The sequence below is a fragment of the Streptomyces sp. NPDC058955 genome, assembly GCF_042741435.1.
Taxonomy (GTDB): Bacteria; Actinomycetota; Actinomycetes; order Streptomycetales; family Streptomycetaceae; genus Streptomyces.
Genome location: NZ_JBHYKM010000010.1, coordinates 6778 through 61504, shown reverse-complemented (window position 1 = coordinate 61504; position 54727 = coordinate 6778). Strand labels below are relative to the sequence as shown.

54 protein-coding genes and 2 pseudogenes (1 of these 56 cut by a window edge) are annotated in these 54727 nt (G+C 72.9%); 33 read left to right on the top strand and 23 right to left on the bottom strand.

The features are described from left to right. The 3 genes and pseudogenes from ACFW1I_RS07055 to fabG form a co-directional block, all read left to right on the top strand. Window positions 1-611 carry the 3' portion of a nitrilase-related carbon-nitrogen hydrolase gene (locus ACFW1I_RS07055; RefSeq protein WP_384666916.1) on the top strand. It extends 304 nt beyond the left edge of the window, so 611 of the gene's 915 nt are visible here — the last part of the coding sequence; its start codon lies off the left edge, out of view; it ends in the stop codon at window positions 609-611. Window positions 612-754: 143 nt separating this feature from the next. Next, window positions 755-1816 (top strand): hypothetical protein, encoded by a 1062-nt coding sequence (locus ACFW1I_RS07050; RefSeq protein ID WP_384666913.1) that lies wholly within the window; start codon window positions 755-757, stop codon window positions 1814-1816. A gap of 187 nt (window positions 1817-2003) precedes the next feature. Beyond that, a pseudogene (fabG, locus tag ACFW1I_RS07045) lies at window positions 2004-2808 on the top strand (3-oxoacyl-ACP reductase FabG). Between the two features lie 64 nt (window positions 2809-2872). Here the strand turns inward: fabG and ACFW1I_RS07040 are convergent. From ACFW1I_RS07040 to ACFW1I_RS07030, 3 genes are all read right to left on the bottom strand, one after another. Next, window positions 2873-3190, bottom strand: a complete 318-nt coding sequence (locus ACFW1I_RS07040; protein WP_384666814.1) for a hypothetical protein — start codon at window positions 3188-3190, stop codon at window positions 2873-2875. A 99-nt stretch (window positions 3191-3289) separates the two neighbouring features. Next, window positions 3290-4498, bottom strand: coding sequence for a serine/threonine-protein kinase (locus tag ACFW1I_RS07035; RefSeq protein WP_384666812.1), 1209 nt, complete (start codon window positions 4496-4498; stop codon window positions 3290-3292). Between the two features lie 35 nt (window positions 4499-4533). Further along, entirely contained in the window at window positions 4534-4980 is a 447-nt protein-coding gene (locus tag ACFW1I_RS07030; protein ID WP_384666810.1) for a hypothetical protein, read from the bottom strand. Between the two features lie 97 nt (window positions 4981-5077). Here ACFW1I_RS07030 and ACFW1I_RS07025 point away from each other — a divergent pair, with 97 nt between their 5' ends. From ACFW1I_RS07025 to ACFW1I_RS07015, 3 genes are read left to right on the top strand one after another with little or no spacing between them, the layout of a single operon-like run. Further along, window positions 5078-5638 (top strand): DNA-binding protein, encoded by a 561-nt coding sequence (locus ACFW1I_RS07025; protein ID WP_384666808.1) that lies wholly within the window; start codon window positions 5078-5080, stop codon window positions 5636-5638. A gap of 4 nt (window positions 5639-5642) precedes the next feature. Continuing rightward, a complete protein-coding gene (locus ACFW1I_RS07020) occupies window positions 5643-6398 on the top strand; it encodes a GNAT family N-acetyltransferase (RefSeq protein WP_384666806.1) in 756 nt (251 codons plus the stop codon). A 47-nt stretch (window positions 6399-6445) separates the two neighbouring features. Beyond that, complete coding sequence (locus tag ACFW1I_RS07015) at window positions 6446-7306, top strand: MBL fold metallo-hydrolase (RefSeq protein ID WP_384666805.1); 861 nt, start codon at window positions 6446-6448, stop codon at window positions 7304-7306. On the opposite strand, the gene ACFW1I_RS07010 is transcribed toward ACFW1I_RS07015, so the two are convergent. From ACFW1I_RS07010 to ACFW1I_RS06995, 4 genes are all read right to left on the bottom strand, one after another. Next, window positions 7281-7652 (bottom strand): VOC family protein, encoded by a 372-nt coding sequence (locus ACFW1I_RS07010; protein WP_384666804.1) that lies wholly within the window; start codon window positions 7650-7652, stop codon window positions 7281-7283. The genes ACFW1I_RS07015 and ACFW1I_RS07010 overlap by 26 nt on opposite strands. Window positions 7653-7762: 110 nt before the next feature. Then, window positions 7763-8749, bottom strand: coding sequence for a hypothetical protein (locus ACFW1I_RS07005; RefSeq protein ID WP_384666801.1), 987 nt, complete (start codon window positions 8747-8749; stop codon window positions 7763-7765). Between the two features lie 3 nt (window positions 8750-8752). Continuing rightward, a complete protein-coding gene (locus tag ACFW1I_RS07000) occupies window positions 8753-10063 on the bottom strand; it encodes an MFS transporter (RefSeq protein WP_384666800.1) in 1311 nt (436 codons plus the stop codon). Next, window positions 10063-11430, bottom strand: a complete 1368-nt coding sequence (locus ACFW1I_RS06995; protein WP_384666798.1) for a discoidin domain-containing protein — start codon at window positions 11428-11430, stop codon at window positions 10063-10065. Before ACFW1I_RS06995 ends, ACFW1I_RS07000 begins: the two co-directional genes overlap by 1 nt. A gap of 569 nt (window positions 11431-11999) precedes the next feature. Here ACFW1I_RS06995 and ACFW1I_RS06990 point away from each other — a divergent pair. Continuing rightward, the gene (locus ACFW1I_RS06990) at window positions 12000-12380 is read left to right on the top strand and encodes an FKBP-type peptidyl-prolyl cis-trans isomerase (protein ID WP_384666796.1); all 381 of its coding nucleotides are present in this window, start codon (window positions 12000-12002) and stop codon (window positions 12378-12380) included. 40 nt (window positions 12381-12420) lie between these two features. Here ACFW1I_RS06990 and ACFW1I_RS06985 read toward each other — a convergent pair whose 3' ends face one another. Together ACFW1I_RS06985 and ACFW1I_RS06980 are read right to left on the bottom strand one after the other, a co-directional pair. Then, complete coding sequence (locus ACFW1I_RS06985) at window positions 12421-12573, bottom strand: hypothetical protein (RefSeq protein WP_384666794.1); 153 nt, start codon at window positions 12571-12573, stop codon at window positions 12421-12423. 204 nt (window positions 12574-12777) lie between these two features. Then, window positions 12778-14280: a hypothetical protein gene (locus ACFW1I_RS06980; RefSeq protein WP_384666792.1), complete on the bottom strand. Its 1503-nt coding sequence runs from the start codon at window positions 14278-14280 to the stop codon at window positions 12778-12780. A 334-nt stretch (window positions 14281-14614) separates the two neighbouring features. On the opposite strand from ACFW1I_RS06980, the gene ACFW1I_RS06975 reads away from it, so the two are divergent. Next, window positions 14615-16771 (top strand): AAA family ATPase, encoded by a 2157-nt coding sequence (locus ACFW1I_RS06975; RefSeq protein WP_384666791.1) that lies wholly within the window; start codon window positions 14615-14617, stop codon window positions 16769-16771. Between the two features lie 27 nt (window positions 16772-16798). Here the strand turns inward: ACFW1I_RS06975 and ACFW1I_RS06970 are convergent, their stop codons facing one another. Next, window positions 16799-17983: a hypothetical protein gene (locus tag ACFW1I_RS06970; RefSeq protein WP_384666789.1), complete on the bottom strand. Its 1185-nt coding sequence runs from the start codon at window positions 17981-17983 to the stop codon at window positions 16799-16801. A gap of 706 nt (window positions 17984-18689) precedes the next feature. On the opposite strand from ACFW1I_RS06970, the gene ACFW1I_RS06965 reads away from it, so the two are divergent. The 10 genes from ACFW1I_RS06965 to ACFW1I_RS06920 all read left to right on the top strand — a co-directional run bounded on the left by ACFW1I_RS06965 (window position 18690) and on the right by ACFW1I_RS06920 (window position 32183). After that, a complete protein-coding gene (locus ACFW1I_RS06965) occupies window positions 18690-20129 on the top strand; it encodes a hypothetical protein (protein WP_384666787.1) in 1440 nt (479 codons plus the stop codon). A 321-nt stretch (window positions 20130-20450) separates the two neighbouring features. Then, window positions 20451-21251 carry a phytanoyl-CoA dioxygenase family protein gene (locus ACFW1I_RS06960; protein ID WP_384666785.1) on the top strand — a complete coding sequence of 267 codons (801 nt, stop codon included), beginning with the start codon at window positions 20451-20453 and terminating at the stop codon, window positions 21249-21251. Between the two features lie 193 nt (window positions 21252-21444). Further along, window positions 21445-22029, top strand: coding sequence for a DUF6309 family protein (locus ACFW1I_RS06955; RefSeq protein WP_384666783.1), 585 nt, complete (start codon window positions 21445-21447; stop codon window positions 22027-22029). After that, window positions 22026-26249 (top strand): AMP-binding protein, encoded by a 4224-nt coding sequence (locus tag ACFW1I_RS06950; RefSeq protein ID WP_384666781.1) that lies wholly within the window; start codon window positions 22026-22028, stop codon window positions 26247-26249. Before ACFW1I_RS06955 ends, ACFW1I_RS06950 begins: the two co-directional genes overlap by 4 nt. A 100-nt stretch (window positions 26250-26349) precedes the next feature. Next, a complete protein-coding gene (locus ACFW1I_RS06945) occupies window positions 26350-27606 on the top strand; it encodes an aspartate aminotransferase family protein (protein ID WP_384666779.1) in 1257 nt (418 codons plus the stop codon). A 55-nt stretch (window positions 27607-27661) separates the two neighbouring features. Then, window positions 27662-28501, top strand: coding sequence for a TauD/TfdA family dioxygenase (locus tag ACFW1I_RS06940; RefSeq protein ID WP_384666777.1), 840 nt, complete (start codon window positions 27662-27664; stop codon window positions 28499-28501). Next, window positions 28498-29259, top strand: a complete 762-nt coding sequence (locus ACFW1I_RS06935) for an SDR family oxidoreductase (protein WP_384666775.1) — start codon at window positions 28498-28500, stop codon at window positions 29257-29259. Before ACFW1I_RS06940 ends, ACFW1I_RS06935 begins: the two co-directional genes overlap by 4 nt. 3 nt (window positions 29260-29262) lie before the next feature. Further along, a complete protein-coding gene (locus ACFW1I_RS06930) occupies window positions 29263-30021 on the top strand; it encodes a methyltransferase domain-containing protein (protein WP_384666773.1) in 759 nt (252 codons plus the stop codon). A 175-nt stretch (window positions 30022-30196) separates the two neighbouring features. Continuing rightward, complete coding sequence (locus tag ACFW1I_RS06925) at window positions 30197-31429, top strand: hypothetical protein (protein ID WP_384666771.1); 1233 nt, start codon at window positions 30197-30199, stop codon at window positions 31427-31429. Continuing rightward, entirely contained in the window at window positions 31413-32183 is a 771-nt protein-coding gene (locus ACFW1I_RS06920; RefSeq protein ID WP_384666769.1) for a hypothetical protein, read from the top strand. Before ACFW1I_RS06925 ends, ACFW1I_RS06920 begins: the two co-directional genes overlap by 17 nt. 85 nt (window positions 32184-32268) lie before the next feature. Here ACFW1I_RS06920 and ACFW1I_RS06915 read toward each other — a convergent pair whose 3' ends face one another. Beyond that, entirely contained in the window at window positions 32269-32883 is a 615-nt protein-coding gene (locus ACFW1I_RS06915; RefSeq protein ID WP_384666767.1) for a TetR/AcrR family transcriptional regulator, read from the bottom strand. A 104-nt stretch (window positions 32884-32987) separates the two neighbouring features. On the opposite strand from ACFW1I_RS06915, the gene ACFW1I_RS06910 reads away from it, so the two are divergent. Continuing rightward, window positions 32988-33557, top strand: coding sequence for an ester cyclase (locus ACFW1I_RS06910; RefSeq protein ID WP_384666765.1), 570 nt, complete (start codon window positions 32988-32990; stop codon window positions 33555-33557). A 210-nt stretch (window positions 33558-33767) separates the two neighbouring features. Here ACFW1I_RS06910 and ACFW1I_RS06905 read toward each other — a convergent pair whose 3' ends face one another. Continuing rightward, window positions 33768-34289 carry a GNAT family N-acetyltransferase gene (locus ACFW1I_RS06905; protein ID WP_384666764.1) on the bottom strand — a complete coding sequence of 174 codons (522 nt, stop codon included), beginning with the start codon at window positions 34287-34289 and terminating at the stop codon, window positions 33768-33770. Window positions 34290-34391: 102 nt separating this feature from the next. On the opposite strand from ACFW1I_RS06905, the gene ACFW1I_RS06900 reads away from it, so the two are divergent. Next, a complete protein-coding gene (locus tag ACFW1I_RS06900; RefSeq protein WP_384666762.1) occupies window positions 34392-34829 on the top strand; it encodes a VOC family protein in 438 nt (145 codons plus the stop codon). 51 nt (window positions 34830-34880) lie between these two features. Here ACFW1I_RS06900 and ACFW1I_RS06895 read toward each other — a convergent pair whose 3' ends face one another. After that, window positions 34881-35477, bottom strand: a complete 597-nt coding sequence (locus tag ACFW1I_RS06895; protein WP_384666760.1) for a TetR/AcrR family transcriptional regulator — start codon at window positions 35475-35477, stop codon at window positions 34881-34883. 63 nt (window positions 35478-35540) lie between these two features. Between ACFW1I_RS06895 and ACFW1I_RS06890 the strand changes: the two genes are divergently transcribed. Next, window positions 35541-36443 carry an NAD(P)H-binding protein gene (locus ACFW1I_RS06890; protein WP_384666759.1) on the top strand — a complete coding sequence of 301 codons (903 nt, stop codon included), beginning with the start codon at window positions 35541-35543 and terminating at the stop codon, window positions 36441-36443. Here ACFW1I_RS06890 and ACFW1I_RS06885 read toward each other — a convergent pair. Further along, window positions 36416-36865: an Lrp/AsnC family transcriptional regulator gene (locus ACFW1I_RS06885; RefSeq protein WP_384666757.1), complete on the bottom strand. Its 450-nt coding sequence runs from the start codon at window positions 36863-36865 to the stop codon at window positions 36416-36418. The two genes, ACFW1I_RS06890 and ACFW1I_RS06885, sit on opposite strands and share 28 nt — an antisense overlap. 93 nt (window positions 36866-36958) lie before the next feature. Here ACFW1I_RS06885 and ACFW1I_RS06880 point away from each other — a divergent pair, with 93 nt between their 5' ends. The 5 genes from ACFW1I_RS06880 (at window position 36959) to ACFW1I_RS06860 (ending at window position 39992) form a co-directional block, all read left to right on the top strand. Further along, window positions 36959-37771 (top strand): LLM class flavin-dependent oxidoreductase, encoded by an 813-nt coding sequence (locus ACFW1I_RS06880; RefSeq protein WP_384666755.1) that lies wholly within the window; start codon window positions 36959-36961, stop codon window positions 37769-37771. Continuing rightward, on the top strand, window positions 37768-38205 hold the full coding sequence (locus tag ACFW1I_RS06875) for a nucleoside deaminase (protein WP_384666753.1): 438 nt from the start codon (window positions 37768-37770) through the stop codon (window positions 38203-38205). Before ACFW1I_RS06880 ends, ACFW1I_RS06875 begins: the two co-directional genes overlap by 4 nt. 96 nt (window positions 38206-38301) lie before the next feature. Then, entirely contained in the window at window positions 38302-38601 is a 300-nt protein-coding gene (locus tag ACFW1I_RS06870; protein WP_384666750.1) for a hypothetical protein, read from the top strand. 394 nt (window positions 38602-38995) lie between these two features. Then, window positions 38996-39571 carry a hypothetical protein gene (locus ACFW1I_RS06865; protein WP_384666748.1) on the top strand — a complete coding sequence of 192 codons (576 nt, stop codon included), beginning with the start codon at window positions 38996-38998 and terminating at the stop codon, window positions 39569-39571. Between the two features lie 109 nt (window positions 39572-39680). Beyond that, the gene (locus ACFW1I_RS06860; protein WP_384666747.1) at window positions 39681-39992 is read left to right on the top strand and encodes a hypothetical protein; all 312 of its coding nucleotides are present in this window, start codon (window positions 39681-39683) and stop codon (window positions 39990-39992) included. A gap of 106 nt (window positions 39993-40098) precedes the next feature. On the opposite strand, the pseudogene ACFW1I_RS06855 reads toward ACFW1I_RS06860, so the two are convergent. After that, window positions 40099-40452, bottom strand: a pseudogene (locus ACFW1I_RS06855) (SDR family oxidoreductase); the annotation flags it as partial. Between the two features lie 365 nt (window positions 40453-40817). Between ACFW1I_RS06855 and ACFW1I_RS06850 the strand changes: the two are divergent. Continuing rightward, window positions 40818-41654, top strand: coding sequence for an esterase/lipase family protein (locus ACFW1I_RS06850; RefSeq protein WP_384666745.1), 837 nt, complete (start codon window positions 40818-40820; stop codon window positions 41652-41654). Window positions 41655-41729: 75 nt separating this feature from the next. Here the strand turns inward: ACFW1I_RS06850 and ACFW1I_RS06845 are convergent, their stop codons facing one another. After that, the gene (locus ACFW1I_RS06845; protein ID WP_384666744.1) at window positions 41730-42140 is read right to left on the bottom strand and encodes an SMI1/KNR4 family protein; all 411 of its coding nucleotides are present in this window, start codon (window positions 42138-42140) and stop codon (window positions 41730-41732) included. Between the two features lie 168 nt (window positions 42141-42308). On the opposite strand from ACFW1I_RS06845, the gene ACFW1I_RS06840 reads away from it, so the two are divergent. Together ACFW1I_RS06840 and ACFW1I_RS06835 are read left to right on the top strand one after the other, a co-directional pair. After that, window positions 42309-42722, top strand: coding sequence for a hypothetical protein (locus ACFW1I_RS06840; RefSeq protein ID WP_384666742.1), 414 nt, complete (start codon window positions 42309-42311; stop codon window positions 42720-42722). After that, a complete protein-coding gene (locus ACFW1I_RS06835) occupies window positions 42719-43285 on the top strand; it encodes an SUKH-4 family immunity protein (RefSeq protein ID WP_384666740.1) in 567 nt (188 codons plus the stop codon). The genes ACFW1I_RS06840 and ACFW1I_RS06835 overlap by 4 nt, the downstream gene beginning before the upstream one ends. 225 nt (window positions 43286-43510) lie before the next feature. Here ACFW1I_RS06835 and ACFW1I_RS06830 read toward each other — a convergent pair whose 3' ends face one another. Next, window positions 43511-45025: a restriction endonuclease gene (locus ACFW1I_RS06830; RefSeq protein WP_384666738.1), complete on the bottom strand. Its 1515-nt coding sequence runs from the start codon at window positions 45023-45025 to the stop codon at window positions 43511-43513. A gap of 966 nt (window positions 45026-45991) precedes the next feature. On the opposite strand from ACFW1I_RS06830, the gene ACFW1I_RS06825 reads away from it, so the two are divergent. Next, on the top strand, window positions 45992-46306 hold the full coding sequence (locus ACFW1I_RS06825; RefSeq protein ID WP_384666736.1) for a hypothetical protein: 315 nt from the start codon (window positions 45992-45994) through the stop codon (window positions 46304-46306). A 220-nt stretch (window positions 46307-46526) separates the two neighbouring features. Here the strand turns inward: ACFW1I_RS06825 and ACFW1I_RS06820 are convergent, their stop codons facing one another. Further along, a complete protein-coding gene (locus tag ACFW1I_RS06820; RefSeq protein ID WP_384666734.1) occupies window positions 46527-47117 on the bottom strand; it encodes a CGNR zinc finger domain-containing protein in 591 nt (196 codons plus the stop codon). Window positions 47118-47293: 176 nt separating this feature from the next. Between ACFW1I_RS06820 and ACFW1I_RS06815 the strand changes: the two genes are divergently transcribed. Both ACFW1I_RS06815 and ACFW1I_RS06810 read left to right on the top strand, forming a co-directional pair. Then, window positions 47294-48556: an MFS transporter gene (locus ACFW1I_RS06815; RefSeq protein WP_384666732.1), complete on the top strand. Its 1263-nt coding sequence runs from the start codon at window positions 47294-47296 to the stop codon at window positions 48554-48556. A gap of 172 nt (window positions 48557-48728) precedes the next feature. After that, window positions 48729-49157, top strand: coding sequence for a cytidine deaminase family protein (locus tag ACFW1I_RS06810; protein WP_384666730.1), 429 nt, complete (start codon window positions 48729-48731; stop codon window positions 49155-49157). A 63-nt stretch (window positions 49158-49220) separates the two neighbouring features. Here ACFW1I_RS06810 and ACFW1I_RS06805 read toward each other — a convergent pair whose 3' ends face one another. The 4 genes from ACFW1I_RS06805 to ACFW1I_RS06790 form a co-directional block, all read right to left on the bottom strand. Beyond that, complete coding sequence (locus ACFW1I_RS06805; protein WP_384666728.1) at window positions 49221-50441, bottom strand: MFS transporter; 1221 nt, start codon at window positions 50439-50441, stop codon at window positions 49221-49223. A gap of 194 nt (window positions 50442-50635) precedes the next feature. Further along, complete coding sequence (locus ACFW1I_RS06800) at window positions 50636-51130, bottom strand: hypothetical protein (RefSeq protein WP_384666726.1); 495 nt, start codon at window positions 51128-51130, stop codon at window positions 50636-50638. Window positions 51131-51132: 2 nt separating this feature from the next. Beyond that, window positions 51133-51723, bottom strand: coding sequence for a hypothetical protein (locus ACFW1I_RS06795; RefSeq protein ID WP_384666724.1), 591 nt, complete (start codon window positions 51721-51723; stop codon window positions 51133-51135). A gap of 512 nt (window positions 51724-52235) precedes the next feature. Continuing rightward, on the bottom strand, window positions 52236-53099 hold the full coding sequence (locus ACFW1I_RS06790; RefSeq protein ID WP_384666723.1) for an NAD(P)-dependent oxidoreductase: 864 nt from the start codon (window positions 53097-53099) through the stop codon (window positions 52236-52238). A gap of 118 nt (window positions 53100-53217) precedes the next feature. On the opposite strand from ACFW1I_RS06790, the gene ACFW1I_RS06785 reads away from it, so the two are divergent. Beyond that, complete coding sequence (locus ACFW1I_RS06785) at window positions 53218-53772, top strand: CGNR zinc finger domain-containing protein (RefSeq protein WP_384666721.1); 555 nt, start codon at window positions 53218-53220, stop codon at window positions 53770-53772. 92 nt (window positions 53773-53864) lie between these two features. On the opposite strand, the gene ACFW1I_RS06780 is transcribed toward ACFW1I_RS06785, so the two are convergent. After that, window positions 53865-54551 (bottom strand): maleylpyruvate isomerase family mycothiol-dependent enzyme, encoded by a 687-nt coding sequence (locus tag ACFW1I_RS06780; protein WP_384666719.1) that lies wholly within the window; start codon window positions 54549-54551, stop codon window positions 53865-53867. Window positions 54552-54727 lie beyond the last annotated feature (176 nt).

Below are 54727 nucleotides of genomic sequence, written 5' to 3'. Positions count from 1 at the left end.
TCGAGCGGCAGGGCGGCACGCTGTACTGCGTGGCGCTCTTCTTCGGCCCGGACGGCTACCTGGGCCTGCACCGCAAGCTCATGCCGACCGCCGCCGAACGGTATCTCTGGGGCCAGGGAGACGGTTCGACCCTGCCCGTCGTCGACACCGGTGCCGGACGCATCGGCGCGGCCATCTGCTGGGAGAACTACATGCCGCTGCTGCGCACCGCGATGTACGCCAAGGGCGTGGACCTGTGGTGCGCGCCGACCGTCGACGACCGCGACGCCTGGCAGGCCACCATGCGGCACATCGCCCTGGAGGGGCGCTGCTTCGTGCTCAGCGCCTGCCAGTACCTGCGCCGCGACGGCCTGCCGGACGACCTCCACCCCGTCCAGGGCGACGAGCCCGACACCGTACTGATCGGGGGCGGGTCCGTCATCGTCTCCCCGCTCGGCGAGGTCCTCGCCGGCCCGCTGCGCGACGGCGAGGGAATCCTGACCGCCGAGCTCGACCTCGACGACCTCGCCCGCGCACGCTTCGACCTCGACACCACCGGCCACTACGCCCGCCCCGACGTCTTCACCCTCCACGTCGACGAGACTCCCCGCACCACCGTCACCGGCACCTGACCTCCACGGACGGGGGATTCGCGGACGGGGGATTCGCGGAGGGGGAGTCGCTCCTCTGTGCGATCATGCGAGGGCCTTGGGGAGGGCCGGAGGCACGCAGCAGAGGGGGGACAGCCGTGAGTGGCCAGCGGGACGGATCGTCGGTGCCGGACGAGGTGTGGGAGGAGTTCCTGCGCACGTCGGCCGAGAGCCCCGACACCGCACCGAAGGAACCGTCCGCGCGCGCCCGCGAGGTGGCGGCCCGGCTGCGCACGGAACCCGCGGAGCCGACCCCCTGGCGCGGTCCCACGTCCGCGTCCGTACGGCCCCGGCGCCGGAAGGGCTGGCACGTGGCGGGCTTCGCGGCCGCGGTGGCCCTGCTGGTCGTGGCGGTGGACCCGGGCGGCTTCGTCGGCTGGTCCGACGACAAGGGGACGGGCGCTCCGCTCGCGCAGGAGACGGCGCGGCCGGAACAGGCACCGCCCGCCGCATCGGACGGGCGGGCCACGCTCGCCGAGCCGTTCCGCGGCTCGCCCGCGGCGCGTTGGGCGAGCGGCACCGCCGGGATCACCGTGCCCGCCGCCAAGGCCACCGGCTGGATGTCGAAGCCGGAGGTGGAGCGGGCGCTCGCGCGCACCCGCGACTTCCTCGCCGCGTCCGGCCTGGATCCCGCCGTGCTGCGCGGCGGACGCCCGGAGAAGGCGATCGCGCTGATGAACCCGCACCAGAAGGACGTCACGACCTTCGTCACCACGGCGCTCGGCTCCCCGGGCGAGAACCACGATCCGCTGATGCTGTTCAGCCGCTTCGACCCCGCCCAGGCCCGCGTGGTCGGCGACGAGGTCAGGACGAGGGGCCGCCTCTCCTACCGCGAGGGGGAGCGGGGAGCCGTCGAGGTGACCGCCGACGTCACCTTCGTGTACCCGGTCGCGCCGGCCGGCGGCGGCGACGAGGTCGTGCGGGTGGTCGTGCGACGGGAGACGGTGGTGAGCTGGGACGACCCGTCGAAGGTCACCACCGAGCCGGGCACCTTCACCCTGCGGTCCTACAAGCTCCACATGACCAACGGCGGTTGCGGCGCCCCCACCGGCTACTTCCGTCCCGAGTTCGGCGGAGGGTCACCGGAGGAGGCCGGCCCGGACGGCAGCCGCACGGTCGATCCGTACGACCGCACGGCCCCCTTGGGCGAGGGCCACAGCGGCTGCGGCACCGCGACCCGCTCGTAGCCCACCGCGCGCGGACCCTGGGCCCCTCCCGTACAGCCCCTCCCGTACGGCCCCTCCCGTACGGATTCGCCCGTATCGCTTCCTCCGTGCCGCCGTTATCCGTTCAGGTGAGCCGGAGGCGGGCCGGGATGCGTCTCGGCTACGGTGAGCGGCCGCGACCGCCGACGTACGACGAGGTGAACGAGCCATGATCCGCACCACCCCCTGGCACGAGCGGTCCGTCGTCGTGACGGGCGGAACCCGTGGCATCGGACGCGGGATCGCCGAGCTCTTCGCCCGCCGTGGCGCGGCCGTCGTGCTCACGGGCCGGGACGAGGCGACGGCCCGTGAGGTCGCGGCGGACCTCGTCCGGTCCACCGGCGGACGGGTCACCGGGCTGGGCCTGGACGTGCGGGACGCGGGAGCCGTCGAGGCGATGGCGGCCGAGGCCGAGCGACGGCACGGTCACCTCGACGTCCTGTGCGCGAACGCGGGGATCTTTCCGGAGAAGCCGCTGCGCGAGATGACCGCGGCCGACGTCGACGAGGTCCTGGCCGTCAACCTCCGCGGTTCCATCCTCGCCGTCCGGGCCTGTCTGCCCGCCATGGAGCGCGCCGGCCGCGGCCGTGTCGTCCTGACGTCCTCCATCACCGGACCCACCACGGGCTACACCGGCTGGTCGCACTACGGGGCGAGCAAGGCGGGGCAGCTCGGCTTCCTGCGCGGCGGCCCTGGAACTGGCGCCGCTGGGCATCACCGTGAACGCCGTCCTCCCCGGCAACATCCGCACGGAGGGGCTGACCGCGTTGGGCGAGGAGTACGTGCGCGGGATGGCGGCCTCGATCCCGCTGGGCAGGATCGGGGAGACGTCGGACATCGCGCACGCCGTGGGCTTCCTGGCCTCCGACGAGGCGGCGTTCATCACCGGCCAGACCCTCACCGTGGACGGCGGCCAGACCGTCCCGGAGTCCCTTGAGGCGTTCAGCCCGGCGCGCGCCCCGGCGGCCGGATGACGGTCGGCCCGGCGGGAGTCCCGGAGGCAGGATGACGGAGGCCGCTGGAACGGCCGGTGCCGCGTCAGACGGGACGCATCACCTGTGCGAGGCCCTCCGGGGTGTCCGCGACCTCAGGGGGCGGTCCCGGGTTGCTTCGATACGTCACGCCGTCGACGGTGACCGTGCCCGTCGCCTCGGCGAGCGGCCGGTGTTCGGTCCGGCCGTCGGCCGGACCGCCGACGAAGGTGACCAGGACGGTGATCGTGTTCGGGTCCATCGAGGCAGTCGTCTCCGCACGTGGTACGTCAGTCGGGGCCGCGGCGCCGTCGTCGCTCGGGCCACCGCACGCGACGAGCGCGACCAGCAGGCAGGCACAGCCCGCCGTCCTTCTCATCCGCATGAGGGCATCCTGCCAGGGGCGGGCCGGAAGGCCCAGGGCAGAGATGATCTTGTGATCTCGGTACGCAGGCCGGGCCGAACCCCCCCCCGTGGGGCGCCGTCAGGGGGCGGGCCGCCACTCGTACGTGCGGGTGTCGGGGACGTGGGTGCACAGGAGGGCGTAGCCCTCGGGGCTGAAGCCGACGGAGAGGGCCTCGTCCGCCGCGCACGGGGTGAACGGCGTGGGGCCGTCGGGATCCGGAAGGCCCCGGACGGCGTCGCTGGGGACGGGGGTCGGCGGGGGAGCGGGGGTGTCGGTGTCGCCGTCCCCGGCGGTCAGGGTCAGGGTCAGGGCGGCGGTGGCGGCGAGTCCCGCGACCCCGACCGCCGCGGCGACGGCCCGCCACCCGCGCGGGCGGCGCCGGGTCGTGCCCGCCGTCGTGGTGTCCGGCGCGTCCGCGCACCGGGCGGGGGCGACGGGGTGCGGGAAGTGGTCGGGGTCGACGACGAGGTCCGGGAACCGGTCGGGGTCGACGAGGTTCGCGAACTGGTCGGGGACGGTGAAGGGTTCGTCCGCCCAGATCACCGGCCAGCGTTCCGGGCCCAGCGCCTGCCGCGCCCGCGCGAGGGCGTCGCGCGCCGCCGCCGCGGTCGGGCGGGCCTCCGGGTCGGCGGCGGTCATCGCGGTGACGAGCGCGGTCGGGGCGCCCAGGTCGCGGAGCGTCAAGCCCGCCGCGTACACGTCCTGCGCGGGCGAACTCGGCCCGCCCGCCCGGACTTCCGGCGCGAGATAGTCGGCCGTGCCGGTCACGAAGCCGGGCGAGGTGAGCTGGAGGTGCGGCAGCACGCGGGCGACGCCGAAGTCGCCCAGAAACGCGTGCGGGCGGCCCTCGCCCGTCGCGGCGAGCAGGACGTTCGAGGGCTTCACGTCGCGGTGCACGAGACCGGACGCGTGCACCGCCGCCAGGGCGTCGAGGAGCTGTTCCGCGATCGACAGACCGACCGGGGGCGGTAGTTCCCCGTAGTCCGCCAGCAGTCCGGCCACGGTGCCGCCCCGGACGAGCGGCAGCACCAGCCACGCCTCGCCGGCGCGGACGAACCAGTCGAGCGGGGTGAGCACGTGCGGGTGCCCGATCCGGACGGACTGCTCGCAGACCAGCCTGAGCAGCGACTCGACCCCGGCGTCTCCCGACACCTTGACGGCCACGTCCTCGGCGGCCGTGCCCCCCGCTGCCCGCGTGTCGACCGCCCGCCAGACCGTCCCCTGCGCCCCGCGCGCGATCGGCGCGACGAGCCGGTACCGGTCGGCGAGCATCCCCCCTGCCTCCATGCGCGGCAGCGTACTCCGGCGCGGGAGGCGGGTGTTCAGGAGGAGACGGTGACCACGAGCGTGGTGCCGGTCCCGGCGACCGAGACGGCGCTCGTGCCCTTGGTGGCGGTCACCGTGCCGGCGACCTCCACGACGGTGTAGCCCTGGCCCTCCAGGGACTTGCGGTACGCGTCCAGGGCCGCGGCCTGGTCGTCCGTGGTGTACGTCAGGACGTAGGCGCCCTTCCCGCCGGTGACCGAGGTCAGCCGGCCGGTCGGCAGCGGCAGCCCTTCCGGCAGGTCCTCCGGGAGCGTGGTGCCTCCGGCGGGCGCCTCGGCGGTCGGCGCGTCCGAGGCAGGGCTCTCGGGGGCGGACGTGGCCGGGGGCTTGGCCGAGGGGGCGGCGTCGTCCTTGGCGTCGGAACCGCTGCCTCCGCAGGCGGTGAGCCCGAGACCCATGACGAGTGCGGCAGCGAGGACCGAAGAGGTGCGCTTCCAGGGCATGGTGACGACCAATCAGCTAGAGGTGTCCTTCGGTCGAGAGATTGACATATGAAAACTTCCTTTGACAAGTGTCAATTGCTCCTCCTAGCGTGGCGGGATGGACCAGACCACGACAGCCCGCAATCTGGAACTCCAGCGTCAGTGGTACGGCGCCCCCCTCGGGGAGCTCTGCCGGGACCTGTGCGCCCTGTTCGGAGTGACCCAGTCCGGTCTCGCGGAGGTCATCGGCATCTCGCCCGCCATGCTCAGCCTCGTGATGCGCGGCCAGCGCGCCCGGATCGCCAACCCCGACGCCGCCGCCCGGCTCTCCGCCGCGCTCCACCTCGCCCACGAGGTCCGCGCCGGCTCCGTACCCCCCGACGCCGTGGCGGACCGGCTCGCCGAGGTGCGCTCCAGCCGCACCCCCGGCCAGGACTCCCTCGGCGCCGCCGTCCCGACGGCCCTGCCCGCCGAGGGCGGCGGACTCACCCCCGAGGACGACCTCCGCTTCGTCCGACGCCTGCGCGAACTCCTCACCTCGACCAGCGGCGCGGTCGACCTCCTGGACGCCGCCGACCTCGTCGCCGCCCGCCATCCCGGACTCGCCGAGATCCTGCGCACCTGCGGAGCGGGGCGCACCGACGAGGCGGCGGCCCTCGTGCGCCGCCTGATCGGCTGACGGCATGGCGACCGGTCCGCCGCCGCTGTCGAGGGCGCGTGCGCTGTGGGGGCACCTGGCCCGGGTCCCGGTGGAGTTCGCACCGGAAGGCGGAGGTGTCGACGTGGTGGTCTCCCCGGAGTCGGGCCTGTGCCCGGCCGGCTGGGTCGGGGTGGTCACCCTCGGAGACGCCGCCCTCGTGACCGTGCCGGACGAGAGCACCGCCGCGGTCGTACGGGACGCGCTGGCGCGCCTGTCCGTGGACGCGTGGGTGGACGGCGCTTCGGTACGGGAGGTGCTGCCGGTCGCGGCGACGCTCGGGCCGGCGGCGCTGGCGTACGTGTCCCCGGAGGGGTTCCGGCCGACGGAGGCCGGTGCCCTGTCGGTGGAGCGGCTGCCGGCCCGACACCCCGCACTCCGCCGGCTGGAGGAGTCGGCCGGCGACGACGACGCCGGGGAGGCCGCGCTGGACGAGATCACGTCGCCCGCCTTCGTCGTCCGCCGACAGGGGAGGGTGGTTGCCGCCGCCGGCTATCAGGCGTGGCCGCACCGGACCGCCCACATCTGCGTCCTGACCGCGCCGGCGGAGCGCGGGCGAGGACTGGCCCGGGTGACGGGCTCGGCGGCGGTCGCCCACGCCCTCGCTGCCGGGCTGCTGCCGCAATGGCGTGCCCGGCCTCCGGCGTCCCGGCGCGTCGCGGCCTCCCTCGGTTTCGTGGAGCTGGGCTTCCAACTGAGCGTGGAACTCTCGACCGGCGGGGAAGGACGGGCCTCCCGCTGACCGTCCCCGGTGGTCGAGGCGCGCCCGCCGGTGGCAGTATCTGCGGCATGCTCCCCTCCCTCCAGGTCGGCCCGTACACCGTCATCGCGCTCGCCGACGGCGAGGGGCCCTTCTTCTCCGCCCGGTCGGAGGCGTTCCCCGACGCCACGGGCGAACAGTGGGCGGCCGTCGACGCGTTCGACCCCGGCGCGCTCGACGCCGACGGGCGCTGGTGGCTCCAGTTCCGCGCGTTCGCCATCCGCAGCGAACGGGGCGTGACGCTGGTCGACGCCGGGATCGGCCCGGCCGACGGCCCGGCCGCCGCCTGGGCGCCCGTGCCCGGGGCGCTCCCGGCGTCGCTGGCGGCCGCGGGCATCGAACCGTCCGACGTGGACACCGTGGTGCTCACGCACCTCCACACCGATCACGTGGGCTGGGCGGTCGTCGGCGGCGCGCAGGCGCGGCCGTTCTTCCCGAACGCCGAGTATCTCCTGCAGCAGGCCGAGCTCGACGCGATCGAGGCGCTCAACCCGCAGCTGCGGGCGAGCGTGATCGACCCGCTGCGGGGGACCGATCAGCTCCGGCTGCTCAGGGGCGGGACCCCGCTGCGCGGCGGCGAGCGCGTGCTGGCCACGCCCGGCCACACGCCCGGACACCAGAGCGTGCTCGTCGAGTCCCGGCGCGAACGCGTCGCGGTGACCGGCGACCTGCTCGTGCACGCGATCCAACTGCTCCACCCGGGCCTCGCCTACGCGCACGAGGTGGACCCGGCGCAGGCCAGGGCCTCCAGGGAACGGTTGCTGCTCGACGGCGAGTCCGCGGACACCCTCCACCTCGCCACCCCGCACCTGACCGAGCCGTTCGTCGACGGCCGGCCCGGTACGGAGGCCGTGCGGAAGGACGTCAGCGGGTCGGGATCGGCTGGGTGAGGTTCAGCGGGTTGCCGTCCGGGTCCCGGACGTGGGCGACCCGCTGTCCCCACGGCATGTCGTGGGGGTCACCGCCGACCGTGCCGCCCAGCGCCTCGACCCGGCCGAGTGCGTCGTCGACGTCGTCGACACCGATGCTGAGCAGGATCCGCGGCGCCGCCGCGCCCGCCGCCGGTCCCTCCTTGGACACCAGCCCGAGGTCGGTGTCGCCGATGCGCAGGCCGAGGTAGAAGACCGGGCCCTCCTCCGGCACCCGGAAGATCTCTTCGGCGCCGAACAGGTGCGTGTAGAAGCCGCGCAGGGCTTCCGGATCGGCGGTGAGGATCACGGGCTGGACGGTCGACATGGGCACTCCTGACGAGAACGGTCGTTTCGCCAGGGTGGACCGTCCGGGAACGGCGAACTCATCGGCCGAGCGGCCGTGGCCGGCTCGCCGCCGCCCCCGGCCCGGCGGGGTCAGCCGGTGACCGTGGGGGAGGAGGCGCCCGGGGCGAGTCGCCGTGGTGCGCCCGTGCCGTCGGCGGGGACCGACCAGATCCCGCCGCCGTAGCCGTACGCGAGGGTCGCGCCGTCCGTCCACAGGGCCTGGTCGTCGATGCCGCGCCGTTCGGCGACCGGGTGCTCGCGGCCGGTGGCCAGGTCGTACACGTACAGCCGCCACGGCTCGCGCGGTCCGTCGGAGACGCGCTTCTTGAAGGCGAGCCGGGTGCCGTCGGGGGAGAGCGAGGGGCACTCGACGTTCTCCCGCAAGGACCGGGCGGACCAGGCGGCCATGTCGCCCTCGACGAGGTGGGTGCGGCCGTTCGTGGAGACCGTGGCGTAGAAGCGGTTGTCGTCCGCCGCGAAGCTGACGCCCCAGTAGTTGACGTCGGGCGCGTGGTAGCGGCGCCCTTCGAGGGTGAGCGGGATCTGTTCGATGTTCTTCACCAGGTAGCCGGTCCGCAGGTCGAGGATGGACGTGCGGGTGGAGAAGGAGGAACGGGCGTACGAGTCGCCGGTCGCGAACATCGTCCAGGCGAGCATGTTCCCCGAGGCGGAGACGCGGGCCCGGCTGGGGATGCCCGGCAGGCTCATGCGGCGCACCTCGCGCAGCCGGCGGTCGAGCACGATGACGTACGAACGGGCCGGGACGCCGGGGCGGCGGCGGAGGCAGAGCGCGGTGTCGCCGGCCGCGTGGAAGCGGTCGCAGGCGGGGCCGCCCGCCACCCGTCCGCCGGGTGCGGAGGGGTCCACGTGGGCGACGCGCCCGGTCGCGGTGTCCCGCGCGTACAGCGTGCCGCCGCTCGCGGCGAGGGTGAAGCCCGGTTCGGTGGCGGCGGCCGTGGCGTCGCGGCCCGAGGCCGCCCGCAGGGTGTAGGCGGTGGCCCCGCCGCCGAGCAGCAGGAGCGCGAGCACGATGATCCAGACGCGGGTACGGGTGGCGGCACCGGTCAGGGCGGGCATGGGTCAGTCGGTCCTCTCGGAGGGCTCGGGGGCGGTCGGCCCGGCGGGGGCCGCGTCGCCCCGGGGGAGCAGGCGCGCGGAGCAGCAGACGGCGGCGGCGAGCGCGACGAGGGCGGCGGCGAGCGCGGTCCGCGGGCCGGTCGCCGTCCAGAGCGCGCCGAACGCGACCGCGGAGCCGAGCCGGGCGAGCGCCTGCGCGGTCTGGACGAGCGCGAGCCCGCCGGCCTGCCGCCCCTCGGTCAGGTAGGGGCCGGTGAGGGCCATGAGGACGCCGTCGGTGGCGGCGTAGAACGTCCCGAGCAGGGCCAGGACGCCCAGCAGGACGACCGTGTCGGGCAGCGGCGTCAGCAGCAGCCCGTACGCGAGGAACAGCGCCCCGTGCCCGTACAGCAGGGGGCGGCGCCGTCCGAGGCGGTCGGCGAGCCGGCCGGCCGGGACGGCGAGGAGCAGGAAGACGGCGGCGGCGCCCAGCGGCAGGAAGGGGAACCAGGTGGCGTCGAAGGAGAGCCGGCGCTGCAGCAGCAGGTAGAGGAAGGAGTCGCCGATGGTGGCGGCCCCGAGGAGCGCGGCACACAGCACGATCCGCCGGTAGCCGGGCGACCGCAGCCCGGCGAGGAGCCCGCCCCGCGGACCCGGCGCCGGCGCGGGGCGCGCCCCGGGACCCTCCGCTCGCCCCACCGCGGGGGCGCTCCGGCGGCCGGGCACGCACAGCACCCACAGCACCACCCCGAACGCCCCCACGCAGAAGCTGACCGCGAAGACGGCGTCGTACGCGTCCGCCGTCGCCCACAGCAGCGCGAAGGCCGCCAGCGGCCCGAGGAGGGCGCCCGTGGTGTCCATGGCGCGGTGCGTGCCGAAGGCGCGGCCCAGGTCCTCGGGCGGACTGTGCAGCGTGATGAGCGCGTCGCGCGGCGCGGTGCGCACGCCCTTGCCGAGCCGGTCGGCGCCGATCGCGCCGGCGATCCAGCCGGTCGCCCCGCCCGCGAGGAGCAGACCGAGCCGGGAGAGGGCGGAGAGCGCGTAGCCGAGGCCGCCGACCGTCTTGTGCCGGCCGCCGCGGTCGGCGGTGGCGCCGCCCAGGAGCCGGACGAGCGCGGTGGCGCCGGTCGACAGGCCGTCGAGCAGCCCGAACTGGAGGGGGGAGAGGCCGAGTCCGAGGACCAGGTAGAGCGGCAGGACGGCGGTCACCATCTCGGAGGAGACGTCGGTGACGAGGCTGACCGCGCCGAGCGCGAGGACGGTGCCGGGGACGCGCCGCCGGACCCCCGAGGGGGTGGGCGGCGCGTCGGGGCGACCGGTGGTCGCGAGGTACATCAGTGGCAGGTGTAGGTCGGGGCGGAGTCCTTGACCTGGTCGTCGGTGCCGACGTACTGCCAGGTGTACGTGGTGTCGGTGAGGTCGAGCTTCAGGACGCCGTACGGGCCGCTGATCCGCTTCTGGCTGTTGGGCTGGACGGTCTCGATGTCGTACGGCTCCGCGCCGCCCATGCCGCCGACGATCTCGACCATGCCGTCGGCGGTGGCCCGCCCGTCGGGGTCCTGCGGGGCGAAGCGCTCGTAGTGGTGGTCGTGGCCGTTGAGGACGAGGTCGGCCTTGGCGGCGTACAGGATCTTCCAGACGGGCCGGGAGACCGGGTCGTTGCCGTGGCCGCCGGAGGAGTACAGCGGGTGGTGGAAGTAGGCGGCGACACACCCCTTGGTGTTGCGGGCGAGGTCGTCCTTGAGCCACTGGATCTGGACGGGGTCGTCGAAGGAGTTGGAGTCGAGGGCGACGAAGTGCCAGTTGCCCTGGTCGTAGCTGTAGTACGGCTTGCCCTGCGGGTAGGCGATTGTGCCGAAGTACGCCTTGTAACCGGCGAGCGGACCCGCCGGGTCGTAGGTCTCGTGGTTGCCGGGGACGGGCCGGGTCTTCGCCTTGAACACGCCCCACGTCTTGTCGTAGTAGGCGCGGAAGTCGGATAGCAGGGCGTCGTCGTACTGGTTGTCGCCCATGGTCAGGTAGAAGGACGGCGCGATCCGCTGCGCGAGCGCCGCGGTCTTGGGGTGGGCGCAGGAACTGCTGGAGGCGGTGCACTGGGCGGCGATGTCGCCGGCCGCGACGACGGTGAAGGCGCCGCCGGGCGTGGGCGTGGTGGACGTGGTGCCGTACACCTCGACCGTCCAGAGCGAGTAGCCGTACGAGGTGCCGCGGGCGGTCCCGTAGACGCGCAGGTAGCGGCCGGTGCCGGTGAGTCCGGTCCAGTCGTCGGTGCCGCCGTTCCCCGCGGTCTCGGTGGCGAGGCGGGTCCAGGTCGTGCCGTCGGACGAGATCTCGACGCGGTACTCCTTCGCGTAGGCGACCTCCCAGACGAGCTTGACGCGGGAGACGGTCGCCGAGGGGCCGAGGTCGACCCGGATCCACTGCGGGTCGACGCCCTCGGTACTGGCCCAGCGGGTGGTGGAGTTGCCGTCGAACGCCTTCTCCGGCCCGAAGGTGCTGTCCTCGACGGACGACGAGGTGGCCGGACGGCCCTGCGAGATCAGCGAGTCGGCGACGACACCGGCGCCGGCCCGGTCGGGCAGACCGAGGGCGAGTCCGCCGACGAGCAGCAGCACGACGGCGAGGAGGAGGGAGAGCGAGGTCGTGCTCGTGGGGGAGGGGGAGGTGGTGCGGCGGGGTGGGGCGGATGCGAAGGGACGCATACCTGGGCTCCCTGGCCTGAGGGGGGCGAGAGCTGGACACCGGCACGGCGCACCACCCCGCGGACCGGCCGCGACGCGCGCGGACGACCGGGGTGGTGCACGGCGGCCGGGTCAGAGCTCTCGCTGAGCGCGTCACGTCCCTCCGAGGGGCCGCCGCGCCGAGCCGCTGCGGGGATGCTAGCGGATAGGAAGGTTTCCTACCAGACCTTCGAGGAGCGCGGAGGAGGGGGCGGGACACGGGTGGTCACCCGCCTTCAACAACCCCTGAACGCAAGGAAATCGGGAGGTGTACGAGCCCCTGCGCGCGGAGCTTCGGCGCCCGGCCGTCGCTCAGCGGGTCCGGCCCGTGTGCAGGGCGACGTTCATGGGTGAGGCGCCGCCGGTCACGTAGGAGCGGATCGAGCCGACGAGCGGGTCGCCCCCGCCGCGCCGGAGCGCGGCCGCCGCGCGCGGGGGCGCCGAGGTGCTGCGGGAGCCCGGGACTCGGTAGCGTGATCGTCTGCCGCGTGGAGTGTCCACGGGCCCGGGCGGTCCGTGCGCGGGCTTCCGGCGGAGAGCGATGGGGTGCGATGAGCGAACCGACGAAGCCCGAGGTCGACGTACCGGAGGGGGACGCGCCGACCGAGCTGGCCGTCCGGGACCTGGTCGTCGGGGACGGCGTCGAGGCGAAGCCCGGCATGGTGGTCAGGGTCCACTACGTCGGGGTCACCTTCGCGTCCGGCAAGGAGTTCGACGCCTCCTGGGACCGGGACGAGCCGTTCAAGTTCGCCGTCGGCGGGGGAAGGGCCGTCAAGGGCTTCGACCGGGGGATCCGGGGGATGAAGGTGGGCGGTCGGCGCGAGATCGTCGTGCCCCCGCGCCTCGGCTACGGCAAGCAGTCGCCCTCGTCGCTGATCCCGCCCGGCTCGACGCTGGTCTTCGTGGTGGACCTGCTCTCCGCCACCTCCTGAGGCGGCGCGCGCCGCGAGGCGTGACCGTGTCCGGCCGGGTTCAGGCGGCCGGGTCCCAGAGCCCGGCGGCGTCACCGCGCGCGAGAGGGTCGGAGGAGACGCCCTCGACGCCCACCGCCGGCGCGTCGACGCTCCTCGTCGCCCGGCCCTCTCGTACCAGCCCGGCGAGCCGCGTGAGTTCGGCCAGCGGCATGCCGGACTCGCGCAGCTTGACGCGGATCAGCAGCCACTCGACGCCGACGCGGCGGCGCGCCTCTGGGACCTGTCCCAGGCGGCGAGGGGGTTGGGCAGGACGAACAGCCGGTCGCGCACCAGGTCGGCGACCTCCCGGGCGCGTGAAGGCCGTTCCGCCGGAGCCATCGTTCCCCCGCTCGTCCCGCTCCCGCCGAAGTCACCGTCAGTACAGACCGGAGCTGACGTAGAAGCAACTGGAATACGAAGTGCCCCGCTTCAGGGCCCACTTGCCGGTGTAGGGGCGGATCGTGCCGGAGCCGGCCCCGCGTACCACGAGGTCGTACGTGCCGGGCTTGAGGCGGATCGTGGTGCTCTTGGCGGCGATGGAGCAGCTGCGGTACAGGCCGCCCAGGGGGCTGGAGGGGAGGGTGTGGCGGGTCCTGCAGGTGGCGCAGGCACCGATCGTGGCCGTGCCGTTCTCCGGGCCCGCGTACAGGACCTCCAGTGCCCTGGAGGAGTCGTTGGTGATCACCAGTTCGGTGGTCCCGGCGGGGGCGGTGCCCTCGGCGGCCGGGGGCGGCAGGGCGCCCGCGCTGCCCTTCGCGGCGTCGGCGACGTCCACGGCGATCAGCAGGTCGGCCGCCTTCTTCGCGTACGGCCCCGTGGTCACCTCCTTCAGCGTGTCGCGCGCCTCCTGGTACTTCCCCTTGTCGTACTGCAGCTTGCCGCAGGCGTAGCGGACCCCCGGCAGCGCGGCGCGGGACTTGTCGGCGACGGACTCGGCGCCGGGTTCGTTCGCGTCGCCGAGGCCGACGAGCTCGATCATCCGGCCCAGGCCGGAGCACGGCCGCTGCTCGGCGTCCTCGGCGGCGTGCGTGTAGAGGGCGTCGATCCGCGCCGGGACGAGCGCGGCCTGCGGCGAGTCCGGCGCGTCCGCGACGATCGACTGGTACGTCCGGATGGCGTGCCCGTCGGACCAGTACCGGCTCACCACACCGGAATCGGCCTCCGTCGGACGCTGCCGCCCGGCCGCGACCATCGCGTCGGCGTGCGCGAGGCGCAGTGCGGCGAGGCGGGGCGAGGCGGTCCCGAAGCGCGTCTCGAAGTGGGCGGTGGCCAGCCCGTACGCGTCCTCGGCCGCCTCGTGGTCACCGTGCTCCGCGGCCCGCTCGGCCAGCACCGTCTGTGCGCACGCGAACCGGCCGGTGCGGGCCTCGCCGGGCACCGGGCCGAGGGTGAACTCGTTCAGTTCGCCCTCGATCCCGGCGTAGTGCTCCAGGGCGGCGGCGCAGTCCCCGGCGAGCTGCGCCGCGTCGGCCTTCTCCAGCCGGCTGTCCGCGGCGAGCCGCAGCCCGGCGATGCCGCCGACGGCGACGACGAGCCCCAGCCCGGCGGCGAGCAGCGCCCGCCGCCGCTCGTGGGCGGTGGGCAGGGTGAAGCGGAAGGGGGAGGGGCGCCGCAGCGCGCGTATCAGGGCGACGGTCAGGACCCCTGCCCACAGCGCGTACAGCACGGTCCAGACCGTCGGTGCCGTTCCCGCGTTCATCCACGCGGCCAGGCCGAACAGCGCCAGCGTCCCGAGGAAGGACGTCACGAAGGCGCCGCGCCGGCCCAGCGCGGCGAAGCCGGCGCCCGGCGCCGCCGCGATCAGCGGCGCGAGGATCCACAGGTACCAGGGGCCGGGCCCGGAGGAACTCTCCAGTGCCGTCGTGACCGTCGTCAGCATGCTTCTCCTCCTGGGCGAGTGAGTGGTCGTGCCGTCAGTGCCGTCAGTGCCGTCAGTGCCGTGGGTGCCGTCGGTCGGGGGCGAATCCGCCTCCGATAGAATCGTTCAACAATCCTCTACGGTAGGGGAGTTGACCGGCATCTGTCTCGTGTACGGCGGACGGCTTCCTCTCGCGGACGTGACGGAGTCGCCCCGTCCTCCGGGTCGAGGAGCGCCCGCGCACATGTATCGCGCCAGGCAGGGCAGTTACCGGGGTGCGGGCGTTTCCATGATCGCGAGACGCGGCGGTACAGTCCGGCGGAAGCAGGCTGGCGAACCAGGGGGAGGGGCCGACGTGTTGGAGGTCGTGGCGCTCAGTGCGCTGACCACGTTCCTGCTGGGGGTGGGCAACGGAGCCGCCGGGGAGATCGGCAAGAACCTGACCCTGTCGGCGGGGGCCCTGGTGCGGCGGACGCTCGGGCGGGAGACCCCGCTGCCGGCCGCCGCGGAGGACCGGCGCGCGCTGGCCGGCCGCGTCCACGCGCGGCTGAGCGGGGATCCGCGGCGGGCGGGCGAATGGGCGCTGATGCTGGAGGGCGTACCCGGCGACGCCGTCGAACCGTCCCAGGGCGCGATGCCCCCGGCACCCTGGGCGTTCACCAACCAGGAGAAGGCGCTCAAGCAGCTGACGCGCGAGGCGGACCGGCCCTGGGAGGGCAGACCCCGGGTCGTCCTGCTGTCGGGTCCGCCGGGCAGCGGCTCCACATCGGTGGCGCTGCGGCTGGGAGCGGAGGCCCGCGACCGGTTCCCCGACGGGCGCTACTACGTCGATCTGCGCGACGCCTCCGGGGAGACCGGGCCGGACTCGGCCGGCGTCCTGCTGCGGCTGCTGCGCGAGATGGACGTGGACGCCGAACGGACACCCGCCACCGAGGCGGGCCGCGAGCGGCTCTACCGGCAGCTCACCGCGGGGCGGAAGGCGCTCGTGGTGATCGACCACGCGACCTCCCTGGCACAGGTCCGCGCCCTCGTCCCCTCCACGCCCGACGTCCTGCTGGTCGTCGTCGTGTCCGGACCGCCGCTGCTGCTGGAGGCCGAGCGCGTCGCCGTACCGCCTCTGAGCGATCGGCACGCGAAACAGCTCGTACGGAAGGTGGCCGGGCCGGAGCACGCCGCGCGGGTCAAGGCGCGGCTGCCCGGCGTGCTCGCGCGCTGTCAGGGCAACCCGTTCGCCCTCCACACGGAGGCGCGGCTGCTGGCCATGGACCAGCCCGGACCCGGGGGCGAGTCCGGCCCCGCCTCCGAGGCGGTGTCCGGAGCGCGGACGGAACCTCCCGTGTTGACCGCCGCACACCTCGCCTCCCTCCGGCTCCGCCCGGAAGCACTGCGCCTGTGCCGGCTCGTGGCCCTCGGCGGCTGGCCGTCCGTCAGCCCCGCGATCGCGGCGGCGGCCGCGGACGTCCACGAGGTGACGGCGGCAAGGCTGCTCGACGAGGCCGTCGACGTCGGCCTCCTGGAACCCCTCACCGACCTGCGCTACCGCTTCCGTCCCGAGATCAGGAGGCAGCTGGCCGAGACGGCCGCCGCCGAGTACGGCCTCGAAGCGTGCGGGGACGCCGTGGACCGGGTGCTCGAAGCACTGCTCGAACTGGTCCTGCCCGCGTCCCGAGCGGCCCTGCCGGAGAGCTGGCGGACCGAACTGCCGCCGGAGTACCGGGCCGGCGTCGCCGGGATCGCGGACGGCATCGCGGTCCTCGCGGCGGAGGCCGGCAACGTGGCCCGGGCCGTCGTCGTCGCCGAGGAACACCGGCGGACCGACACCGCCCTGTGGCTGGCCCGTTCCCTGTGGCCGCTGCAACTGAAGGCGGGACACTGGGACGAGGTGCTGCCGGCGCTCCGGGACGCGGCACGGTGCGCCGAGGAGAACCGCGCGGACGAGCGGATGGCGGCGGCCCTCCACTTCCAACTGGCCCACTGCCTCGGCGAGACGGGCCGCCCGGAGCAGGCCGACCGGGCCGCCCGAGCCGCCGTCACCTACGAACGCGCGGCCGGCCACCTGCGCGGCGAGGCGTCGGCGGTGGAGCTGCTGGGCTTGCTCAGCCTGAACCGCTGGGCGTACGACGAGGCGTACGAGCGGTTCGCGGAAGCCGAGTCCGTCTACCGGAGGATCCAGACGGACCAGGAAGGCGCGGGCGACCTCCCCCGCGCCCTCGCGCTGATCGAACGCCACCAGGGCCGGGCCCTGCGCGGCATGGGCAGGCTGGACGAGTCCCGTCAGCACCTGGAGAACGCCGTGGACTTCTTCGCGGGACGCACCGGAGCGCCCCCGGAGGCGTACAACCGCGCCCGCGCCCTCACCGACCTCGCGGAGACCCTCCACGAGGCGGGCGACGAGACGGCGGCACTGGCCAGGATCGCCGAAGCCGAACCGCTGCTTCCCGCCTCCGCCACCCCGCACCGCGCCTACCTCGCCCGCCTGCGCCGGCGGTGCGAGGCGGGCGCCCGCCGATAGGGCCAGGCGGCAGGGCGAGGCGGCAGGTCAGGTCGCCGGGTCCACGCGGAACGGGTGCGCGCCGCCCGCCGTGTGCGTGCGGAGCACGACGCCGCGGGCGGGGACCGTGCCGCCGTACGCCCACCAGGCGTGCAGAGCCGAGGCGTACGCGGCCGGGTCCGCGTCCGCCCCGGCCCCGGTGTCGGCGGTGAGCCGGAACGTGCCGTGTGCCCGGCCGCGGACGACGCAGGTGTGCGCCCCCGTCACGTAGACAGCGGTCGAGCAGTGGGGGTACAGGCGCAGGACCTCGTCCGTCCACGCGTCGGGACCGCCCATCCGGGGATCGTCCGGCGGCCCCTCGCGCACGACCACGTCGGCCACGTCGAGGTCACCGGCGTGCCGTGTCTCCTCGTGCACGGCGAGGTGCGCGTCGCCGACGGCGCCGGGAGGATGGCCGGCGGACCGTTCGAGCGCGATGTCCGTCCCCTCCACGCGGGTCCGTACGTGGAGGGGAGCCGTCACCGTCCCCGGGGTGTACGGGGGGAGCGGAAGCGGCTCCAGGGACGCGGGGGCGGGCGGCTCGGGCAGGTCCATCAGCGCGTAGAAGTGCCGGCGCAGCAGCTGGGCCGACCGGCCCGGTTCCGAGGTGACGAACCCGGCGAGCGCGGGATCCGGACGATGGGCGCCGATCGCGCGCTGCACCTGGGGGAGGAGCGGGGCGTGCGGGTCGAGCCGGGGCGCGCGCCGGACGAACTCCGCGAGCGGAGCCTCGGCGTCCAGCACGCCCGTCCCGTCGGCGGCCAGGAGCACGGGGCTCCCCAGCGCGGCGGCGTAGTACGACACCGCGCCGAAGTCCCCGAGGACGAGGTCGGCGGCGAGCAGGGCCTGGCGCCACGCGTGGACGGGGTCGACGAGGGTCAGGCCGCCGCGCCGGGCGCGGTCCAGCCAGGCCCGGATCTGGCCGGGGCCGTGCCCGTACCAGATGTTCGGGTGGAGCACGGCGGCCAGGCGGTAGTCGTCGGCCGGCAGCTCGGCGGCGAGCCGGGGCAGGAGCGCGGGCAGCACGTCCCCGCCGCCGCTGCCGAACAAGCCCTCAGGGTTCCACGTCGAGTTCAGGACGACGAGCCGCTGCCCGCGGCGTACCCCCAGGGCCCGCCGGAACCTGTCCCGGTACGGACGCGCCGCGAGCATGCGGTCGAAGCAGGGGTCCCCGGCGAGCACGGCCGAGGGCACCGCCTCCGCGCAGACCCGGCCGAGCCGCTCCAGCTGCTCGGGGTGGGAGAGGACCAGCCCGTCGACGAACGCCTTCCCGCCCGACAGCAGCCACTCCGGCGACAGACCGAACGTCGGCGTCCCGGCTCCCGGCTCCCGGCTCCCGGCTCCCGGCTCCCGGCTCCCGGCGTGCTGAGTCTCTTAGTGTATCCGGCGCCATGCGACACCACGCTCAACTTGCCCGGAATCATGTCGAGTTCGCCGCCGAAGCTCGCCGAGACCGCCAGGTCGACCGGGGTCGAGAGCGCCTGCTCCCACGGCAGCTCGGGCAGGTGCAGCGCGGCGAGGAGTTCGCGGATGCCGGCCTGGAAGACGGAGGAGCCCGTCGACGTCACCAGGAGCTGGACGCGGAAGTCGTCGTGGAACAGCGGCACCAGGTCCAGCAGGCGGCCGGCCGAGGTCACGTTGTGGACCACCAGCAGGACCCGGCGCCGGCTGGCCCGGCTCGTCCAGCGAGCGGAGCCCTCCCCGACCGGTACGCGGATCGCCAGGGGTTCCCGCCCCACTCGTGACCTCCTGAACGGGTGTCGTGCCGTCGGGGCGACAGCCTATCCCGCGGCAGACGCGCGATTCCCGAGCGGACGGTGATCATGGTCTGCCAGAGTCGTGCCATGCGCAGTGACGAGGCCGCCGAGCAGGGAACCGTCGCCGACCTGGCCCGGGAGCGGTGGCGGATCACGTTGGGCGGAGAGGTTCCGGCGCCTCCACGGTCGCGGCCGGCGTCAACCTCCCCGCCCGCGCGGTGATCGTCCGCGCCCCCCTCGGCCTGGACCGCGTCGCGGTGTCGATGGTCCAGCAGATGTTCGGCCGTGCCGGGCGCATCGGCGCCGGCGAACGCGAGGGCTGGGCGTTCCTGCTCGCCGACCCGTCGGAACGGGCGCACTGGCAGGCCCGGCTGGCCGCCGGATACACCGTGCGGTCGCGCCTCGACGAGTCCCTCGCCGACCATCTCCTCGCCGAGGCCGTCCAGGAATGGCTCGCGACCCTCGACGAGGCCGAGCAGTGGTGGGCCGGCACCTTCGCCGCGTACCGGAGCCACGACAGTGTCGAGCCGCTGCACGAGGCGGCACGGTTCCTCATGGACGTCGGGTGCCTGCGTACCGGCGCGGACGAGGAGCGCCTGGAACCCGGCCCGCTCGGCCGGCTCACCAGCCGCTTCATGGTCGACGCCACCCTCGCCGACGACTTGACGGCGGCGCTGCGGCAGGCCCCGGTCCCCGAGGACCCGCTCGCCGCCGAGCAGGTGCTCGCGGCCCTGCTCGGCTCCGGTCTGCCCGACCTCGCGAAGGCGCCGTTCACCGACCGGGCGGAGGCGGCCCTGCGCCGGGTCCTGCGCGAGGCCGAGCGCACCGGCGACGAGCCGGACGACCCCTGGGGGCTCGGCCCGGTGAAGCAGCCGGCGCCGGACGACGCCGAGGAGCAGGCGCAGCCCGGCGACCTGGCCTGCGCGGTCCTGCTGCTCGCGGCCACCCGCCCGGCCCTCTTCCGCGGCCGGCCCGCGTACGTCCTCGGCATCCCCGTGGACTCCATGTCCGGGATCCTGGAGGAGGCGCAGCGCTATCTGGCCTGGCTCGGGACCCAGGGGCCGCTCGGCACCGTCCACCCCTGGGTCGCCGTCGCCGCCGGTGACCTCGCCCTGCGCATCCGCTGGCGCACCCCGGGGCCGGGGCGCGGGGCCGGCCGGCTGCTCCGGATGTGCGAGCGGATGGCCACGGCCCCGCTCGCACCCCGGCTCGTCCCCCGCCTGTGGCACGCGGCCCGGGCCCGTGGCATCGACGCGCCCGACTGGCCCGGCACCACGCCCCCCGGAGACTGCGCCCTGCCCCCGGACCGCTACCGGTCCCTGCTCGCCGAGCGCGCCACCGGCACGCGGCTCGAACTGCGGACGGACGAGGTGCGGGCCTGGGCACCGCCCGGAACGGTGATCCACCTGTGGAACGGTGTGACCACCGCCCTGCACACCTCGGACGGCGAGGAGGGCGCACTCCCGCTGCCGGCCGCCGCCCCGGCCGATCCGTGGGCGGGCCGCCGCGGAGCGGTCGTCTTCAGCCGCGGCGACCGGATCGCGGCGGGCTGGCTCGGGGCGTACGCGGCGTTCCGCGCCTGACCCGCACGCGGCACGTAGGGGACGGGTGAAGGCGGGTTTCGGCCGATGTGTCCGGGTCCGGGTCCGTCCCCGCCGGGTATCGCGCCATCGTGCCCCCGTTTCGGACATTCCGGTGATCGGCGGTTGGCCGGTCGTCGCGTCCGGTGTCAGGATTTGTTCGCGCCGATGCCACCCTCCCGTCCCGCACACTCGGGACCCGCGCTCCTTGACGGGGGCGTTCCGGCCTGCGACGGGCAGACCGTCCGTCCGCGTTCCCCCAGGCAGCGGCGCCGGCACGTCCACGTACGATCCGTCCCTCTCGGTCACGGAAAGGTGTGGTGGATGCGATTACCCTGCGAGGGCAGCGGGGCGGTATCGGCACGGCGGTCGTTCTTCGCGGACTCGGGCTATCTCGTCCTGCCTGGTCTGCTGCCCGCCTCGCTGGTGGACCGGCTCGTGCCCGAGGTGGACCGGTGGGTGAACGACGGGCTGAGGTCGCGCTCGATCGCCGCCTGCGTCGACCCATGGCCCGACGCCGATCCGCCGCCCGTCATGGAACTGGAGCTGCCCACCCACGGGGAACTGCTCGTCCACGAACCGCTGCTGCGGGTCGTCGCGGACCTCATGGGCTCGTCGTTCGTCTTCCACCATCTGCACAGCGACCGGCACGACCCCGGAGCCCCCGGAAAGGCGTGGCACCACGACCACGAACCCAACGACGTCGGCGACCGCGACCTGGTGATGGTGCACGCGCTGCACTACCTCGGCGGGCTCGACGGCACGGTCGGCAGCCTCACCGTGGTGCCGGGCTCCCACCGCAGGACCTGGAGCGAGGCCGCACTCGCCGGCCTCGGCACGACGGAACTCCCCGGCGAGGTCGTCATCGACACGCTGCCGCCCGGCTCGACCGTGATCATCCACTCCGGCCTCCTGCACGCCCGCAGACCCGCGCCGAGTCCGCCGGGCACACCGTCCCGCTACTTCGTCGACGCGTCGTACTGTCAGACCGGGGCCCGCTGGCGACCTGTGAAACCGTACTGGCGGCACATGCTCGCCACGGCCCGCGGCCTCGGCCTGGGCGGCGGACGATGGCCGGAGCTGTTCGCGGAACGCCACTTCACCGAGTACGCCCGGCCCGCGTGACGACGAGCGGGCCTGGCCCGTGCGAGAAGGAGTACGCCGGCCGGTGCGACCGTAAGTATGCCCGGACGATGTGACGAAGAGCGGACCCGGCCGGGGGTGCGAAGGCGTACGCCCGGCCGGTGCGGGAACGAGGAGGCCCGGCCCGGCGTGACAACCGACGACGCCCGGCCGGTCGCGAGAGAGGACGACACGGATGCAGATCATCGGCCCCACCGGCTTCGACGAGGTGGCCACCCGCTTCCGCCAGGACCACCCGGTCACCCGGGACCACGAAGCCAACACCAACCAGGACGCCGACAGCGCGCTGACGCTGGCCGACGAGACCTTCGGCAGCTGGTCGACGGTACGGCTCTCCCGCGCCGACATCCGCTCCGTCCTGCTGCCCTGGCACCTCAGCGAGGGCGGCGGTCGCGAGCTCGTCCCGCCCACCGGCCTCACCGTCGGCCAGGCGGCGGACCTGCTGCGCGCCCACGAGACGGAGTTCGCCGCGGCCAACCCCGTCTGCACCGGCAAACTGACCCGCTTCCGCACCGCCCCGATCACCTCCATCTACCTCACCACCCGCCCGGTGCCGCACGAGCACTACGCCGGGCTGCCCCAGGGCACCGGCCTCGTCCACCTCGACGGCCTGCACCGCCTGCTCGCCTGGGAGCTCGCCGGGCGCCTGTCACCGCGCGAGGACCTGCTCGCCTACCTCGCCGGCGACCCGACCGGGCCGGACCCGACCGCCGCCGACGACAGCGCGCCTCACCCCATCTCCGGAGGTCTTCGCCCATGACGCGAGCGATGCGCGCTCCCGCCTCGCTTCCCGATCTGCTCTTACGCAACGCCCTGACCTACCCGGACCGGCCCGCCCTCAGCGACGGCGGCCGCTCGCTCGACCACCGCCGCCTCGCCACCCTCGCCGCCCACGTCGCCGCCCGCCTCGCCACCCTCGGCACCGACCGCGGCGACCGCGTGGCGGTCGTCGGCCCCCGCGACGCCCGCACCTGCCTGCTGCTCCACGGCGTGCTGTACGCGGGTGCCGTCGCCGTCCTGATCGACCCGGCGTGGAGCCCGCGCGACGTGCGCCGGCGCCTCGACGCCGTCACCGTGCGCCACGTCCTCACCACCACCCCGGACGCGCGCGCCCCAGAGCCGTACCGCACCGAGCACATTGACGTCGACGCCCTCCCCGGGACCGAGCCGGAACGCCCCCTCGCACCGGCCGCCGCACCCGACGACCTCGCCTACCTGTCCTTCACGTCCGGATCCAGCGGGGAACCGAAGGCCGTCGCCGTCACCCACGCCAACGCGGTCCACTATGCGCTCGCCCTGCGCGAACGGCTCGGCCTCACCGACGCCGACGCGCCCCGGCTCGCCCACGTCACCACCCTCGCCGCCGACCTCGGCCACACCTCCTGGCTGCTCGCCCTGGCCACCGCCGGCTCGGTCCACGTCGTGCCCGACGCGGAGGCGCGCGACGGCGAGGCGTTCTGGGCGTCCCTCGGCGCGGAGAAGGTGTCCATGCTCAAGACGACCCCCTCCCACCTGACGGCCCTGCTCGCCGCACGCCCGACGGACGCGCCCGCCCTGGACACCCTCCTGCTCGGCGGCGAGGCACTGCCACGGTCCCTCGCCGCCCGCCTCCTTCGCGACGGCGTCGCCGAACGGGTCGCCAACCACTACGGGCCGACCGAGACCACCGTCGGCGCCACCTGCTTCCTCGCCTCCACCGTCGACGAGCTGCCCGCCGACGAGACCACCGTCCCCATCGGCACCGCGATCGGCGAGGCCGCGCTGCGGCTCGCCGCCGGCGACCTGCCGCGCGACGGGACGGAGGGCGAGCTGTACATTGGCGGGAGCGGCGTGAGCGCCGGCTACTTCGGACGGCCCGACGAGACGGCGCGCCGCTTCGTCACGTACGAAGGCCGGCGCATGTACCGGACGGGCGACGTGTGCCGCCGCAGGCCGGACGGCAACCTCGTCTTCGTCGGCCGCGCGGACCGCCAGGTCAAGATCCGGGGCTTCCGCGTCGACCCGGCCGAGATCGAGCGGGCCATCGAGGAGTTCCCGGGCGTCGGGCAGGGGGCCGTGATCGTACGGGTCACCCCGGCCGGCAGCCGGCTCCTCGCCGCCGTCCGCCCCGCCGACGGGCACGACGAGGACGAGATGCTCACCGCGCTCCGCACCCACCTGCACGACCGGCTGCCGCAGTACTCCGTCCCGCAACCCCTCCTCGCGCTCCGGGACTTCCCCTACGGCGCCAACGGAAAGCTCGACCGCGCCCGCCTCGGCGGCATCGTGGACGGCCTCATCGCGTCCCGGGCCCGCACCGCACGAGCGGAACCGTCCGCCCCGCCGCGCGCCGCCGACCGCTCCACGGCCGCGCTGGCGCACGCGCTGTGCGAGCTGTGGGCGGACGCGCTCGGCCTGCCCGTGGTGGATCCGCACGCCGACGTCCTGGGCCTCGGCGGCGACTCCATCCTCGCGATGCGCACCATCGCCTTCCTGCGCCGACGGGGCCACCGTGCGGCGTTCGAGGACTTCTACCACCAGCCGACGGCCCTCCGTCTCGCGGGCGCCGCCACCTCCTCCGGACCCGTCCCGCAGCGCACGGCGACGACCACCGAACCCCACCGCCTGGCCCCGGCCCAGCGATGGCTCTTCCGGCAGCCCGTCGACGAACCGAGGCACTGGAACCAGTCCGTACTGCTCCGATGCTGCCGACGGGTGAAGGCAGGGGCCCTCGCCCGGGCCGTCGAGGCCGTGCTGCACCGGCACCCCGCGCTGCGCCGGCCGCTCGGCCCCGGCGGCCTCGGCCCGGTGCGCGAGGCACGTGACCTGGAGGCGGTCAGCCACTCGCGCCTCCGCCCGCAGGACACGCCGTCCGAGACGATCGGCACGGTCTGCACCGAACTGCACCGCAGCCTCGACCCGGAATCGGGACGCCTGCTGAGAGTGCACCTTTTCGCCGGCGGCCAGGGCATCGACGACCGGATCGCCCTGATCGCCCACCACCTCGTCGTCGACGGACTGTCCTGGCGCATCCTGCTCGACGACCTCGCCACCGCCTACCGGGCGGCCCTGTCCGGCCGACGCGCGGACCTGCCGCCCACGGGCGACTTCTACGCCTGGGCGGCGACCGAGCCCAGGCCCGTCCCCGCACCGCGGTCCCTCGGCGAGCCGCAGACCGCCCCGCCGGCGCGTACGGCGGTCGCGCCACCGCTCCCGGTGGACGCCGCCGCGGCGAGCACCGAACCGGCCGCGCTCGTCTGGAGCCTCGGCCGAGAGGCCACCGGCCGGCTCGTCGCACGGCACGGACGCGCCCAGCGCCTCGAAGCGCTGCTGCTCGCCGCGTTCGCCGACGCCACGTCGGCCTGGAGCGGCCGGCGTCGGCTCGGCGTGGAGGTGGAGACCCACGGCCGTGACACCGACGGCGAGCACCTGGACACGGTCGGATGGTTCACCGCCGTCAAATGGCTGGCCGTCGACGCCGTCGACACCGACGACGGGCCGCGCGACCTCGCCGGCATCGAGGACCAGGTGCGACGGGCCCCCCAACGGCCGATGGACTCCGAAGGAGCGCGCCCGGAGACAGCGTTCAACTTCCTCGGATCCTTCCGGCTGCCCGACGAGCCGACCCTGGACTGGTCGGTGGCGCCCGAACAGGCAGGTCTGGCCCGCTGCGTCACCGGCGACTCGCTCTACCGGCTGCGCCTCACCGCCCGGATCGTCGACGACCGGCTGGTGGCGGACCTGGTGTACGCGTGGCCGCGGGTCTCGCACGACGGCGCCGAGGCGATCGCCGCGGGCTTCGCCCGTAGTGTGGCCGCCGAAGCGGACGCCACCGCACCGCCGTTCGCCAGGTCCGCGGTGTCCACATCGGGCCAGCTCCTGCACCCCGGAACCACGGTCCCGCGAGGACAGTGCCACGTCGTGCGCGAACCGGTGCCGGTACTGCTGACCGGGGCGACCGGATACCTGGGTGGGCACGTGCTGCGCGCCCTCGCCGAGCAGGGCGCCCGGGTGACGTGCCTGGTCCGCGGGGACGGCGACGCCCAGGCGGCCCAGCGCCTCGGGGGAGCCGACGTGATCGCCGGCGACATCACCGCCGACGGCCTCGGCCTGAGCCACGAAGGGCTCGCCCGCGCCCGCGCGGCACAGGTCGTCGTGCACGCCGCCGCCGACGTCCGGCTGGTGGCGTCGCCCGCCGAGCTCGAACGGACCAACCACACGGCGGTGCGGCGGCTCCTCGAATGGATCGACACCCACACCCCCGGCGCCCGCTTCCACCACGTCTCCACCCTGGCCGTCGCGGGCGAGGTGGAGGGACCGGCGCGCCGCTTCAGCGAGGCCGACCTGAGCATCGGGCAGACCTTCCGCACCCCCTACGAGAGGGCGAAGTTCCGGGCCGAGGAGACCGTCCGGGCCTGGGCCGCCTCGGGCCGCCAGGCGTACGTCCACCGCAGCGGCCACATCGCCGCCCACAGCGCGACCGGCGCCTTCCAGCGCAACGTCGAGGACAACCGGATCTACCAGACCGTCCGCGGATACGTGCTGGCCGGGGCGGCCCCCAGCCGGCCGGCGACCACGTTCACGTTCTCCCACGTGGACACCGTCGCGGCGGGCATCGCCGCACTCGTCGCCCACCCTCACACGGCGCCGGGCGCCTACCACGTCGAATCGCCCCACGCCGTCGCCCACGACGAGCTGGTGGCGTGGATGGTCCGGCACGGCCACCGGATCCGGCTCACGGACGACGCCACCTTCGCCGCGGCGCTGGCCCGCGCGGAACGGAGCCACCCGGACACGGCCCGGCTCGCCTCGGCGTGGTCCCAGCTCGGCGACCGCAACGTCGTCGTCGACAGCACCTGGACCCGGTCCGTACTCGACCGGCTCGGGGTCCGCTTCGCCGAGCCGACCGCCGCGTGGTGGTCGACCGCGCTGTCCTGGGCCGCCGAGGCCGGCTTCCTCCCGCACGGCTCGCCGCCGGCGGCCGCCGAGCCGGCCCCCTGACCCGCGTACCCGCCGAACCCGCTCCCGCCCCCGCAACTGCCGATCCGCTCCGCCCGGCGCACCTCCCCGTGGTCCACCGACTCCCCAAGGAAGTGACGCGATGCCCCAGCTCTCCCCGATCCTCCAGCAGGCCACCCCCGTGGTCGCCACCCACGGCGAGGGGATGTACCTCTACGACGCCGACGGACGGCGCCATCTGGACTTCACCGCCGGCGTCGGCGTGACCAACACCGGCCACTGCCACCCCCGGGTGGTCGAGGCCGTGCGGCAGCAGGCGGGCCGGCTCATCCACGGGCAGTACACCACCGTCCTCCACGACCGACTGCTCACCCTCACCGAACGCCTCGGCGAGGTCCTGCCGCCCGGACTGGACGCGCTGTTCTACCTGAACTCCGGCAGCGAGGCGGTGGAGGCGGCGCTGCGGCTCGCCCGCCAGGCCACCGGACGGCAGAACGTGATCGTGTTCGACGGCTCCTTCCACGGACGCACGATGGGCGCGGCGGCGATGAGCACCGCCGGCACGCGCTTCCGCGCCGGGATCGGGCCGCTGATGCCCGGAGTCGCCGTGGCACCGTTCCCCCACGCCTTCGACCTCGGCATGAGCGAGGAGGAGGCCGTCGCGCACGCGCTGCGCGGCCTCGACCAGGTGCTGGCCACGGTGAGCGCGCCCGCCGAGACGGCCGCGATGTTCATCGAACCGATCCTCGGCGAGGGCGGCTACGTCCCCGCGCCGCCGGGCTTCCTCGCCGGGCTCCGCGAGCGCGCCGACCGGCACGGGATCCTGCTGGTGGCCGACGAGATCCAGAGCGGCTTCGGCCGGACCGGACGCTTATGGGCCCATGAACACTCCACCGGTGTCGTACCGGACGTGCTGATCACGGCCAAGGGGCTGGCCAGCGGCTTCCCCCTGTCGGCGATCGCCGCGCCCGTCGAGCTGATGGGCCGGGCCTGGCCCGGATCGCAGGGCGGAACGTACGGCGGCAACGCCGTGGCGTGCGCCGCCGCGCTCGCCACCCTCGACGTGATCCGCGACGAGGGCCTGGTGGACAACGCGGCGGAACGAGGCCGCCAGCTCGCGGACGGCCTGCGCAAGACCGCCGCGGACGTGCCCGCCATCGCCGATGTGCGCGGCATGGGCCTGATGCTGGGCAGCGAGTTCCGCCGCCCCGACGGCTCACCCGATCCCGTCCTGGCCAAGAGCGTCCAACGCGCCGCCGCCGACAGCGGGTTGCTGCTGCTGACCTGCGGGGTGCACTCCAACGTGGTGCGGATGATCCCGGCGCTGGTCGTCACGGCCGATCAGGTCGAGGAGGGCCTGGCCCTCTGGTCCGCCGCCGTCGCCACCGCCCTCCGGTGACCTGCCCCTCCCCGTGTACGCCCCGTGTACGCCCTCCGAGAGGACTGACCGCGCCATGACCGGATCCACGATCGACGACATCGGCTGGACCAGCGCCCACCTGGAAGCGGCGCCCGACGTGTGGTCGACGTCCGTCGGCGACGACGACCGCCGCCTGCTGTGGAAGGACGCCACGGCCGGCCGCTGGGACGCGGGGGAGGCCGCGTACACCGCCGTCCGCACGTCCCTGCGCACCGGCCTCGACTCCGTCGGATTCGCCACCGCACGCACGGTCTTCGAGCCCGACGCGCCGGAGGCCGAACTCATCGCCGGGCTGTCCTTCCTCCTCGACGAGATCGGCGGGGCCGTCCCGCAGAACGCCCGGGGCGACCTGTGGACCGTGCTGCGCGACCAGGACGGCGACGGCGCCACCGAACTCGGCTTCCACTGCGACACCTGCGACCTGCTCGTCCTGCTGTGCCTGCGACCGGCGGCCGACGGCGGAGGCATGACGAAACTCGCCAGCGCACGGCGCGTCCACGACATCATCGCGCGGGAACGCCCGGACGTCCTGACCCTGTTGCGGCAGGAGTGGCGGTTCGACCGCACGGGCCGGGCGGGCCGCCAGATCATCGACACCCCGATCCTGTTCACACAGGACGACGGCACGGTCGGCTGCTACTACCAGACCCGCACCGTCCGCGCCTCGGCGATGCTTGACGCCCGACGCCTGGAAGCCCTCGACTACTTGGACGAGGTGCTCTACCGACCGGAGATCGCCTTCGGACTGCGACTCGACGCGGGTGACCTGCTCCTGATCCGCAACAGCCGGGTGCTGCACGGCCGTTCACCCTACGTGGACCAACCCGGGCCCGAGGCCCGCCGCATCCTGCGCGCCTGGATGAACGAGCGGTGAGCGGCCGGGAGGAAGCCAGGGTCGCGGTCGTCACCGGCGGAGGCAGCGGACTGGGCCGCGCGGCGGCCCTCGCCCTGCTCGACCACGGCTGGTCCCTCGCGCTCGCCGGACGGCGCGACAAGCAGCTGGAGGAGACCGCCGCGCTGTCGGGCGCCGGACCGGACCGGGTGCTCGCCGTCCCCACCGACATCACCGACCCCGACCGGGTCACGGCACTGTTCCGTGCGGTCGGCCGCCACTTCGGCCGGCTCGACCTGCTGTTCAACAACGCGGGCGCGGCCGTCCCCCGCAGGCCGGTGACCGAGGTGGCGATCGACGACTGGAACCGGATCATGGCCACCACCGTCACCGGAACCTTCCTGTGCGCCCAGGAGGCGTTCCGCATGATGCGGGACCAGTCCCCGCAGGGCGGCCGCATCATCAACAACGGTGCCCCGTCCGCCCACGCACCCCGCCCCCACGCCATCTCCTACACCACGGCCAAACACGCCGTCCTCGGTCTGACCCGCGCCCTCTCTCTGGACGGCCGCCCCTACGGGATCTCCTGCGGACAGATCGACGTCGGCAACGTGACCCCGGTCGACGGCGGCCCGCAGCCGCCCGCGATGCAGGCCGACGGCACGATGGCGGTCGAAGCGACGATCCCCGTGGCACGCTTCACCGAGGCGCTGCTGCTCATGGCGTCCATGCCCCTCGACACCAACGTGCAGTTCCTGACGGTGCTGCCCACGACCATGCCCTACATCGGCAGGGGGTGACCCGTGCTGGTCAGCGCCCGCTCCTTCGACGAGTACCGGGCCATGTTCGCCCTCTCCGACGACGACCTCGCCCTGCGCCTCCTCGACTGCCCCGGAGGCGCGGCGAGCTTCGTGGCCGGCGCGACCGCGCGGGGCACCGACGCGGTCGCCGTCGACCCCCAGTACGGCCTGGGGCGGGACGACCTGGGGGCCCTGGCACTGCGCGAGATCGCGCACAAACACGCGTACGTGGCCGAGAACGCGGAGCACTTCGCCTGGGGCTGGTTCGGCAGCCCGGAGCGCTACACCCGGCTGCGGACCGAGGCGGCTCGCACCTTCACCACCGACATGGCGACCCACCCGGACCGCTACGTCGCCGGCGCCCTGCCCCACCTGCCGTTCCCCGACCGCTCCTTCGACCTCGTCCTCAGCTCCCACCTCCTCTTCTCGTACGGGGCGCAACTGGGCGAGGACTTCCACCGGAGCGCCCTGATCGAACTGGTGCGGGTCGCCCGCCGCGAGGTCCGGCTCTTCCCCGTCGTGCTCCACACGAGCGACCGTCGATACGAGCCGCTGGACCGCCTGCGCGGCGAACTGGGAGCGCTGGGCGTCCCGTCACGCCTCGAACGGGTCGCGTACGAGTTCCAGCGAGGCGGCAACCATGTCCTCGTCCTGGACGCGAGCACGCCCGGGCCCCTCCCCACGGCCAGACCCGGCGCGGACGCCCACGACCCGGTCCGCTGGAGACACACCGGACCACCTGGGACGAGGCACCGCGTCTGACGGTCGCGGCAGCGTCCGCGGGCCGTTGCCCGTCCGTCGAGCCGCGTGAGAGCATCGAGGTCAACCGGTCCGGCCCCTTTCGCCGGCGCTTCGCAGCGCCATCGGAAGAGGGTGCGGGCCGTTGGCGTGTCCGGATTTCTGGCCGACCATCTAGACCGCAGAGGGCGGGGAGCGCGTGAGGCACGTGGCAGAGGCGTCGGAAGCCCGTATCGAGGACGCGGACAGCGTCGTGATCGCCCCTTCGGCGCTGCATGGCAACGCCGCGATCAGGGACTTCTTCGGGACCGTGATCACGCCGGAGGAACTGGCTTCCGGCTCGCCCGATCTCACGCGGAAGACCGTCTACCTGTGCGGAGACCTCGCCGAGATCAGTGCCGGTCACATCGATGCGGCTGCCCGGGTGTTCGTGGTCCAGGAGCTCTCGCACGGCCTCCGCGGGGACGACGCCATCCCTTGGCCCGTCGTCGGCCTGGGCCGGGTACCGGTCCGCGTCCACGGCGTCGGCGTGTACTACCGCCGATTCTTCGACAGCGGGGCCGATCACTTCGGACGGATCCGCGCGGAGCACACGTTCCAGACCCTGACGGAGTCCACCAAGCCGGGAACGGCGCATCGCAGCGGCATCTACCTGACCCCCGTCGAGGAGGACGGCGGAGAGCTGCACTTCCGGCTGCTCCGCTGCTCCACGAACCTCTCGGGCCCGACGGAGGGCTTCGGACCGACGGACGAGCAGATCGTCGAGGAGCTGAACCGCGAGGCCGCCGCCGTGTTCCGCGGCCAGGCGCCGCTCAATCACGTCCTCGCCCAGATCTACCACAACACCCTTGCCACGGCGGAGCGCAAGCAGTCCAAGGCCAGGATCTCGGCCCACGCCGACAAGACGAAGGACATGCCCGCCAACGGCATCATGGCCTTCTGCACCTTCTACGACGGCCTCGACAAGCTACAGCCTCTGGCCGAAGACCCCTTCGACCGCGGCCTGAAGGGCGTCAGCGGTCTGACCCGACTCCACTTCCGCCTCAAGGACCGCACCGAGACGCTCAACGGAGCGGCACTCCCCGAGCAGTTCACCGTGACGCTCCATCCCGGCTCCGTCTTCTTCATGCCGCTCTCCACCAACCGCCTGTACACGCACGAGATCCGTCCCTCGGCGTTGGACGCCGCGTCGATCCCCACCCGCCTGGGATACGTCGTGCGCTGTTCGAGCACCGAAGCCGTGCACAAGGACGGCCGGACCTTCCTGAAGAGGGCCGGAGGTCTCGTGCGGCTGGAACCACCCACGGAGGCGGGCATGGACGAACTCCGCAGACGGTACGCCGAGGAGAACAGGACCTCGTCCTTCATCGACTACGGCGACGACTTCCGCTTCAGCATGAACACCGGAGACTACCGTGCCCCCCGCGTCTGAGATCGCGGGCGCGATCATCACGTGCACGCTGCCGACGGAGGAGAACCGGTACGCGGAGCTGTCGGCTGCGACGCGTCTGGAGGACGTGGGAAAGGGCCGGACGGGCGCCGTCGTGACCAGGATCGACGCGTCCGGTGGCGCACCGCTCGTCCGCACGACCACGCGATACGCCAACCCGACACAGCGCTTCCGGCCGGTGCACGAACGACTGGCGCGGCAGATCCAGCAGCAGGCGGCACTTCCCCTCGGCTTCAACAACGCCCTCGTGGAGCGCTACACCCACGCCTACAAGAAGATGGGCGGCCACTCCGACCAGGCCCTCGACCTGGCCGACGACTCGTTCATCGCCGTCTACTCCTGCTACCGGCACCCCGAGGCGAACCCGCAGAGGAAGCTGATCTTCGAGTCGAAGGAGTCCGCCGACGAGCGGTACGAAGTCCCGCTGGCGCACCACGGCGTCGTCGTGTTCTCCGTCGACACGAACCGCCGGCTCAGGCACAGAATCGTCTGGGACGCACCCGCCCAGGAGCCGGACAACCCCTGGTTGGGCGTCACCTTCCGGACCTCGAAGACCACGGTCCGATTCGGCGACGGCCACGCCTACCTCCCCGAGGGCGCGCGCCTCACGTTGGCGGACGACGAGCAGGCCCGCGCGTTCTATCGCCTGCGGCGCCGTGAGAACGACGAAACGGACTTCACCTACCCTCCGCTGACGTACACCATCAGCGAGAGCGATCTGATGCCGCCCGCGTGACGGGGACGGGTCCGCCCCGCGGGTGACCACCGAGCGACGGCTCCGCCCCGCGGGTGAACGCCCGCCCCGTCGGCCGTCGGTCGTGTCACGGCGTTCTCAGGGTGGCGAGCGCGGTGTGCAGGAGGAAGGCCTCGGCGCGGTCCCAGGTCCAGCCGTTCTCGACGACCAGCGTGCGCCATCCGCCCGGGCCGAACCAGAACCACAGGAGGTCCGCCGTCTCCTCCTCCGGACGGGTGGCCGGCATCAGGGTGCGCAGGTGGTGCGCGGCGGTGCGGAGGGCGGCACGGTAGTCGGCGGTGGCGCGCTCCCACAGGGCCTCGCCGTCCTCGTGGGACGGCAGCGCCTTGTGGATCGCCTCGTGCACGCTGAACATGCTCTCGTTTCCCGCCCGGGTGCCGTGGGCCAGTGCCCGGACGGCCGACTCCAGGTCCCGCGCGGCGAGTAGGGCCTCGATGGCCCGCTCGTGGCCGGCGGCCCGTACGGCCGTGTCGACGATCTCGTTGAGGATGTCGCCCTTGCTCCCGGTGCTCGCGAAGACGGCCTTGGCGGAGACGCCCGCCTCGGCGGCGATGTTCGCGACGGTCACCCGCCCGTAGCCGTACTCCGCGAACAGCCGGGTCGCCGACCGGAGGATCCGCTCACGCGTCTGGGCGGCGGCCTGCTCCCGCAGGGGCGAGACGTACTTGCGCGTGGTCGGCATGGGGCCAGTCTAGTCGAGGAAGTGATCGACCTATTCAATAGGTGATGTGTAACCTGAATATCGGTCAGGGCGGAGAGCCGCCCCTCAGCGAGAGGAACGAACCGATGGGAATGTCACCCGAGGAAGCGGCGCGCGGTCTCTTCACGGTCCTGGCGACCGGGGACGCGGCGCTGGCCGAGGCGGTCGTGCACGAGGACTTCACCAACCGCGAGGCGGTTGTCTCCCCCCGCGCCTGCTCGCTCCCCGGCCCGGCCGGTGCGCTGGCGTCGGGCGCGTGGCTGCGCTCCGCCTTCTCCGACCTGGGCTTCCCGGTCACCGACCTGGTCCACGACGGCGACCAGGTCTGGATGCGGCTGCGCATGCGGGGCCGGCACACCGGCCCCTTCGTCCAGTACCGCGACGGCGAACTGCTCCAGGCGATCCCGCCCACCGGTGACGAGATCGACTCCGAGCAGGTCCACATCCTGCACCTGCGGGACGGCAAGGTCGTGCGGCACGAGGCGGTCCGCGACGATCTCGGCCTGCTCGGGCAGCTCGGCATCTTTCCTCCCGGTCCCACGGTCCAGCGCATCGCCGACTGGCACGCGGACGGACGCGCCGCCGACGCCGCCGAGGCGATCGCCGAGGCCGCGGAGCGGGCGGCGGCCGGCGCCCACGGGGAGACGGCCGGCTGAGTTCGGCGGCTGGGGAGTGAGCGTGCACGTTCGGACGGACCGGCCGAGTCCGTGACGACGGGGGCGCGTTGCGCGCGACGCGCCCCCGTTTCCCCCTCCGCCGGCAGGCGGGCGGCGGCCGCACCGCCGTCTGCCGCGCGCCCTGCCTGTACGAGACCCCGGCCCGGAAGGCGACCGGACGACGACCGCTGACGGCTCCGGAAGTCCGACTCAGGACGTCCCCGTGTCGTCCGGGGCTCGCTGCATCAACCGCATCAGGGCCGGATCGCTCGCGAAACCGAGCTCCGTGTACAACGGCGCGGCCTCGTCGCTCGCGTGCAGTTCGAAGAGCGTGACCCCGTCCCGCCGCAGATCCTCCAGCAGCGCGGACACGGCCGCCCGGGCGTATCCCCGGCGCCGGTGGGCGGGTTCGGTGGCGACGGCGTGGATGCGGGCGGCCAGCCCCTCGGGGTAGCCGGGGCCCGGCAGGACCCGATGGGTCAGTCCGAGAGCGCAGGCGGCGAGCCCGCCGCCCGGCGCGTCGACGACGAAGGCGCGTGCGTCGCCTCCGGGCCCGAGCCGCTCGGCGAGGTGCTCACGGCAGACGGCGAGCCACTCCTCCCCGAGGGGCTCGGACAGGACGTACGCGGACCGCAGCCTGGCGATCTCCCCGGCATCGGCCGGGACGGCGGGCCGCACGCCCGGGCCGGCGGCGGGGGAGGCGGCGCGGGAGGGGGCGGGGTGACGGGGCATGGGGGTGAACTTCCTTCCTGGGGTGTCGAGCACGCCCCGTGGGCCGCGTCCTCGGTATACCGGTGGTCTCGGAGGACCGCGCACAGCACAGGGAGAACCGTCATGGCGCTTCAGCGTATGGACAACGTCGGCATCGTCGTCGAGGACCTGGATGCCGCCATCGCCTTCTTCGCCGAGTTGGGCATGGAGGTCGAAGGCAGGATGCAGATCGAGGGCCTGTTCGCGGACCAGGCCGTCGGACTCGACGGGGTACGCAGCGAGATCGCGATGATGCGCACCCCGGACGGCCACGGCAAGCTGGAGCTCGCGCAGTACCGTACCCCCGCGGCGATCGGCGCCGGAGCGCACCAGCCGCCGAACACCGTGGGCCTGCACCGGGTCATGTTCGCCGTCGACGACATCGACGACACCATCGCCCGCCTGCGTTCCCACGGCGCCGAACTGATCGGCGGGGTGGGCCGGTACGAGGACGTCTACCGCCTCTGCTACCTCCGGGGCCCCTCGGGCATCATCCTCGCCCTGGCCGAACGCATCGGCTGACGGTCCGGCGCAGCCAGGAGCGGCAGGGCGTCTGCCGGGGAGCCTCCCCGGTCACCGCAGCTGGTCGAAGGCCAGGTCGGCATCGGCGACGGCCTCGGGGTGGACGTCGCGGGCGGTTCGACCGTCCGCGATCTTCTGCCAGTTGGTCCGCGCGAGCACCCGTTGGACCGCGAGGACCTGCGCGGCGCGCAGCCGTGCCCGGATGCCCCCGCCGAGGGCGTCCGCCAGTGCCGCCTCGTCCTCGTGCTGGTACTGCGCGAGCCGCGCCGCCAGGCTCGGTGTGGCGAACACCAGCCGGTGGAACGCCACCACCTCGGGATGGTCGGCGAGGCCGGTGACGGGGTCGAAGCGATCGAGGCCGGCCCGGAAGTGCCGGTGCAGCGCGGGCACCGGCTCGGTGCCGGGTGGGCGGTCGCGTACGACGCGCGCCGCCTCGCCCTGGTGGTCCGCGAACCGGTGCAGCACCAGGTCTTCCTTGGTGGGGAAGTAGCGGAAGAGGGTCGGCTTGGAGACCTCGGCCGCCGCGGCGATCTCGTTGACCGAGACGCGGTCGAAGCCGCGCTCCAGGAACAGCGCGACGGCCGCGTCGCCGATGGCGTCGCGCGTCCGCTCCTTCTTCCGGGCCCGCAGTCCCGTCGGCTCGCTCACCTGACCACGTTAACATTTGTTACCAGGTTGCTTTTTTAACCCAGTAACGTTTCCATGGGCCGCATGCATCAGACAGACAGTTCTCCCGTACTCGTCACCGGGGCGACGGGCCGGGTCGGCCGCGTCGTCGTCGACCGACTCCTCGACGCGGGCGTGTCGGTCCGCGCCCTCGTCCGTCGTCCCGAGGCGGCGGCGACGCTGCCGCCGGGGGTCGAGGTCTTCACCGGCGACCTCACCGTGCCCGAGTCGCTCGACCCCGCGCTGAAGGGCGCCGGTGCGGTCTTCCTCGTCTGGACCGCCCCGCCCCGGACCGCCGAGGCGGTCGTCGAGCGGCTGGCGGCCCACGTGCGGCGGGTCGTCTTCCTCTCCTCCCCGCACCGGACGCCGCACCCCTTCTTCCAGCAGCCCAACCCGATGAGGGTGCTGCACGCCGACATCGAGCGGCTCATCGCGGCCACCGGACTCGAGTCGACGATCGTCAGGCCGGGGATGTTCGCGTCGAACACGCTGGCCTGGTGGGCGCCCGCGATCCGGAACGACGACGTCGTCCGGTGGCCCTACGGCGCCGCCGAGTCGGCCCCGATCGACGACCGCGACATCGCGGCCGTGGCGGCACGGACGCTCTGCGAAGACGGACACGCCGGAGGCGACTACGTCCTCACGGGCCCCGAATCCCTCACCCAGGCCGCGCAGTTGGACGCCATCGGTGACGCCCTGGGACGCCGGATCGCCTTCGAGGAGCTGACGCCGGACGAGTTCCGGAGCCTGTGGGAGGGTACGGCCCCCGGCTCGGCCATCGACATGCTGCTCGCCGCGTGGAGCGCGGCGGTCGGCCGGCCCGCGTACCTCACCACCACGGTGGCCGACATCCTCGGGACACCGCCGCGAACGTTCCGCCACTGGGCTGCCGACCACGCCACCGCGTTCGCGATGCGGGGTCAGCGCGGGGCGACGGGGCCGCGGTAGGGGAGGGGCCGGCTGTAGACGACGCTCGTGGTGGTGCTGCCGAAGCCGGCGAGTTCGTCCATGAGCGTCTCCAGGTGCTCCATGGAGGTCGCGGCGACCTTGAGGGTGTAGCAGTCGTCGCCGGTGGTGCGCAGGCACTCCAGGATCTCGCGGCGTTCGGCGAGGAGGAGGCGCAGCGGTTCGTGCCGGTTGCCCGGGTACTTGAGGCGGACGACGGCGAGGAGCGGGTAGCCGACCTTGGTCAGGTCGATCTCGGCGCGGTATCCGGTGATGACGCCCAGGGCCTCCAGGCCGCGGACGCGTTCGGTGGTCGCGGAGGGGCTGAGGTTCACGCGGCGGCCCAACTCGCTGAGGGAGATGCGGGCCTCCCGCTGCAGCTGTTCGATGATGGCCCAGTCGACGTCGTCGAGATTCCCGGTCATATGGCGAAAGTACCAGCAGATTCACGGAGGAACGGCTTGTACGCAGGGAGGATTCGGTTCCGCGGCGCGTGATCACCGGGATAGCCTCGGCGCATGCAACTCGGCGTCAACGTACCGAATTTCGGACCCGGGACAGACCCCGGTGTCCTGCGCGAAGGAGCGCGGCTCGCGGAGGACCTCGGCCTCGGCATCCTCATGGTGTCGGACCACGTGACCGTCACCCCGGACGTGGCGGAGCGGTACCCGGAGCCCTTCTACGAGCCGTTCACCACGCTCTCCTGGCTGGCCGGCGTCACCACCACGGTGCGGCTGGGCACGACCGTGCTCGTCCTGCCGTACCGGCATCCCCTGCTGGTGGCCCGGATGGCCGCCAACCTCCACCAGCTGAGCGGCGGCCGCTTCGTCCTCGGGGCGGGCGTCGGCTGGGCCCGGCAGGAGTTCGAGGCGCTGGGCGTGCCGTTCACCGCCCGTGGCCGGCTGACCGACGAGTGCCTCGGCCTCCTGCGGGAAGCCAGGGACGCGGGGCGCCCGGAGGGCGGGGTCCCGCTCTGGATCGGCGGCCACAGCGAGGCGGCCCTGCGGCGCGCCGTGAGGTTCGGCGACGCCTGGCACCCCCTGCGGCTCTCCCTCCCTCGGATGCGCGCCGCCCTGCGGCAGTACGCGCTACCGGGGTTCGCGCCCCGCATCGCCCTGCGCGTCACCGACGCACCGGTCGACGCCCCCGACCGACCCGCCGGCGTCGGCACCGTCGAACAGATCCTCGACGATCTCGACCGACTGCGCCTGCTGGGCGCCGACACCGTCGTCCTCGACCCCTACCACGGAGACCCGGAAGAGACCCGCCGCCCCGACGAGGCATGGCGGGCGCTCACCACCGTGGCCACTCACTGGAAGGCAACCTCATGATCACCTCGGCCGACGAGGCCCTCCTGCGCCGCGCCATCGGCATCGCCGCCCGCGCGGTCGAACTCGGCGACGCGCCGTACGGCTCCCTCCTGGCCGGACCGGACGGCACCGTGCTGGCGGAGGCCCACAACACGGTCCGGCGGGACGACGACATCACCGCCCACCCGGAACTGAAGCTCGCCCGCTGGGCGGCCCGCGAACTCGCCCCGGACACGGCCGCCGGCACCACCCTCTACACCAGCTGCCAGCCGTGCGGCATGTGCGAGGGCGGCATCGCCCGCTCCGGCATCGCCCGCGTCGTCTACGCCCTGTCGACCGAACAACTCGTCGCGCTCAACCCCCCGTCAGGCGCCTGGCCCCAGCTGCCGTACGACGGCCCGGCCCTCCACGACGAGGCCCGCACCCCGGTCGCGACCTACTACCACCCGCTCTGACGCCCCGGCCCGCCGCGCACCACCGGCACCTCAACCCCCGAAGGTCGTACGACAGTGCACGCCGACGCCTCTCCCGCTCGACCGCAGGACCGAGCCGTGCCCGACCGCCCCGAGATCGTCTGCATCTGCGGCTCCACCCGCTTCGTGGACGAGATGCGGACGGCGAACCGCGACCTGACCTTCGCAGGTGTCATCGTCGTCGCCCCGGGCGAAGCGGACGAGCCGATCACCGACGAGCAGAAGACCGCGCTGGACGCCCTCCACCTGCGCAAGATCGACCTGGCCGACCGCGTTCTGGTCGTCAACCCCGGCGGCTACATCGGCGAGTCCACGAGCAGGGAGATCGCCTACGCCCGAGCCACCGGCAAACCGGTCTCGTACACCGATCCCGTCTGACCGATCGACGGCGACCCGAGAAGCCATGTTCCGACTCGCCGTCACGCACACGCCGACCCGGTTGCACCCGCGTGGGAGGTCGTCCCCCACGAGGTCATGCGCTGGTACATGGAGCACGTGGCCGACCAGGTGGAACGCTGCCGTATCGCGTTCGAGCTGGGGGGCATCCGAAGCAGCGGGATGATCGAGCGGATGTGCGCAGTCGGCGAGGCGGGTCGACCCGGGCGGACAGCGCCTCCCGACTCAACCCCGGACGGCGTTGGCGCCTGCCGGTGGAATATGCGGTCATTCGCCTGCGCCGGGCCCCCGGCGTCCCTCACCGTGGGAGTCGAGAGGGCTGCCGGCCGCTGAGGGCGGTGGCCGCTTGGGCATCGCGAGATGGGGAGGCTGGGCCATGTGGGAGCCGGATGGCGCGGAAGGGCATGTGGGGAAGGTCGGGGTGCTGTTGGAGGACGGCACGGTGCCGGGGCCGGTGTACATCGACATCGGCAGCAGCGGGCACGTCCCGAGCTTCACCGACTGGTGGTACTACGACGGTGCGTACCGCCGGCCGCTCGCGGACCGGATGCGCGCGGTGTGCGCCTGCGGCTGGCGCTGCGAGACGACGTATCCGATCGACTGGAAGCGGGTCCCGCACCGCGAGCCCTACCTGTACGACACCTCCGCCCCAGAGCAGGACTGGGAGGACCACACCCGCGAGATCAACGCCGCCGCGGTGCCGCTGCCCGAGGACGTCGCCCGCCTCATCTCCCAGATCCGCGAACGCCTCGACCACATCGAGGACACCGACCCCCTGACCGCCTTGCGGATCATCGGAGCCCTGGACACGGTCGTCGAGATCGACGGCGTCTACGCCACCCGCCTGGCCACCCGGAAACACAGCGACGAGGAGATCGCCGTAGCGCTCGCCAGCACGGAGAAGGCCCTGGCCGCCCGGCTGCGCCGGTACGACAGCGGTCACTACCGCTGATCCCAGGGCCTGGTGAGCGCCGGGGAACCAGGAGGACCTGAGGTTCGGTGGGGCTCCTGTGCCGACGTTGTTCGGGGCGAGGTAGCGTCACGAACCGGGGAGGAACAAGATGTACTTCGACGAGAACGAACCACAGTCGGTCAGAGACGCGCGCTTCGCCGCCGAACGGGCCCGTAACCGAGAGGCACGCAGGACCGCACCGCTCGACTCCGGGGGAGCCCACATCGGCGCGGCCATCGTGGCAGTCGCCTTGGCGCTCCTCGGATGGTTCGGCAAGACGGTCGCTCTGGGCGTCGTGAGCGGAATCTTCCTGCTCTGGTTCTCCGCAGCACTCGCATGGGCCTACGCCGACGGAGACCACGGCCGGCACGCACTCCAGCGCGCGTACAACCTCACCTTCGGCTGGGGCGACGGACTGTGAGCTCACGCGGGCGCCATGCCTGACCGGTCTCGAAACGGCTGATCGGTCCCCGGTGACGGTGAAGGACCGGCGGGTCGCGCCTTGCGGCACCGGCGGACCGCAGGGATCAGCGGGTGGTGTAGCCGCCGTTGAGGAAGAGGGTCTGGCCGTTGGCCCACCAGCCGTCGAGCAGCAGGTGGCGGACCCACGGCACGATGTCCTCGATCTTCGTGAGGTTGCCGTTCATCGCCGACGACTTGTGGTACGCGACGGAATCGTCGTCCTCGGCCGGGTAGAAGAACGAGGTGTCCATCGGTCCCGGCGCGATGTTGTTGACCGAGACGTTCCGGCCGAACAGCTCCTTCGACAGCGCCCGGGTGAAGTGCTCGACCGGGGCCTTGCTGCCCGCGTAGGAGGAGTACAGGCCGGTGTACGCGGCCAGCAGCGAGGTCACGGTGCTGATGATCTTCCCGCCGTCCTCCGGGTCGCGTCCGTCGGCCGCGTTCGGCCGCGTTCGGCCACGTGCCGGACGCCGTCGTGCCGCAGAGCACGCCGAGGAGACCCTCCGTCGCCGCCTTCATCACTGTGCTGCCGGTCTCCTCCTCCGGGATCACCCGCGAGCAGCGCACGGAATGCCGGAGGCCCCGCTCGCACCCGCCCGCTCCACGCCGTCGAGGCGGCCGGCCATGCCGACGGCGTCCTTGTGGCGTTCTGACCGCACAGAGGAGAGATGGCGACAGTAAATCCACCGCGGTGTAAGGGGTTTGAGTGATCTGGCGATGCGTCAGATATGGGTGGGACGTGAGCCCCGTCCCGCCGCCGCCCCTCACCTCATCGGAGGTAACCATGCGCCGCAGTGTCACCCTGCTCCTCGCCGGAGCACTCCTCGCCGGCACGGTCGCCCTCCCCGCCACCGCCCACGCCGCACCCGGGAACGCCTCGGTCGGCGCGCCGCGGCCGGTCGTGTTCGTCCACGGCCGCAATGCCGGCCCCGGAGTCTGGGGGTCGCTGACGGAGCGCCTGACCGCCGCCGGGACACCCGCCGACCGGATCTTCGCCTGGAGCTACGACTCGTCGCAGTCGACGAACGAGGTGCTCGCCGGCCGGCTCGCCGCCTACGTCGACGACGTGCTCCGGCGGACGGGGGCCGACCAGGTGGACCTCGTGGCGCACAGCCTGGGCTCCCTGCCGACGCGCTGGTACGTGAAGTACGGCGGAGGGTCTAAGGTCCGCAACTGGGTCTCGCTCGCCGGCCCCAACCACGGCACGAGCCTCGCGTGGGCGTGCGCGCTGTGGGACCAGGGCTGCCGGGACATGACGCCCGGCTCGTACGTGGTGTCCCGCCTGAACGAGGGCGACGAGACGCCCGGCGACGTCCGCTACACCACGTTCTGGTCCGCCGGCGACGGCCAGATCCTCCCCAAGAGCAGCACCGCCCTCTCGGGGGCCCGCAATGTGCAGGTGGCCGACATGGGCCACAACGACCTGGGGGGCGAGCCGGCGGCGGCGCGTCCGCGTTGGGCGTCGGTGGCTGGGGGCCTGGAGGGTGTTGCGGGCGGGGGGGGGGGGGTCGGAGCAGCAGAGCTCGACTGGTACCGCTCGCTGTCTGGGGTCTGCCCGCGCGGGGCGCCCCGCGCCCCCCGCGGGGGCGGGCGCCCGATCACGTGCCGGCGGGACCGCTGACGCTCGAAGGCGCTCGACATCCGGCGGAGGGACACGAGGCTGCCGCAGGCGGGCTCGACCACCCGGCGCATCCCGTCAGAACCGGAGCCACTCGTTGCGCGCCCAGTCCCACACCGACTCCCAGCGGTCTTCCGTGAGACCGCCCGTTCCGATGCACGACCAGAAGACGACGGCATCGTCCGGGCCGACGAGGTAGAAGTCGCCCTCGTCCTCGCACAGGACGATCAGCTCGCGCGGGACGCCCTGGTCCCAGGCGATGGCCATGAGCTCCGGCAGGTATGTGTCCGCGGTCTCGTCCGTGACGGTGACGGGCTCCAGACGGCCGCGCTCGACGTCGCCGACGTGGAGCAGGAATTCGCGGAGTCCGGCGGGCAGTCGGACGCTGTGCTCGTCTTCGATCTGCGCGAGGAGCTGCTCGGTGGGGAACTGCGTCGGAGCCTCTTCCGGCCAGTGGGTCTCCCGGATGTACTGGATGACGTCTTTCACGAATCCCCTCACGCCTGCCGCCTCGAACCCGCCGCCGCGGATCCCGGTGAACCGTTCTGTCGCGGCCCAGTCTTCCTGAGTTGCCGCGGGGCCGGTGCGGCGGGCCGCGACGGGCTGCGTGCCTCGTCGTCGACCAGGACCGGACGGCGCGGCGGCTAGGCTCCCGACATGGATGACGACTGGTACGTCCTCATCGAGGAGGACACCCGAACGACTCGACGTGTCGACGGTGTCGACCTGAAACTGCACCGCTGGGCGCTGGTGGCGACCCACCCGGTCAGCGGCACCGAGGAGCACGTGCGGGCGGTCGCCGAGGACGCCGCACTCCACTACCTGCCGGACGTTCTCGCCCGACACGCCCGCCCCGGTGACACTCCGGCCCGCCGCGCGTTCCTCGCCCCGGACGGCACATGGCTGGTCTGGCTCAAACAGCACCACCGCGAGTGCCACATACGCGTGACCACCGCCCGCCTCGTCCACGCACTTGACGAGAAACGGTCCCAGCCCAAGTCACTGAAGGAAAAGCTACGCAACGCCCTGGACGGCCCCGCTCCCCAGACTCCCTGGACCCCCAAGGCATGACCCGCAACGGAGAGAGGACACGAATCACCGCGGACGAGGTGCGCACCGCGTTCGGACTCACCGGCGTCGTCCACCACCCCCGCTACGGCACACCCCACACCCGCCTCGACGCCCGCACCGCACACCTGCTGAGCACGGTCGGCCTGCCCGACACCGCATGGTTCATGTCGAGGGCGAGCCTGCGCGCGGACGACTACATCGACGTCCCCCGCTGGTACCGCACACGGGGGACCACGCCCGAAAAATGCCACAACTGGCTCGTCCTCGGCATGCTCGCCGACACGCCCCTCGGACTCGACCCTGACTCCGGCACCGTCCACGCCCTCGGCACCGGCCCGACTCGCATGACCTGCACACCCCTCCACCGCGACGTCGAATCCCTCCTCTACACCCTCACCCACTTCCAGACCCTGCTCCGAACCCTCGAAGACGACGCCACGGACACCGAAGAACGCCTCGACGCACTGCGTGCACAGATCACCGCCTTCGACCCGCTCCCGTTCGCGGACGAGGAAGCGCAGTGGCACCTCATCTTCGAGGAAGTCATCGACGGCATCTGGTAACCGCTTCCGACCCAAGGCCTGGACCATCGTCAACCGGGAGTAGGCAGGCGGCCGGCCAACCCCTCGGGCCTACAGAAGCTTCAGGCGCGATCCGCGTGAGCTCCTCCACTGGCTCGCGTGTCTCGTCCTGGAACGAGGCAGACGACGACTCCGACATCAGCTCCCGCAGGGACGTTTCCCACGGCTGGTCATGCTTGGAACAGCTTAAGCCGCCCCACGCCGGCTTCAGCTCAGGTCGCGGGGCTGCCAGTTGGGCGGGAGTTTGGGCAGTCCGATGAGGGCGTCGATGCCGAGGTGCTCCAGAAGGAGCGCCTTGAGGTGACGGCCGTCGATGAGCTCGACCCGGTTACGTGGGGCAAAATCCCAGCTGGCCTTGCCGAACCACGCAGTGGTGACGACGATGCCCTTCGAGGCGCCCTTGTCGACGACAAGTCCGGCGACCGCCCGTACCGTCTCGGCGGACACGACGTTCTTGGTGCGCTTGGCCTGGATGATGCAGAGCCCGCCGATGAGCGGTTCCTCGTTGACCGCGACGGCGTCGATGCCGTCGTCCCGCGATGCCTGGGTCACCCACGACTTCAGCCCGATCTTCTCGAACAGCCTCCGGATCAGGTGCTCGAAATCGGTCGGGTCCATCGCGAGCAGATCCGGCCTGCTGTCCAGGCCGGCGACGACGTCCCGCTCTGGAGCGATCTTGTATCTGGACAGATCGAACGTGACGACAGGCCGTACAGGCTCCAGGTCATACGGATGCTGGGAGACGATCGCGTCGAGATGATGCAGGCTGGCGACCGGATCGAGCTCGGGCTCGTCCAGGACCAGCTCCGCGAACCCCTCCCGGCTGACGCGCACACTGACCAGGCACGGCTCGATCGTCTGCCCCGTGGCCCGGTCCTTGGCACGCACCTTCCCGTTGAAGGCGACCTGATCCACCAACGCCGGCGGAGTCACAGCGAACGCCTCATCGATCGCCCGCAGCGCGAGCCGCGCCACCAGATCCCGGTACAACGCCTTTGTCTCCGCCTCCTTTCGCGGCTGCGGAACCACCGCCGGGGGAGCGGATGCCTTGAACCGGTACTGCGTGACCGAAGGCACCACCGTCTGACTCGGCAGCTCCACCTCCACCACCAGCTCCCGTGACTCCGGAGCGAACGCCACCCGCCGTGCCCCGCCAAGCCCCTGCGGATAGCCGACGGACCCGAGCGCCTCTTCCACACCGACCGCGAACGCCTCGAGATCCCCTGCGTCGAAGCCCCGCTCCACCTCCAGCCTCAGCCGGTGCAGCGCACCAGGACGCGACCGCAGAACCGAGGCGAGAGTGCTCAGCCGCTCCTCCACCTCGACCGTCCGCTCAACAGCCTCCCGCCGCAGCCCCTCCACAGCCTCCTGCTTCGCGCGCCGCTCGGCCGCGGCCTTCTCGCGAGCCTCGGCACGCTGCTTCTGCTCCCGTTCCTTGGCCCGAGCGGCATTGCGCTTCTCGAGATCCCGCACGATCTGCTCGGCCCTGCGCGCGTCGGCGTTCTGCTGCGCCTGCTTCTCCTTCTGAGCCCGCGACCAGGCAAGCGCCGCCTCCCGCTCTTGACGTGCGTCCTCCTTCGCTCGGGCGGCCGCCTCCCGCTCCGCAGCCCGCGACTGACGCGCCGACTCCGCCTCAGCCCGCCTGGCCTCAGCGGCCTTGGCCTTCTGGCGCTCCTGGTACACCTGCAACAACTGCGCCGCCAACGACTTCCTGCGCGCCATCCACCTGCCCCCACTTCACGTCAAAGCTCAAGAGCTTCCCCGCATCCGCAGCCGGACAACCTCACTGACCCCTCCATGGCCTGACCCATGCGAAACATGACCGTTTCCACCTACGGCCCCAGGACCGGCAGCTCTCCGCAAATGCCCATGTGCAGCTCTCGGAGCCTGGCTTGAGCGCTTTCGTGGGTCACGGGATCTTCGGCGACGCCGGATTGTTGGCGAAGGGTGGGACCGGCGGTGGCAGCGTGAGGTTCTGGCGGACGAAGCCGACGAAGCCTTCATGGAATTCGGCGTGTACCGCTCGGTTCGGTCGGTTCACTCGACCACGGATTCGCATGGGCGGCAGACCAGGTCGGTGAGGGACCCGACGTCATCGGGGACGTCCACTCTCCCTCAACGGCCCACATACGTTCCGGGTCTGACCCGGCAGGTCACAGGCGACGCTGTTGTAGCTGTCGCCCTGGTACTTGTACGGGTCCGTCGTCCGGCGGTTGAACAGTGATCTGACGACGCCCGTCGAGCGGTGGACGTACGCACCGTAGGTGCTGCCCGGCCCGTACGCGATCAGGTCCGGACGCCCGTCGGTGGCGAGGAGGCCAGGGCGGCCGTCGCCGTGCTTGGACCCGTTGTCGTTGAAGCGTGCGGACTGAACGCGCGAACGATGCGCATCGTCGAGCTGCCGCGCGCCCCGCCCCTGTGGGGCGCGGGCGTGTTGCGGCCTCCGTGGGGAGGAGAGGGGCGGCCCGCTGGGACCCTCCCCGGGTGCGGGAAGGAAGAGCGCCCACGGTGGCGGGGGGCGTTCGTACGTGCTGAGATCGCCCCGGTCGTGACAGGATGACGTCATGGCGATCAGAAAGGGCGATGCCGCGTAGGCGCCCGAAGGCCGTCCGCGCCGAGCGGTGGCGGCCTCGCAAGCATGTGATGGTTCAGCGGATCCGTGGCGTCACCGCGAGGACTCGCGCAGCTGTGCGCCGTGTCGAGGATGAGCGGATGTGGCCCGACGTTGTGGCTCGGGCACTCGCCTCTTTCGAGGACGCGTTCAAGCAGCCCGGCCGTTATCTGAACGCGCCCGAGGTCTGGCAGCCCGGACTGGAGGTGGAGTATGCCCGCGCGAACCTGGAGGAGGTCATGCTGCATCTCCCTTACGGCGCCAGGCGTGATCTAGGCCGGTTGATTGCTCGCATCGACGACGAGTTTGAACGTCGCACTCTGCCGGATCCTGGGCCAGTGGGTGAGGGGAAAGAGGGCGGCTGGTGGTGGTCAAGGATCCGCGAACGCTGACACTGCTCACGGACCCCCAGGTGCCCTGCTCTACTCGTGCCCGTCCGTCGTTCCGCGCGCGGTGGGTGGCGAGGCGGTGGGAGCCCGCGCCGGTCGCCGTGGTCCGGTCAGGATCGCGGAACCATTGCCGGGGCGCGGTCGTACGCTTCGGCATCAGACGCACGCCTGCAGCCTTGCCACGGCGGATGCGGCGCCGCACCCCCGGCCGTCGGTGATTTCGTCAGGCCTCGTGGGTCTTGGCCTTCTGGCGGGCGTAGTAGGCGCGGGCGCGGTTGCGGTCGCCGCAGTCCTTCGTGTTGCACCAGCGGCGGTTTCGGCGAGGTGACGTGTCGAGGTAGACCCAGCCGCACTTGGCGTCCTCGCACTGGTGGAGGCGGTCGAGGTCCTCGCGCTGGGTGAGCGTGACGAGGCCGCGGACGATGCGATGGCGGGGCAGGCTCAGGGGGGTGCCCCGGTCCTGCCAGTGCCAGCGGGCGCCGGCGCGTACCAGGTCGGCTGCGGCGATCGCCGTCCGGTACATGCCCGCGAGGTCCCCGGCGGCGTCGGCGTCGCCCTCGAAGAGGGTCGCGTACGCCCTCTCGCGCGCTTCCACGACCTGTTCCCGTTCCCGCTCGGCCCCGGCGGGGTCCCGGTCGGCGAGGTCGCGCAAGGCCGCGGCCTCGTCCGTGCTGACCAGGTCGGATTCGAGACACCAGTCGACGACGTCGGAGAACGTCTTGAGGGCTTCGACGCGTTCCGGGCCGCCGAGCCGCCAGGCGACGGTGTTCACCAGGTCGAGCATGCGGTCACCCGCGATGTGGCCGAACCGCACCACCAACTCCTCTCGCCGCCGGGGGCGTCGCTCGCGCCCTCACGATGCCCTCACGGGCGAAAGCATTATTGCATGTGAGGTGATCATCTTGGCATCATGCATGAATGGCCGATTGCCCGTGAGGGTGGCCTGTCGTCCTGACGCCTTACCCACCTACCGCCACGAGGAGACCGACCGTGCCCGCTGCCGCCCTCAGACCGTTCACCGCACTGTGGGCGTCCCAAGCGTCCTCGAACCTCGCCGACGGACTGCTGCAGGCCGCCGCACCCCTGCTCGTCGCCACGCTGAGCCGCGACCCGCTCGTGGTGGCGGGCATGACGGCGGCGCAGTTCCTGCCCTGGCTGCTCGCGACGCTTCCCGCCGGCGCGATGGCCGACCGCATGGACCGCCACCGGATCCTCGTCCTCGGCAACTGGCTGCGCGCGTCGGGCTTCGCGCTGCTCGCCCTCGCCCTCGCCGACGGATGGCGCCACGTCGCACTGCTCTACGCCGCGGTGTTCATCGCCGGCTGCGCCGAGACGATCGTCGACAACGCCGCCCTGGCCATCCCGCCGCGCCTCCTGCCGCGGGCGAAGCTCGAACGCGCCAACGGCAGGCTGTTCGCCACCCAGTCCGTCATCAACACGTTCATCGGTCCGCCGGCCGGCGCGGCCTTGTTCGCGCTGGCGGCATCGGCGGCCTTCTTCACCGGCGCGGCCGCGTTCGCCCTCGCCGGCCTGGCGGCCCTGCTGTTGCCCGCGCTGCGGCCCACCGGTGAGGAACGCGAGCGCCGCCGCTCGCATCCGACCAGCATCACCCAGGACATCCGCTCCGGCTGGACCCACTTCTGGCGCCATGACCTGCTGCGCCGAGTCGCGTTCATCTCGGCTGCGATCAACTTCTTCGGCACGGCGACCGGGGGACTCCTGGTCCTGCTGATCACCGGCCCGTACCAACTCCCGATGTCGGGCTACGGCTTGTTCATCGCCGTGCCCGCAGCCGGCGCGATCGCGGGCTCGCTGCTCGCCGAACACGTCGTCCCCCGCATCGGCGGCGGCCCCACCACCTGGCTCGCCGCCCTCACGCCGGCCGCGAGCTACGCCGTCCTCGGTCTCGGCCACAGCGCACCCCTGGCCCTGGCCGCCATGTTCGGCGCCGCTCTTGCCTCCTCGCTGAACCAGATCGTCGTCAGCACCCTGCGCCAGGCGGCAGTCCCCGACGCACTCCTCGGCCGCGTCACTGCCGCGTACCGCCTGATCGTCCTGGGTGTCGTCCCCCTCGGAGCCCTCGCCGGCGGCCTCCTCGGACGTACCCTGGGCCTCCGTCACACCTTCGTCGCCGCGGCCGTCGGACTCACCCTCGCGGCGATCCCACTGGCCTCCCGGGTCACCACCCAATCCCTCCGCGATGCCGAATCGAGTGCCCCTTCCCGGCTCCCGCTGCCCACCGATTCCCCCTGACAGGAGTGGCCACGTCACTCCAGGGCGCCCAGGCCGGACCGAGTGACGCTGTGGCCCGGGAGATGGGGGCACCGTGGAGGCCCGGTAGGCCCGCGGTGTGGGACGCAAATTCACTTGCGCGTGCTCGTCTCTCCGGTCAACGTCGCGTGACAGCTGAGGAAGGCAGAGGAACATGACCACGCAGACCCACCCCGTCGACCACGAACTCATCGAGGCCGCAGCGCACGTCGCCCGCACTCGCTGCCGGGGCGACAACCACACCATGGCAGCCGCGGCCCGCGCCCAGGACGGCCGGATCGTCACGGCCGTGAACGCCTACCACTTCACGGGAGGCCCCTGCGCCGAGCTGGTCGTCATCGGTGCGGCAGCCGCCCAGGGCGCGTACGAGCTCGAAACGATCGTCGCAGTGGGCGACCGCGACCGGGGTGTCGTACCCCCGTGCGGCCGTTGTCGGCAGGTCCTCCTCGACTACTTCCCGTCCCTCAAGGTCATCGTCGGCGATGGCGACGGCGCTGGCGACCGCATCCGAACCGTCCCCATCACCGACCTGCTGCCCGCAAGCTACGTCTGGGCAGACCACCAGCTGGACGCCGCCGAGTGAACCGACCGCCCGCGCCACCCCACCCGATCCGATGGTCCGCAGCGCCGCGACGGGGTGCCGACACTACGAGGCGTCAGGCCATGCGTACTTCCCCGCCCGATGGGCCCAGGCCAGGACCACCGTGAGGACGGCGGTCAGACCGCCCAGCACCATGACCGTCGAGGGTGAGGAGCGGTCGAGGACGGCCCCTCCGACCAGGGCCCCGACGGAGATGGTGGCCTGGAAGGAGGCGGTGAAGAGGACGGAGGACGCCTCGGGGGAGTCGGGCGCGGCCTTGGAGAACCAGGTCTGCGAGCAGACAGGCACGGCTCCGTAGGCGACGCCCCAGACCACCAGCAGTGCCACCGCCCCCGTGCTCGACCCGCCGAGGACGGGGAGCAGCAGCGTCGCGCCGGCGATCAGCGCGGCGGCCGTGGCGAAGGTGGCCCGCGGAAAGCGACCCACCGTGGATCCGCCGAGGAAGTTGCCCGCGATGCCGGCCGCCCCGTAGGCGAGCAGGTAGACCGTGATGAGGCCCGAGTTCACGTCGGTCACCTGCTCCAGGAAGGGCGTGACGTACGTGTACGTGCCGAAGTGGGCGAGCACGACGAGGAACGTCATCACGAGGGCGAAGCGGGTGGTGACGCCGCGGAGCATGCCGCCGAGGACGTCGAGGCGCGTCGCCCGGCGGGCCGGGAGCGGCGGGACGGCCAGGAGCAGCAGGGCGAGTACGGCCAGCGTGAAGCAGCCCATGACGAGGAAGGCGGTACGCCACCCGGCGACGTCTCCGATGAACGTGCCGAGCGGCACGCCGAGCGTGGAGCCGAGGGGCACGGCGGAGAAGATCACCGAGGTCGCGCGGCCCACGGAGCGGGCGGGGACCAGTTGGCCGGCGAGTCCGGCTCCGATGGACCAGAACCCGCCGATGGTGACGCCCACCATGACGCGGGAGAGCAGGACCAGCCAGTAGGTCGACGCGACGGCGATCAGGAGATTCGCCAGCGCCAACAGCAGGATGAACACCCCCAGCATGATGCGCCGGTCGATTCGGCCCGTGGCCACCGTGACCAGAGGGGCCGAGAGCGCGGCGAGGATTCCGGGCATCGTCATCATGAGGCCGGCCATGCCGTCGGAGATGGCGAAACTCGTCCCGATCGAGGTGAGCAGGCCGATCGGCAGGATTTCGGCGGTGACGATGGAGAAGATCCCGAGCATCACCGAAATGACGGCGAGCCAGGAAAGCACGGGCGAGCGGTCCGATGGTGCGGGAGATCGGACCGGAGAAGTGGTTGCGGTGGAGGACATGAATTCCGTCCTGAGTCGGATCTGCCATGTGAAAGTGACGTGCCCTCCAGTCCAGCAGGACGGGGCGCCAACCTCCGGCAGGTTTCCGACGCCTACAGTCACCGCCGTGGGTGGCGAGGACGATCGCCAGGCATCGACAGCTTGGGGCGGCATCGCCTCGGCCGACGCGATGCCGCCCCTCCGCCCGCGTTCGGTTACTGCTCCGGCACCACCGGAAGCGCGGCGGCCTTCTTCCACACCGCCAACTGCGCGTCGTCCACCGGCTTCATCTCGCCCTGGTACAGCTGCGCGTGCCCGTCGTTCAGCGTGTCCGCCCAGCCGTTGGTGGCGAACACGTACGTGCTGCCTTCCTGCAGCCGGCGTGCGGGTTTGTCGTCCAGCCCGTAGGTGACGCGTACGGTGCCCCGCACGGTTCCCCTCAGGACGGAATCGACCTCGACCCGGTAGACGTCCTGCGCCCACCCGTCGACGTCCCGCTGCTCCTCGAATGCCGCCACGCGGCCGGTGAACACGTTCTCGGTGTGGGGTGCGGTGCTCGCCGGGCTGGTGGCGTCGTATCCGCGCAGCACGTCGCCGCCGAGCGGCTCCGTCCACTGCTGGTACCCGAACCAGCCGCCCAGCACCAACGCCCCGGCGACCACCGCGCCCGCCGCGCCCGCCGCCACGGCCGTCATCTTCTTCTGCTTCATGATCATCCCCATAGCGCGTGATACGCCTTGATGTCGTTCTCGGTCGGGCCGTTGAGCTTCTTGCCCGCGATGTGGTCGTACTCGGTCCACAGCAGGGAGGGATACGTCCCGTAGCCGTACGCCTTGTGGCAGAAGCCGAGCGCGTGCCCCAGCTCGTGAGCGGCCACCCGCCTCCGGTGCTCGTCCTTGCCGTACCTCTTCCCGGTGTCCAGGTAGGCCCGGTTGAGCAGCAGGTGGTCCGTACCGTGCCGCGCCGCCCACTTGCCGTAGACGTCGCGCCACTGGCCGCTCGTGCTGTTGGCGTCCCGCCACTCCACGTCGGCGTACGCCGTCGCCCCGTCCTCCACGATCTTCACCCGGGTGAGCGTGCCCGCCGTCCATACCTTGACCGCGTGCTTGCGTGCGTCGTCGAACTTCGACTCGTCGTCCCACGCGACCTCGGTGCCGTCCACCGAGGACCGCCCGCGCGAGTCGGACTCGCCGCCCTCGCACTTGTGCGGGGCCGCGGCCCGCGCCCCATGGGCCGGCGCCGGGAGCGACAGCAGAACGACGGCAGCCGACGCGGCCGCGAACGCTAAGGTGTTCGTCCTCATAGTCACCGGACGATAGCGTTCCGTAACCGACCGTGTCCGGTAGTGCGCGGTCCCACATCGTCGAGCGGGTCATGCCGTTCCCGGCGCTGACCGCGTCCTGCACGGTGTCGCCGCAGTAGGCGAGCAGCTCGGTGGCGGCCTGCGCGCCCCCTTGTTCCTGCCGGCGGCGCAGAAGAGCCGCGTCGTCAAGGGGAGTCAGGCACCGGCCGCCGTGTCCGAACCAGTTCGGATTGGCGTACAGCGAGGGGAGGAGTGCGGGCGTCTCGTAACCGCCCCTGGCCGGAACGAAGTTGATCGAGCGCATGCCGGTGCGGGCTTCGCTGTGGTCGGTGGCTCATCGGGCCATCCCGAGCCTCGGCCCCATCACAGCCGGACCGAGCAGTGGGGCCAGACGGTCGGGATCGTGATCTGCCGTCTGCGGAGGGTCCGTCACGGACGGAGCCGTTCGGACCGGCGGGGGGAGCGAGGGCGGGCCTGCCCCGGCTCTGGCCCGTGCCGTCGGTCGTCGGTGGTCACCGTGGCTGCTGTTCCGCGATGGCCGCCCAGTCGTCCGCGCCGCGGCCGTCGGCGATGGCCTCGTCGAAGACGGTACGCAGGAGTTGGCCGATCGGGAGCGGCATGCCTTGGTCGGTCGCCGCGTCGAGTGCGAGGTGGAGGTCCTTGCGGCCCAGGGTGGTGGTGAAGCCAGCCGGCCGGTAGCGCCGTTCGGCGATCATCGATCCGTAGCCGGTGTAGACGGGTCCCGGGAAGAGGGTGGAGGCCAGCAGTTCGACGAACTGCCCGGAGTCGACGCCGGCGCCTTCCGCGAGGCTGATGGCCTCGCCCAGCGATTGGATTGCGCAGGCGATCAGATAGTTCCCGAGGATCTTGACGACGTTGGCCTGTTCCGGGCGGTCGCCGAGTCGCCAGGTCCGTGAGCCGATCACGTCGAAGAACGGCTGCACGCGGTCGAGCAGCTCGTGCTCACCGGCCGCGAGGACGTTGAGTGCTGCGGCTTCGGCGACCGGGGCGCGACCGAAGACCGGTGCCGCGACGTAGCCGACACCGTGCTCGGCGTGCGCCGCGCCGGCCCGGCGGGCCAGGTCGGCGCTCACCGTGGCGAGGTTGACGTGAACAGTGCCGACCGGGGTCTGGGCGAGGACTCCGGAGTCGATGAAGGTCTCGGTGACGGCCCGGTCGTCGGACAGCACCGAGAAGACCACCGGCGCGTGCATGGCCTCCGCGACCGAGACGGCGCGACGGGCACCCGCTGTGACCAGTTCATCCGCGGGCCCGTCGGAGCGGTTCCACACCACGACGTCGTGGCCGGCCTTCACGAGGTTGCGCGCGATGGGTCGCCCCATGGCTCCCAGGCCGATGACCGCGATGCTGCTCACGCGGGGCACCCCTTCCCTTGAACCGTCTAAGACGGTTCAAGGATGCCATGGGGTTACGATCACGCGGAACCGGCCGAGGCGGTTCAGGGGAAGGTGTCGCTCACTGCGGAGGCGCGGAATGACCGAGGACGTACGTCGTGTGTTCCGGATGGACAACGAGGTCCTGGCGTTCCGGTTCACCGCCACCGTCAGCGATCGGGCCGGTCGCACGCCGAGGGAACGGCTCACCGATGCGGCAAAGCTCACGATGTGGCTGGGTGCGACGGGGCTCGGCGTCACGGACGTGTCGCCGACCGATCTGGAGGGCGCCGTCGAACTGCGCGAGGCGATCTACCGTATCGGGGCGGCCGTCGCCGCGGGTGAGGAGCCGGACTCCAAGGATGTCCGCACCCTCAACCGGATCGCTGCTGCGGGGCACGCGACGGCTGTGCTGGAAGACGAAGGCGCCGGATGGCACCTGACGGAGACGAACCCGGTCGGTGACGCCCTCGGGGTTCTGGCCACGGATGCCATCCGCGTCCTCGGGGGTCCCGACCGGGGCCGTATCAAGACCTGTGAAGGCCCCGGATGCGCGGGGCTGTTTCTCGACACCAGCCGCGGAGCCAACCGCCGCTGGTGCTCCATGAACACCTGCGGCAACAAGGTCAAGAAGTCACGCATCACCGCGAGCTGACCTGGCAGAACCGTGATCGAACCGCACCGCCGGCGTCATGTCCCGCAACCGCTACCCGACGAGTCGTTCCGCCGCCACGTCCAGCCGGAGAGTCAGGGCACCAGTGGTCCGGCCAGGACCTGCATCCCCGCCTGGCGGTCGCCGGTCCAGGCGATCGCCTCGGTGTCCCGGGGCTTGCGTCCCCACAGCGTGAGCAGCAGGTCCTCGGCCGTGCCCGAGAGTTCGGCGATCGGGGCGCCAGAGCCGTACGTCCAACTGTCGCCGGAGTCCGTGGCGGTGATGCGTACGGCCCGCGCGGGAGAGGCGGCGGCTCCCCGGGCGATCATGCGCGGGGCCATGGTGTCGAAGATCTCGGCCACCCCGTCGGCGGCGAGTTCCGGATCCATGGGTGTGGGGGCGCCGAGCGCGTGCTCCGCGTCCCACCGGTGGATCAGCGTCTCGTGACAGCGGCGCCGACGCCAGAAGCCGACCGTGTGCGGGGGCGCGAAGGTCCACGCCGCCGTCGAGGGGTCGGCCGACAACGTCTCCACCAGCGTGTCCGCCGTCCGGGCGTACCAGGCTCGGACGGCGGCCGGGTCGCGGGGGACGGCGCTCTCGTCGTAGTCGTTGCCGTGGCCCTCCTTCACCGCCGTGACGACCCACAGGTTTCCCGCGCCCATGTGCGCGGCCAGGTCCGACAGCTTCCAAGCGCCGCAGTGCTCGACCGGGGCCGACAGGTCGCCGTCCAACAGGGCGCCGAACATGTCCAGTTCACGTCGAAGTTCAGTCAAGAAGTCCATGACCGTCAAGGTACAGTCCACCGGTTTCACGGGACTCGCCCCCGGACGGGGCGAACGCCCCGGCGTGAGGCTGCCGGCCGGGGCGTGCGCCGACGGCAGCGGTCGGCCCCGGGTTTACCCCCCGGGCGGCCCCGCGGGCGGGGTGAGGGGGCGGGCCCGAAAAAGACCCAGAGGGG

What these genes read in the sequence shown, in the direction of transcription:
- ACFW1I_RS06795 (WP_384666724.1), bottom strand. Translation starts at nt 51,723, where the DNA reads ATGAGGACGAACACCTTAGCGTTCGCGGCCGCGTCGGCTGCCGTCGTT.
- ACFW1I_RS07020 (WP_384666806.1), top strand. Translation starts at nt 5,643, where the DNA reads ATGGCGACCGGTCCGCCGCCGCTGTCGAGGGCGCGTGCGCTGTGGGGG.
- ACFW1I_RS06890 (WP_384666759.1), top strand. Translation starts at nt 35,541, where the DNA reads ATGCATCAGACAGACAGTTCTCCCGTACTCGTCACCGGGGCGACGGGC.
- ACFW1I_RS06885 (WP_384666757.1), bottom strand. Translation starts at nt 36,865, where the DNA reads ATGACCGGGAATCTCGACGACGTCGACTGGGCCATCATCGAACAGCTG.
- ACFW1I_RS06880 (WP_384666755.1), top strand. Translation starts at nt 36,959, where the DNA reads ATGCAACTCGGCGTCAACGTACCGAATTTCGGACCCGGGACAGACCCC.
- ACFW1I_RS06945 (WP_384666779.1), top strand. Translation starts at nt 26,350, where the DNA reads ATGCCCCAGCTCTCCCCGATCCTCCAGCAGGCCACCCCCGTGGTCGCC.
- ACFW1I_RS06860 (WP_384666747.1), top strand. Translation starts at nt 39,681, where the DNA reads ATGTACTTCGACGAGAACGAACCACAGTCGGTCAGAGACGCGCGCTTC.
- ACFW1I_RS06910 (WP_384666765.1), top strand. Translation starts at nt 32,988, where the DNA reads ATGGGAATGTCACCCGAGGAAGCGGCGCGCGGTCTCTTCACGGTCCTG.
- ACFW1I_RS06800 (WP_384666726.1), bottom strand. Translation starts at nt 51,130, where the DNA reads ATGAAGCAGAAGAAGATGACGGCCGTGGCGGCGGGCGCGGCGGGCGCG.
- ACFW1I_RS06810 (WP_384666730.1), top strand. Translation starts at nt 48,729, where the DNA reads ATGACCACGCAGACCCACCCCGTCGACCACGAACTCATCGAGGCCGCA.
- ACFW1I_RS06985 (WP_384666794.1), bottom strand. Translation starts at nt 12,573, where the DNA reads ATGCCGCTGGCCGAACTCACGCGGCTCGCCGGGCTGGTACGAGAGGGC.
- ACFW1I_RS06830 (WP_384666738.1), bottom strand. Translation starts at nt 45,025, where the DNA reads ATGGCGCGCAGGAAGTCGTTGGCGGCGCAGTTGTTGCAGGTGTACCAG.
- ACFW1I_RS06850 (WP_384666745.1), top strand. Translation starts at nt 40,818, where the DNA reads ATGCGCCGCAGTGTCACCCTGCTCCTCGCCGGAGCACTCCTCGCCGGC.
- ACFW1I_RS06785 (WP_384666721.1), top strand. Translation starts at nt 53,218, where the DNA reads ATGACCGAGGACGTACGTCGTGTGTTCCGGATGGACAACGAGGTCCTG.
- ACFW1I_RS06915 (WP_384666767.1), bottom strand. Translation starts at nt 32,883, where the DNA reads ATGCCGACCACGCGCAAGTACGTCTCGCCCCTGCGGGAGCAGGCCGCC.
- ACFW1I_RS07005 (WP_384666801.1), bottom strand. Translation starts at nt 8,749, where the DNA reads ATGCCCGCCCTGACCGGTGCCGCCACCCGTACCCGCGTCTGGATCATC.
- ACFW1I_RS06940 (WP_384666777.1), top strand. Translation starts at nt 27,662, where the DNA reads ATGACCGGATCCACGATCGACGACATCGGCTGGACCAGCGCCCACCTG.
- ACFW1I_RS06950 (WP_384666781.1), top strand. Translation starts at nt 22,026, where the DNA reads ATGACGCGAGCGATGCGCGCTCCCGCCTCGCTTCCCGATCTGCTCTTA.
- ACFW1I_RS06780 (WP_384666719.1), bottom strand. Translation starts at nt 54,551, where the DNA reads ATGGACTTCTTGACTGAACTTCGACGTGAACTGGACATGTTCGGCGCC.
- ACFW1I_RS06995 (WP_384666798.1), bottom strand. Translation starts at nt 11,430, where the DNA reads ATGCGTCCCTTCGCATCCGCCCCACCCCGCCGCACCACCTCCCCCTCC.
- ACFW1I_RS06980 (WP_384666792.1), bottom strand. Translation starts at nt 14,280, where the DNA reads ATGCTGACGACGGTCACGACGGCACTGGAGAGTTCCTCCGGGCCCGGC.
- ACFW1I_RS06875 (WP_384666753.1), top strand. Translation starts at nt 37,768, where the DNA reads ATGATCACCTCGGCCGACGAGGCCCTCCTGCGCCGCGCCATCGGCATC.
- ACFW1I_RS07015 (WP_384666805.1), top strand. Translation starts at nt 6,446, where the DNA reads ATGCTCCCCTCCCTCCAGGTCGGCCCGTACACCGTCATCGCGCTCGCC.
- ACFW1I_RS07030 (WP_384666810.1), bottom strand. Translation starts at nt 4,980, where the DNA reads ATGCCCTGGAAGCGCACCTCTTCGGTCCTCGCTGCCGCACTCGTCATG.
- ACFW1I_RS06840 (WP_384666742.1), top strand. Translation starts at nt 42,309, where the DNA reads ATGGATGACGACTGGTACGTCCTCATCGAGGAGGACACCCGAACGACT.
- ACFW1I_RS06955 (WP_384666783.1), top strand. Translation starts at nt 21,445, where the DNA reads ATGCAGATCATCGGCCCCACCGGCTTCGACGAGGTGGCCACCCGCTTC.
- ACFW1I_RS06865 (WP_384666748.1), top strand. Translation starts at nt 38,996, where the DNA reads ATGTGGGAGCCGGATGGCGCGGAAGGGCATGTGGGGAAGGTCGGGGTG.
- ACFW1I_RS06960 (WP_384666785.1), top strand. Translation starts at nt 20,451, where the DNA reads ATGCGATTACCCTGCGAGGGCAGCGGGGCGGTATCGGCACGGCGGTCG.
- ACFW1I_RS07040 (WP_384666814.1), bottom strand. Translation starts at nt 3,190, where the DNA reads ATGCGGATGAGAAGGACGGCGGGCTGTGCCTGCCTGCTGGTCGCGCTC.
- ACFW1I_RS06905 (WP_384666764.1), bottom strand. Translation starts at nt 34,289, where the DNA reads ATGCCCCGTCACCCCGCCCCCTCCCGCGCCGCCTCCCCCGCCGCCGGC.
- ACFW1I_RS06805 (WP_384666728.1), bottom strand. Translation starts at nt 50,441, where the DNA reads ATGTCCTCCACCGCAACCACTTCTCCGGTCCGATCTCCCGCACCATCG.
- ACFW1I_RS07010 (WP_384666804.1), bottom strand. Translation starts at nt 7,652, where the DNA reads ATGTCGACCGTCCAGCCCGTGATCCTCACCGCCGATCCGGAAGCCCTG.
- ACFW1I_RS06990 (WP_384666796.1), top strand. Translation starts at nt 12,000, where the DNA reads ATGAGCGAACCGACGAAGCCCGAGGTCGACGTACCGGAGGGGGACGCG.
- ACFW1I_RS06835 (WP_384666740.1), top strand. Translation starts at nt 42,719, where the DNA reads ATGACCCGCAACGGAGAGAGGACACGAATCACCGCGGACGAGGTGCGC.
- ACFW1I_RS06900 (WP_384666762.1), top strand. Translation starts at nt 34,392, where the DNA reads ATGGCGCTTCAGCGTATGGACAACGTCGGCATCGTCGTCGAGGACCTG.
- ACFW1I_RS07035 (WP_384666812.1), bottom strand. Translation starts at nt 4,498, where the DNA reads ATGGAGGCAGGGGGGATGCTCGCCGACCGGTACCGGCTCGTCGCGCCG.
- ACFW1I_RS07025 (WP_384666808.1), top strand. Translation starts at nt 5,078, where the DNA reads ATGGACCAGACCACGACAGCCCGCAATCTGGAACTCCAGCGTCAGTGG.
- ACFW1I_RS07000 (WP_384666800.1), bottom strand. Translation starts at nt 10,063, where the DNA reads ATGTACCTCGCGACCACCGGTCGCCCCGACGCGCCGCCCACCCCCTCG.